46 protein-coding genes, 1 tRNA gene, 5 pseudogenes and 1 CRISPR repeat array (1 of these 53 running past the window's edge) are annotated in these 57671 nt (G+C 32.7%); of the genes and pseudogenes, 31 read left to right on the top strand and 21 right to left on the bottom strand.

From position 1 onward, the window contains the following. Positions 1 to 171 precede the first annotated feature (171 nt). Positions 172 to 276: pseudogene (locus tag KW502_RS04565) on the bottom strand (putative porin); the annotation flags it as partial. 64 nt (positions 277 to 340) lie between these two features. On the opposite strand from KW502_RS04565, the gene KW502_RS04570 reads away from it, so the two are divergent. Genes KW502_RS04570 through KW502_RS04580 form a run of 3 tightly spaced genes read left to right on the top strand, consistent with a single transcriptional unit; the run spans position 341 to position 5954 of the window. Next, on the top strand, positions 341 to 2938 hold the full coding sequence (locus tag KW502_RS04570; protein ID WP_219039360.1) for a T9SS type B sorting domain-containing protein: 2598 nt from the start codon (positions 341 to 343) through the stop codon (positions 2936 to 2938). A gap of 16 nt (positions 2939 to 2954) precedes the next feature. Continuing rightward, positions 2955 to 3887 carry a PorP/SprF family type IX secretion system membrane protein gene (locus tag KW502_RS04575; RefSeq protein ID WP_219039361.1) on the top strand — a complete coding sequence of 311 codons (933 nt, stop codon included), beginning with the start codon at positions 2955 to 2957 and terminating at the stop codon, positions 3885 to 3887. 9 nt (positions 3888 to 3896) lie between these two features. After that, the gene (locus KW502_RS04580) at positions 3897 to 5954 is read left to right on the top strand and encodes an OmpA family protein (RefSeq protein ID WP_219039362.1); all 2058 of its coding nucleotides are present in this window, start codon (positions 3897 to 3899) and stop codon (positions 5952 to 5954) included. Positions 5955 to 5958: 4 nt separating this feature from the next. Here the strand turns inward: KW502_RS04580 and KW502_RS04585 are convergent, their stop codons facing one another. After that, the gene (locus tag KW502_RS04585) at positions 5959 to 6678 is read right to left on the bottom strand and encodes a DUF4294 domain-containing protein (RefSeq protein ID WP_255554083.1); all 720 of its coding nucleotides are present in this window, start codon (positions 6676 to 6678) and stop codon (positions 5959 to 5961) included. 110 nt (positions 6679 to 6788) lie between these two features. Here KW502_RS04585 and KW502_RS04590 point away from each other — a divergent pair, with 110 nt between their 5' ends. The 3 genes from KW502_RS04590 to KW502_RS04600 all read left to right on the top strand — a co-directional run bounded on the left by KW502_RS04590 (position 6789) and on the right by KW502_RS04600 (position 9608). Next, positions 6789 to 7880, top strand: coding sequence for a M42 family metallopeptidase (locus KW502_RS04590; RefSeq protein WP_219039363.1), 1092 nt, complete (start codon positions 6789 to 6791; stop codon positions 7878 to 7880). Between the two features lie 232 nt (positions 7881 to 8112). After that, a complete protein-coding gene (locus KW502_RS04595; protein ID WP_219039364.1) occupies positions 8113 to 9210 on the top strand; it encodes a DNA topoisomerase IB in 1098 nt (365 codons plus the stop codon). After that, positions 9207 to 9608, top strand: coding sequence for a DUF4174 domain-containing protein (locus KW502_RS04600; protein ID WP_219039365.1), 402 nt, complete (start codon positions 9207 to 9209; stop codon positions 9606 to 9608). The genes KW502_RS04595 and KW502_RS04600 overlap by 4 nt, the downstream gene beginning before the upstream one ends. An 81-nt stretch (positions 9609 to 9689) precedes the next feature. Here the strand turns inward: KW502_RS04600 and KW502_RS04605 are convergent, their stop codons facing one another. Further along, positions 9690 to 10637 carry a phosphoribosylaminoimidazolesuccinocarboxamide synthase gene (locus KW502_RS04605; RefSeq protein WP_219039366.1) on the bottom strand — a complete coding sequence of 316 codons (948 nt, stop codon included), beginning with the start codon at positions 10635 to 10637 and terminating at the stop codon, positions 9690 to 9692. A gap of 17 nt (positions 10638 to 10654) precedes the next feature. Then, positions 10655 to 11608, bottom strand: a complete 954-nt coding sequence (locus KW502_RS04610; protein ID WP_219039367.1) for a PhoH family protein — start codon at positions 11606 to 11608, stop codon at positions 10655 to 10657. Positions 11609 to 11708: 100 nt separating this feature from the next. Here KW502_RS04610 and KW502_RS04615 point away from each other — a divergent pair, with 100 nt between their 5' ends. The 5 genes from KW502_RS04615 (at position 11709) to dnaN (ending at position 16559) form a co-directional block, all read left to right on the top strand. Then, complete coding sequence (locus KW502_RS04615) at positions 11709 to 12554, top strand: SAM hydrolase/SAM-dependent halogenase family protein (protein ID WP_219039368.1); 846 nt, start codon at positions 11709 to 11711, stop codon at positions 12552 to 12554. Beyond that, a complete protein-coding gene (locus KW502_RS04620) occupies positions 12544 to 12840 on the top strand; it encodes a putative quinol monooxygenase (protein ID WP_219039369.1) in 297 nt (98 codons plus the stop codon). The genes KW502_RS04615 and KW502_RS04620 overlap by 11 nt, the downstream gene beginning before the upstream one ends. Positions 12841 to 12849: 9 nt before the next feature. Next, complete coding sequence (gene gldF, locus KW502_RS04625) at positions 12850 to 13581, top strand: gliding motility-associated ABC transporter permease subunit GldF (protein ID WP_219039370.1); 732 nt, start codon at positions 12850 to 12852, stop codon at positions 13579 to 13581. Further along, a complete protein-coding gene (gene gldG, locus KW502_RS04630) occupies positions 13578 to 15257 on the top strand; it encodes a gliding motility-associated ABC transporter substrate-binding protein GldG (RefSeq protein WP_219039371.1) in 1680 nt (559 codons plus the stop codon). The genes gldF and gldG overlap by 4 nt, the downstream gene beginning before the upstream one ends. A 183-nt stretch (positions 15258 to 15440) precedes the next feature. Then, entirely contained in the window at positions 15441 to 16559 is a 1119-nt protein-coding gene (dnaN, locus tag KW502_RS04635; protein ID WP_219039372.1) for a DNA polymerase III subunit beta, read from the top strand. 63 nt (positions 16560 to 16622) lie between these two features. Here dnaN and KW502_RS04640 read toward each other — a convergent pair whose 3' ends face one another. Continuing rightward, positions 16623 to 18551, bottom strand: a complete 1929-nt coding sequence (locus tag KW502_RS04640; RefSeq protein WP_219039373.1) for a M1 family metallopeptidase — start codon at positions 18549 to 18551, stop codon at positions 16623 to 16625. A gap of 330 nt (positions 18552 to 18881) precedes the next feature. Here KW502_RS04640 and KW502_RS04645 point away from each other — a divergent pair, with 330 nt between their 5' ends. From KW502_RS04645 to KW502_RS04660, 4 genes are all read left to right on the top strand, one after another. Then, positions 18882 to 19193 carry a phosphoribosylpyrophosphate synthetase gene (locus tag KW502_RS04645; protein WP_219039374.1) on the top strand — a complete coding sequence of 104 codons (312 nt, stop codon included), beginning with the start codon at positions 18882 to 18884 and terminating at the stop codon, positions 19191 to 19193. A gap of 102 nt (positions 19194 to 19295) precedes the next feature. Further along, positions 19296 to 19790 (top strand): Dps family protein, encoded by a 495-nt coding sequence (locus KW502_RS04650; protein ID WP_219039375.1) that lies wholly within the window; start codon positions 19296 to 19298, stop codon positions 19788 to 19790. A gap of 5 nt (positions 19791 to 19795) precedes the next feature. After that, on the top strand, positions 19796 to 20704 hold the full coding sequence (locus KW502_RS04655) for a mechanosensitive ion channel family protein (protein WP_219039376.1): 909 nt from the start codon (positions 19796 to 19798) through the stop codon (positions 20702 to 20704). Positions 20705 to 20746: 42 nt separating this feature from the next. Further along, positions 20747 to 21790: an endonuclease/exonuclease/phosphatase family protein gene (locus tag KW502_RS04660; RefSeq protein ID WP_255554086.1), complete on the top strand. Its 1044-nt coding sequence runs from the start codon at positions 20747 to 20749 to the stop codon at positions 21788 to 21790. Between the two features lie 403 nt (positions 21791 to 22193). On the opposite strand, the gene KW502_RS04665 is transcribed toward KW502_RS04660, so the two are convergent. Further along, entirely contained in the window at positions 22194 to 23000 is an 807-nt protein-coding gene (locus KW502_RS04665; RefSeq protein ID WP_219039377.1) for a sugar phosphate isomerase/epimerase family protein, read from the bottom strand. A gap of 102 nt (positions 23001 to 23102) precedes the next feature. On the opposite strand from KW502_RS04665, the gene KW502_RS04670 reads away from it, so the two are divergent. The 4 genes and pseudogenes from KW502_RS04670 (at position 23103) to KW502_RS04685 (ending at position 24385) form a co-directional block, all read left to right on the top strand. Further along, positions 23103 to 23744, top strand: a complete 642-nt coding sequence (locus tag KW502_RS04670) for a SanA/YdcF family protein (RefSeq protein WP_219039378.1) — start codon at positions 23103 to 23105, stop codon at positions 23742 to 23744. Positions 23745 to 23880: 136 nt separating this feature from the next. Further along, on the top strand, positions 23881 to 23970 hold the full coding sequence (locus KW502_RS15585; RefSeq protein ID WP_369412514.1) for a hypothetical protein: 90 nt from the start codon (positions 23881 to 23883) through the stop codon (positions 23968 to 23970). 26 nt (positions 23971 to 23996) lie between these two features. Further along, positions 23997 to 24197: pseudogene (locus KW502_RS15590) on the top strand (N-acetylmuramoyl-L-alanine amidase); the annotation flags it as partial. Next, positions 24182 to 24385, top strand: coding sequence for an N-acetylmuramoyl-L-alanine amidase (locus tag KW502_RS04685; RefSeq protein ID WP_219039379.1), 204 nt, complete (start codon positions 24182 to 24184; stop codon positions 24383 to 24385). The pseudogene KW502_RS15590 and the gene KW502_RS04685, both read left to right, overlap by 16 nt. 71 nt (positions 24386 to 24456) lie before the next feature. Here KW502_RS04685 and KW502_RS04690 read toward each other — a convergent pair whose 3' ends face one another. Continuing rightward, positions 24457 to 25683, bottom strand: coding sequence for a multidrug effflux MFS transporter (locus KW502_RS04690; protein ID WP_219039380.1), 1227 nt, complete (start codon positions 25681 to 25683; stop codon positions 24457 to 24459). Positions 25684 to 25826: 143 nt separating this feature from the next. On the opposite strand from KW502_RS04690, the gene KW502_RS04695 reads away from it, so the two are divergent. Continuing rightward, positions 25827 to 25901: transfer RNA gene (locus KW502_RS04695), tRNA-Pro, on the top strand. A gap of 177 nt (positions 25902 to 26078) precedes the next feature. Here the strand turns inward: KW502_RS04695 and KW502_RS15595 are convergent. Continuing rightward, the gene (locus tag KW502_RS15595; protein ID WP_219039381.1) at positions 26079 to 26189 is read right to left on the bottom strand and encodes a YgjP-like metallopeptidase domain-containing protein; all 111 of its coding nucleotides are present in this window, start codon (positions 26187 to 26189) and stop codon (positions 26079 to 26081) included. A 70-nt stretch (positions 26190 to 26259) separates the two neighbouring features. Here KW502_RS15595 and KW502_RS04705 point away from each other — a divergent pair. Beyond that, positions 26260 to 27427, top strand: a pseudogene (locus KW502_RS04705) (IS3 family transposase). On the opposite strand, the gene KW502_RS04710 reads toward KW502_RS04705, so the two are convergent. The 9 genes and pseudogenes from KW502_RS04710 to KW502_RS04750 form a co-directional block, all read right to left on the bottom strand. Continuing rightward, complete coding sequence (locus tag KW502_RS04710) at positions 27428 to 28162, bottom strand: alpha/beta fold hydrolase (protein WP_219039382.1); 735 nt, start codon at positions 28160 to 28162, stop codon at positions 27428 to 27430. 658 nt (positions 28163 to 28820) lie between these two features. Further along, positions 28821 to 29933, bottom strand: a complete 1113-nt coding sequence (locus KW502_RS04715; protein ID WP_219039383.1) for a porin — start codon at positions 29931 to 29933, stop codon at positions 28821 to 28823. An 11-nt stretch (positions 29934 to 29944) separates the two neighbouring features. Further along, positions 29945 to 30613 carry a potassium channel family protein gene (locus tag KW502_RS04720; protein ID WP_219039384.1) on the bottom strand — a complete coding sequence of 223 codons (669 nt, stop codon included), beginning with the start codon at positions 30611 to 30613 and terminating at the stop codon, positions 29945 to 29947. Positions 30614 to 30637: 24 nt separating this feature from the next. Continuing rightward, positions 30638 to 32197, bottom strand: a complete 1560-nt coding sequence (locus tag KW502_RS04725) for a TrkH family potassium uptake protein (protein ID WP_219039385.1) — start codon at positions 32195 to 32197, stop codon at positions 30638 to 30640. 15 nt (positions 32198 to 32212) lie between these two features. Then, a complete protein-coding gene (locus KW502_RS04730; protein WP_219039386.1) occupies positions 32213 to 32572 on the bottom strand; it encodes a hypothetical protein in 360 nt (119 codons plus the stop codon). Between the two features lie 260 nt (positions 32573 to 32832). Beyond that, positions 32833 to 33510, bottom strand: coding sequence for a response regulator (locus KW502_RS04735; RefSeq protein WP_219039387.1), 678 nt, complete (start codon positions 33508 to 33510; stop codon positions 32833 to 32835). Then, positions 33503 to 34585, bottom strand: coding sequence for a sensor histidine kinase (locus KW502_RS04740; RefSeq protein ID WP_369412513.1), 1083 nt, complete (start codon positions 34583 to 34585; stop codon positions 33503 to 33505). Before KW502_RS04740 ends, KW502_RS04735 begins: the two co-directional genes overlap by 8 nt. An 87-nt stretch (positions 34586 to 34672) precedes the next feature. Beyond that, a pseudogene (locus tag KW502_RS04745) lies at positions 34673 to 35778 on the bottom strand (IS3 family transposase). 244 nt (positions 35779 to 36022) lie between these two features. Continuing rightward, the gene (locus KW502_RS04750) at positions 36023 to 36547 is read right to left on the bottom strand and encodes a GNAT family N-acetyltransferase (protein ID WP_219039388.1); all 525 of its coding nucleotides are present in this window, start codon (positions 36545 to 36547) and stop codon (positions 36023 to 36025) included. Positions 36548 to 36797: 250 nt separating this feature from the next. On the opposite strand from KW502_RS04750, the pseudogene KW502_RS04755 reads away from it, so the two are divergent. From KW502_RS04755 to cas4, 9 genes and pseudogenes are all read left to right on the top strand, one after another. Then, positions 36798 to 38053 (top strand): annotated as a pseudogene (locus KW502_RS04755) (IS3 family transposase). Positions 38054 to 38897: 844 nt separating this feature from the next. Continuing rightward, positions 38898 to 40682 carry a hypothetical protein gene (locus KW502_RS04760; RefSeq protein ID WP_219039389.1) on the top strand — a complete coding sequence of 595 codons (1785 nt, stop codon included), beginning with the start codon at positions 38898 to 38900 and terminating at the stop codon, positions 40680 to 40682. Between the two features lie 2 nt (positions 40683 to 40684). Then, positions 40685 to 41605 (top strand): type I-B CRISPR-associated protein Cas7/Cst2/DevR, encoded by a 921-nt coding sequence (gene cas7i, locus KW502_RS04765; RefSeq protein ID WP_219039390.1) that lies wholly within the window; start codon positions 40685 to 40687, stop codon positions 41603 to 41605. Between the two features lie 5 nt (positions 41606 to 41610). Next, positions 41611 to 42342, top strand: coding sequence for a CRISPR-associated protein Cas5 (cas5, locus tag KW502_RS04770; protein ID WP_219039391.1), 732 nt, complete (start codon positions 41611 to 41613; stop codon positions 42340 to 42342). Further along, positions 42339 to 44573: a CRISPR-associated helicase Cas3' gene (gene cas3, locus KW502_RS04775; protein ID WP_219039392.1), complete on the top strand. Its 2235-nt coding sequence runs from the start codon at positions 42339 to 42341 to the stop codon at positions 44571 to 44573. The genes cas5 and cas3 overlap by 4 nt, the downstream gene beginning before the upstream one ends. A 28-nt stretch (positions 44574 to 44601) precedes the next feature. After that, positions 44602 to 45285 carry a CRISPR-associated endonuclease Cas6 gene (locus KW502_RS04780; protein ID WP_219039393.1) on the top strand — a complete coding sequence of 228 codons (684 nt, stop codon included), beginning with the start codon at positions 44602 to 44604 and terminating at the stop codon, positions 45283 to 45285. Beyond that, the gene (cas1, locus tag KW502_RS04785) at positions 45286 to 46278 is read left to right on the top strand and encodes a CRISPR-associated endonuclease Cas1 (RefSeq protein WP_219039394.1); all 993 of its coding nucleotides are present in this window, start codon (positions 45286 to 45288) and stop codon (positions 46276 to 46278) included. A gap of 119 nt (positions 46279 to 46397) precedes the next feature. Next, entirely contained in the window at positions 46398 to 46688 is a 291-nt protein-coding gene (cas2, locus tag KW502_RS04790; RefSeq protein ID WP_219039395.1) for a CRISPR-associated endonuclease Cas2, read from the top strand. Further along, entirely contained in the window at positions 46688 to 47263 is a 576-nt protein-coding gene (gene cas4 / locus KW502_RS04795) for a CRISPR-associated protein Cas4 (protein ID WP_219039396.1), read from the top strand. Before cas2 ends, cas4 begins: the two co-directional genes overlap by 1 nt. A gap of 193 nt (positions 47264 to 47456) precedes the next feature. Further along, positions 47457 to 52685: a CRISPR direct-repeat array (repeat unit 37 nt; unit sequence CTTCCAGACCATTCCATTTAGAAACTAGGATTGAAAC). An 854-nt stretch (positions 52686 to 53539) separates the two neighbouring features. Here cas4 and KW502_RS04800 read toward each other — a convergent pair. From KW502_RS04800 to KW502_RS04815, 4 genes are all read right to left on the bottom strand, one after another. Further along, entirely contained in the window at positions 53540 to 53869 is a 330-nt protein-coding gene (locus KW502_RS04800; protein ID WP_219039397.1) for an RHS repeat-associated core domain-containing protein, read from the bottom strand. A gap of 11 nt (positions 53870 to 53880) precedes the next feature. Continuing rightward, positions 53881 to 55557, bottom strand: coding sequence for an RHS repeat domain-containing protein (locus tag KW502_RS04805; protein ID WP_219039398.1), 1677 nt, complete (start codon positions 55555 to 55557; stop codon positions 53881 to 53883). A gap of 230 nt (positions 55558 to 55787) precedes the next feature. Continuing rightward, positions 55788 to 57050 (bottom strand): Y-family DNA polymerase, encoded by a 1263-nt coding sequence (locus KW502_RS04810; RefSeq protein WP_219039399.1) that lies wholly within the window; start codon positions 57048 to 57050, stop codon positions 55788 to 55790. Further along, the gene (locus tag KW502_RS04815; RefSeq protein ID WP_219039400.1) at positions 57047 to 57427 is read right to left on the bottom strand and encodes a S24 family peptidase; all 381 of its coding nucleotides are present in this window, start codon (positions 57425 to 57427) and stop codon (positions 57047 to 57049) included. Before KW502_RS04815 ends, KW502_RS04810 begins: the two co-directional genes overlap by 4 nt. A gap of 81 nt (positions 57428 to 57508) precedes the next feature. Between KW502_RS04815 and KW502_RS04820 the strand changes: the two genes are divergently transcribed. Next, on the top strand, positions 57509 to 57671 hold the 5' portion of the coding sequence (locus KW502_RS04820; protein ID WP_439651378.1) for an HYC_CC_PP family protein. 251 nt of this gene lie beyond the right edge of the window; only the first 163 of its 414 coding nucleotides appear in the window; its start codon is at positions 57509 to 57511; its stop codon lies off the right edge, out of view.

The raw sequence follows: 57671 nt of genomic DNA on the forward strand, positions 1-57671 counted from the left end.
AACTTAATCTAAACCCAAACTACACTCTCAATGAACATACTTCTATCTCTAAAAGCGGATGCAAATATACACCTCTTTTTCTTCCCTAAACAAACTTTTTTTAATGTTTTCTTAATTTTTATTTAATTTAGCACGTAAATAGCAAATTTTCAGCAACATAAATGTTTTTATTTACAGAAATAAATCCCACACTATACCAAATCTAACCACAAAATCTCGGTAAGGTTGTGAAGGAGCTACATAATTATTATTATCATCAAGTAAGAAAATAACATTCTCTAGCTTTAATTGGCTAAGTTAAATAATATACTATATTTGTACATATACGTAAACCGTTACCATGATTAAAACTTACACTCTATTGATTATAGTGTTATTTATAAATATTGCTGCATATGCTCAATGTGCAGGACAAGACACGACTATTACTATTTGTGATTATGCAAATTCAAGCAATCAAAATTTCAACCTTTTTAATGTATTAAATGGCAATCCTGATAGTGGAGGAACTTGGGTTGATAATGATAATTTAGGGGTTTATACTAATAGTAATCAAAATGAGATTAATATTTGGCAAATAAATCAGAGTGGTGTATTTACATTTACATACAATTTAACTAATTCTAGTTGTTCTAATACTTCAGCAACATTAACACTTATTATAGGCGGTTATGCTGGTGAAGACAATTATATTGCTAATGCATGTGAAAATGATGTTGCTGTGAACTTATTTCAATTTACAGGTAATAATCCTAATCCGCATTTAAATGGTGAATGGATAGATGTGAGTAATACTGGAGCATTAACAGATAACATTTACGATGCTACCATACAAGGTATTGGCACCTATACATTTACTTATAATGTATCTGCAATAGGTACATGTGCAATGCATACAATTACGGTAGAATTAACAGTACACCCCCTTCCTACTCCATCTTCTAATGTTATTGAAAACGTAATTTGTGGTTTAGAAGAAATTACTAATCAACAAGATATAGATTTAAATAATTATTTACCTGCATCACCATCGAATGGATACTGGTCTGACAACTCTGGCACTAATGAAATTGATGAGGAAGATACAATTGTAGATGTACAAAATATTTTTAATAATTTTGGATATGGTGAGTATACATTCAGTTATACGGCCATTCCTAGTCATCCTATATGTGATTATCAAGTATTAAGTATAGTTATTAAAATTAAAAGAAAATTAGATTTTTCTGGAGCGAACTTAGTGGTAAATTCTTTTTGCGAAAACGATATAGCTATACCGCTTCAAGCTCAAATTCTTAACCTCCCAAACTTAAATGATTTACCCAGCAATACTTTTAATATTATCTATAATATAAATGGCCCTGTTAGTCTAAATGAAGAAACCGCTCAAATTTCCTTTAATAATCCTGAAACTTTTAACCTACCAAATGCTTTTGATCCTACGCCAGGAATATACACTATAGAAGTAATAGATATTGCAAGTATTAATGACCCAGATGAACTTATTTGTGAAATTGAATATAATCTCGAAAGTACTTTTGAAATATTTTCAGTTTTTGAAGAAGATATAGACCTCGCTATTCCAAATATATGTTTTGGTAATGATCTTCTCATTAATTTTGAAATTACAAATAATAATTTTAGTGGAGATTTAATCATTGATTATTCTATTACTGGTGCTAATAGTGTAAATAATACTGCTACTCTCAATTTTGTAAATGGATCTTCAAATTTTCAAATTGCAGAAAATTTATTCTCAAATGCCGGTTTACACCAATTTGAAATTATACAAATTACAACGTCAGACGGCTGCATAACTACTCCTACAGATTTAAAAATGGATTTTAGAATCTTTGATACTCCTGAACCTACCATATTTGTTAATGATATTTGCTTGGGTGACGATGCTCTAATTGAATTAAGTAATCTAACAGGAATTAATCAATTAGAAATTGAATGTTATTTAAGTGGAGCCAATTCAACTTCATCACAAACCGAAACGATAACTATAAATAATGATTTTGGAGATTTAGTAATTCCAGCAAACTTAATTACCAATTCAGGTACAACTACTCTTATTATTAATGAATTAATAAATACAGCTACTTCATGTACAATAACCACAACTATTAATTTAACTTTTGAGGTATTACCGCTACCCGATGCTCCAAATGCTACACCCTTACAAGAATTTTGTGAGGTTAACGATGCCAAAGCATCAGACCTTATACCTAATCAAGCTACAAATTTATGGTATACTTCCCAAAATAGTCAAACTAGTTTACAGCCTGAAACACCACTAATTAACGGAACTTACTGGGTGGCAGTAATTAACTCCAATGGCTGCTACTCTAATAAAACTGCAGTTAACGTTGTAATTAATGAAATTCCTCCTGCTACTTTAATTCCTCAAGGTGAAGATTTTTGTGGAGTTGATGAACCCACTATTTTAGATTTAAGTAAAAATACTTCTCAATTTAATCAATACCCTATAGAATGGTATGATCAAAATGGAAATTTACTTACAGAAAGTACTCTTCTCGATGAAAATCAAACTTATCTTGGTTATACCTATGATCCTGTTACCAGTTGTGAAGCTAAAGAGGTATTAGAAGTAAATGTCTCTTTAGTTGAATGTGATAACGAATACGATTTCTTTATTCCAGATGCTTTTTCTCCAAACGATGATGGTATTAATGACGTTTTTAGGATACCAGATATTAACTATATATATCCCGATTATAAGTTCGAGATTTATAATAGGTATGGTAAACTTTTATATCAAGGTGACATCGATCATCCATTTTGGAATGGAGAAGCAGAAAGTAACCTTGTACTATCTGATGGTGTCGTCCCTAATGGAATCTACTTTTACATAGTAAAATTCAATAAAAATAACATCTCACCTCAACAGGGAAGACTATACTTAAATAGATAATTTTAAAATATCGTAAATGAAAATAAAATTACTCATTCTCATAATTTTCTCTTGCTATTTAGATGCATTCTGTCAACAAGATCCTGAGTTTACTCATTATATGTATAATATGAAAATTATCAATCCAGGATATGTAAATAATAGTCCAGAAACAATATACTTTGGCGGTTTTTATCGTAAACAATGGGTAGATGTTATTGGCAATCCAACTACTTATTCATTTTTCACGCATTTACCATTAAGTAGTAAATTAGAAGCAGGTATTTCTTTTGTGAATGATGAAATAGGAGAAAACGCACTTAAAGAAAATAATGTCACCGCAGATTTAGCTTATATTTTAAAAGTTTCAAAAACTATCAAAATTTCTTTCGGACTTAAAGCTGGAGCTACTTTTTTAGATACAGATTTTTCAAGATTTAGATTAGAAAGCGGAAATACAAGTACCGATCCTGCTTTTAGTCAAAATATTCATCAGACCTACCCTACTTTAGGCACAGGAGCATTTCTATTCTCTAAAAATTATTACTTAGGTTTATCTACTCCTAATTTTTTAAAAAGTAAACATTTAAAAGATGCTAATCATATTCAGCGTATTGGAGGTGAAGAAATTCATATGTATTTAACAGGAGGATATGTTTTTAAAGTTTCTCAAAGTTTAAAAGTAAAACCATCATTTTTATTAAGAACTGTAAATGGCGCATCTTCTATGATTGATATTTCTGCCAATTTTTTATATCTAGACAGATTTGAAGCAGGGGTTTCTTACCGATATGACGATTCTATTAGCGCTTTAATGAGCATAGGGATTACTACTAATTTAAAATTTGGATATGCTTACGATTATACCACCACCAATCTAGGAAATTTCACTTCGGGTACACATGAATTTTTTCTACTGTATAATTTAGACCTATCTAAAGGTTATCATAAATCACCGCGATTTTTTTAAAAATTTTCTATGAAAAAAAATTTTCTATATATAATATTCACTGCTACTTTTTTTCTTTCATTTTTGGGAAATGCACAAGACTTTTCTACCAAAAAAGCAGATAAATATTTTGCGAGAACCTATTACGCTAAAGCCATTCCACTTTATGAAGAAGTAATAAGTTACAATTCTTCTGCTGAAACAATACAAAATTTAGCAGATGCCTATTTTTTTACTTTCGATTTAAAAAAAGCAGAAAAATGGTACCGCGTGCTTTTTAAAAAGAAAGGGGAAATCTTGGATAAAAAGCATATTTTCTATTACTATCAAACCTTAAAGGCACTTCAAAAAAATGATTTAGCCAATAATTTATATCAAGAACATTTACTTGAAGCTTCTAAAAAAACCGATTTCCTGCGGTCACTAGTGTATTTAGAAAACGTAAAAGCAATTGGAGATCGCTATTCGCTGAAAAATTTAGAATTAAATACGGATAAATCTGAATTTTTCAGCGGAATTTATCAAGATCAACTTCTCATTTCTTCAACAAAACAAGAAAAGGGTCTTTTTTCTAAACTATATTATTGGAATAACCTTCCTTACTTAAATCTTTACGCTATCCCATTAGACAGTTTAGAAAATAGTTCGCCTAAACTTTTTGCAGAAGAATTATCGACCAAATTTCATGAAAGCAATGCCGTGTTTACAAAAGATGGAAAAACAGTATTTTTTACTAGAAATAGTTACTTAAATCATAAAACAGAAAGAGATACCGCCAAGGTTACTCAGCTCCAGATTTACAAAGCAGAATTAAAAAATAAAAAATGGATAAACGTTACCTTATTACCTTTTAATAACAAAAATTATTCTTGTGAGCATCCAGCATTAAGTCAAGATGGTCAAACACTCTATTTTGCTTCTAATAAACCGGGAGGGTTTGGAGGTTTTGATCTCTATTCAGTAAATACTACTAATTATCTAAATCCAAAAAACTTAGGAAATTTAATTAATACTTCTAAAAAAGAGCAATTTCCATTTATTGATCATCAAGGGAATCTTTATTTCGCTTCTAATGGTCATCCTGGTTTTGGAATGTTAGATGTTTTTATTGCTAAAACTTCAGAAAACGGATTTGAAAAACCTGATAATGTAGGATTACCTATTAATTCTGGTTATGATGATTTTGCGTTTTACATTAATACGATTACAAAAGATGGATTCTTTTCTTCTAATAGACTTTCGGGTAAAGGGAATGATGATGTTTATCAAATTCATGAAATTAAACCTTTAATTATCGAAGATTGCTACCAATTATTAAAAGGAAATATTTTCAACAAAACAACCCAAGAACTACTAGCTAATGCAAAAGTTTTTTTAAAAGAAAATGAAATTATAATAGATAGTTTAATAACAGACAAAACAGGTAGTTTTTCATTCAAAATTAATTGCAATTCATCTTTTCAATTATCTGCAAATAAAACTGGATTTTCTAATGACAGTAAAAGTTTTAATACTTTATCTGAACGTAAAAAAGAACACGCTAAAGACCTGTATTTATTAAGCGAAAAAGCAATAGCTCAAGAAAAAGAGAAGAAATTACAACAAGAAAAAGAAAAAATACACCAGCAGCAGCTCAAAAAACAACAAAAAAAGCATCAAGAAAAGCAAAAACTAATCAAACGAATTATTCAACAAGAACCTAGTATTGTTGAAAAAAAAGAAAAAACAGTTATAAAAACTGAACCTATTTATTTTGATTATGATTTATGGTATATTAGAAAAGAGTCTCGTAAAACACTTCAAAAAGTTATTTCCCTCTTAAAAAAATATCCAGAAATGAAAATTGAAATTGGAACTCATACCGATATGCGAGGAAACAATAAATACAATTTAGATTTATCTCAAAAAAGATCTGAATCAGTACTAGAATATTTTAATGAGAATGGAATAGATTTAAATAGACTTCAAGCTGTAGGTTATGGAGAAACACAACCCATTATAATTTGTAAAACAGAAGATTCTTGTACAGAAGAGCAACATGAGATTAACAGAAGGTGTGAATTTATCATTAAAGCTTTTACTAAATAAAACCTTACTGCCACTTCTCTACTGCTTTTAAGAAATTAATCTCTATAGCAGGTTCTTGTTTATCTAGATGATTTTTTTGAAAATTTCTTCTTAAAATATGTTCTATAAGAAAATCTTCTTCGACTTCTTCTGGATGAAACTCTTCTTTCAATGAGATATTGAATAAGCTTGCAGTTGTATTATACCAAAAGGCACGCCAACCACTTTTTAAATCTTTCACGATATCAAAAGTCGTAATTCCGGTTTGTCTATACATAAGTTTTACTAAAATTTGCCCTTCAGTTTTGGTAAGCTTTTTCAATTCGGCTGTAAATTCATCTTGTATATAATTTTGAACCATTTTAGTATACTTTCGCTTTTTCGATTTAGATTCAATGCTATTCAATCTCTCATTAAGCGCAGTTAATCGTTGTGATGCCAATACCGCGTACGGCCAAACGTGTCGCGTTTTCTTTTGTAGTATTAAATACCTTCTACGTTCATATCTATTTTTAAACTTAAACGGACCTACTAAAAAAACCTCATCCAAGTCAATAGCTTCCATCACTTGGTCATCGATCACCATCAATTTTTTTTCATTTAAAGAATCTACTACCAAAGTATCTTTAACTTTCTTTTCTTCAGAAGTTTTAATTACAGCTTTAGACCTCATCAACTGGTGACGTACCTGAGCTTGAGCATGTAGCCCTAGTAAAAAGAGTAATATGAGTAAAATTTTATTCAAGCTAACTAATTCTATATTTTACACTATAATGAAACTAAAACCATTCCAAAATTAATCATTATTAATTAAATCAATAAGAATTCTTATTTTCGTAGCAAATTAGAAATTAAATGAAGTCAGAAAATAGTATCCTAAACGAAAAATCTCTCGAATTTTTAGAAACCTACCTCAATAATGCGGCTCCTACCGGTTATGAAAGTGAAGGTCAAAAACTTTGGATGGATTATTTAAAGCCTTATGTAGATGAATTTATTACCGACACTTACGGTTCTGCCGTAGGGGTTATTAATCCTGATGCGAAATTTAAAGTAGTCATAGAAGGTCATGCTGATGAAATTTCTTGGTATGTAAATTATATTACCGATAACGGATTAATTCACGTGATTAGAAATGGAGGTAGCGACCATATGATTGCCGCTTCTAAACGTGTAAACATTCATACTAAAAAAGGAATTGTAAAAGGTGTTTTTGGATGGCCAGCCATTCATACCCGTGATAAAAGTAATGAAGAACACCCAAAAATAGAAAACATCACTATTGATGTAGGCTGTACTTCTAAAGAAGAAGTAGAAAAATTAGGCGTGCACGTGGGTTGTGTAATTACTTACCCAGATGAGTTTTTTGTTTTAAACGAAAATAAATTTGTTTGTCGCGCTTTAGATAACCGCATGGGTGGCTTTATGATTGCTGAAGTTGCTCGCCTTTTAAAAGAAAATGATAAAGAATTAGATTTTGGTCTTTACATCACCAATTCTGTTCAAGAAGAAATTGGTTTGCGTGGTGCAGAAATGATTACTCAAACCATTAAACCAAATGTAGCCATTGTTACAGATGTTTGTCATGATACCACTACTCCAATGATCGATAAAAAGAAAGAAGGAGAAACTAAAATTGGTGACGGGCCGGTAATTAGCTACGCACCAGCGGTACAAAACAATCTTAGAGAAATGATTATAGAAACGGCAGAAAAAAATAAAATTCCATTTCAGCGTTTAGCAGCAAGTAGAGCGACAGGTACAGATACCGATGCTTTTGCTTACAGCAATGGCGGAGTTGCTTCTTCTTTAATTTCACTTCCTTTACGTTATATGCATACAACGGTAGAAATGGTACACCGTGATGATGTCGAAAATGTAATTAAATTAATTTACGAAAGTTTACTTCAGATTAAAAATGGAGAAACCTTCAGCTATTTTAAATAAGATGAAGCTTATCAAAATAAAAAGCCTTCCAATTTTGGAAGGCTTTTTATTTATAGAATCATTTATGAATAAAACATAAGTTATGATAACTCTCTACCTTTTAAAACCGTAAATCAGTTCAACAAAACCTTAAATATTGCTAATTAGCAGGTTTTTATTAAAACATTCACTTTTTGTTATACCTATTAACTAGCATTCTTAACTAAATTTATTGGTGATTTCTAAATGACCTATGAATTTAACTGCCGAAAAAATAGAAAAAATTACACAGCATCCTGAAGAATTTGCTGCGCTTGCTAATCTTGTTTACATACAAGACCACCAACTCACTATCCAACGTCATAAACATGGAAAAGGTTTTTATTATACTGATAAGAATAAAAAAAAGATTACTCAAAAAAATACTCTAGAGCGATTTAAAAAATTAGTGATACCACCCGCTTGGAATGAAGTAAGAATTACACACCTAACCAACGGACATTTACAGGTTGTTGGGAGAGATGATAAAAATAGAAAAGTTTATCGTTACCATGACTTGTGGTCTAAATTTAAAAATCAAACCAAGTTTTTTAAAATGTCATCTTTTGGTAAAAAACTTCCTGAAATAAGAAAGCAGGTCGATAAAGATTTAGAACTAGAGGGAATGCCTAAGCAAAAAGTTTTAGCACTGGTGGTAAGGTTAATGGAAGAAACACATATTAGAATTGGCAATCATTACTACGCTAAAAAAAATCAAACCTACGGTCTCTCTACGCTAAGATCACGCCATGTAAATTTGAGTGAAGATATTTTAACCTTCAATTTTATTGGTAAGAAAGGAAAAGAACATCATATTAATGTTACCGATAAAGATTTAATTGAGCTGGTAAATGAATGTGAAGAAATACCTGGGTGGGAACTTTTTAAATATTATGATGAAGATGGTCAAAAAAATTCTATTGATAGCGGAATGATTAATGAATATATTCAAAATATTTGTGGTGAATATTATTCAGCTAAAGACTTTAGAACTTGGGCAGCTACAAAAATTTATTTTGAAGCCTTACGAGATTTAGGCTATACAGATAAAGAAAAACAACAAGACAAAAATTTAATTGCTGCCTTAGATGAAGCTGCAGAAGGCTTAGGCAATACCAGATCTGTTTGTAAAAATTATTATGTACATCCTGTAGTTACTGAATACTACCAAGATGGAAAAATTCAAGAATATTTTGATAAAGTAGATGAAGAAGCTACCAAAAATTCTACCTCCTTATTTTCTAATACCGAAAAAGTAGTTCTCGAACTCATGGAGAATTTTAAAATTAACCTAAAAGAAAAAAAGAAATGAAAAATTTATTACTAATTCTCTGCATTACCTTCAGTAGTTTTATTTATGCACAAGAACCTTTATATGGAAATCCAACCGAACATAAATCCAACCCAGGTTTTGTAATTGTAGTCACTTCTGATAAAAATTTACCAGATGTACAAAAGCAGTATGATATTTTTGAAAATGGAAGAAAGTTTTTTGCTGAACGTAATATTCAGCCTTACTTAATAACTCCAGAAAGTGTGGAATCTTTTTTTCATCAAGAAAATGATAGGTTAATGAAATTTGGAAATTATCAAAACTTACAACAAGACAATACAGATTTCTTGGTAATTGTTATAGATGAAGATTACAATACAAAATATCGATCTAAAACTCCCATTACCCCTTTAGAGATTAGCGAAGTCTTAGAATAATTTTCATCAAAGATTTTATACTAAAACACCCGACTTTTGAAGTCGGGTGTTTTAGTATCATTAATAATTTAAGCTTACTTGCTATTTATTTAAATAAGCTAATACATTATTTTGAATTCTATTTTCAATATTATCAATTTCAGCTTTTTCAAACTTTTCTCCAGTAATATTTTCATATAACTCAATATATCGTTCTGAAATCGAGTTGATGTATTCGTCTGTCATTTCAGGAAGTTCTTGTCCTTCTTTTCCTTGAAAGCCTTTAGAGATTAACCATTGACGCACAAATTCTTTTGAAAGTTGTTTTTGAGCTTCGCCTTTATCTTGACGTTCTTGGTAACCATCGGCATAAAAATAACGAGAAGAATCTGGCGTATGAATTTCATCGATTAATACAATTTTTCCTTCAGCATTTTTTCCAAATTCATATTTTGTATCTACTAAAATTAATCCTTGCTTAGCTGCAATTTCAGTTCCGCGTTCAAAAAGTTTACGTGTGTAGTCTTCTAATACTTTATAATCTTCTTCAGAAACAATACTGCGTTTTAAGATATCTTCTCTAGAGATATCTTCATCGTGATCACCCATTTCGGCTTTCGTTGCTGGTGTAATTATAGGAGAAGGAAATTTATCATTCTCTTTTAACCCTTCTGGAAGTGTTACCCCGCAGAGTTCTCTTTTACCAGTTTTATATTCTCTAGCCGCGTGACCTGCCATGTAACCTCTAATCACCATTTCTACTTTAAAAGGTTCACATAATTGCCCTACTGCAACGTTAGGGTCTGGTGTTGCCTCTAACCAATTAGGGACTAAATCTTCTGTCGCCTTCATCATTTTTGTAGCAATCTGATTTAAGATTTGACCTTTATAAGGTATTCCTTTAGGCATCACCACGTCAAATGCGCTTAGCCTATCGGTAGCAATCATAATCACTCGATTATTATCTAAGCGGTAAACCTCTCTTACTTTTCCTTTATAAACACTAGTTTGTTGAGGGAATTTATAATCTGTACTATTAATAGTATTCATGAGTTGGTTTTGAGTATTTAATCTATATTTTCAATTGAGTTGTACGCAGAAATAATTCGTTTTACTAACCTATGTCTAATTACATCTTTATCATCTAAATAGATAACTTCAACTCCTTTAACAGGTTTTAATACCAGTAAAGCTTCTTTTAAACCAGAAATCACACGCCTTGGTAAATCTATTTGACCAGGGTCACCGGTAATCATAAATTTTGCACTTTTTCCCATACGGGTTAAAAACATTTTCATCTGCGCGTGAGTGGTATTTTGTGCTTCATCTAAGATCACAAACGCATTATCTAAAGTACGACCACGCATAAATGCCATCGGTGCAATTTGTATGACACCTTTCTCTATAAAAGATTCTAATTTTTCATGCGGAATCATATCTCTTAATCCATCGTAAAGCGGTTGCATGTAAGGATCGAGCTTTTCTTTTAAATCTCCTGGCAAGAACCCAAGATTCTCTCCAGCTTCTACTGCTGGTCTGGTTAAAATTATTCGCTTAACTTGTTTTTCTTTTAATGCTTTTACCGCCAAAGCTACTGCGGTATAGGTTTTACCTGTTCCTGCGGGACCTACAGCAAAAACCATATCATTCTTTTTAACGGCTTCTACCATTCTACGCTGATTGGGAGTTTGCGCTTTAATAAGCTTTCCACTAACGCCATGAACTAATATTTCGTCACTTGCGGTAGAAGTTTCGTAATCTTCTTTTTTCTCGCTGGTAAGTACACGTTCTATTGAATTTTCATCAAGTTTATTATATTTACCAAAATGATCCATAAGCATGGTAAAACGCTTATCAAACTCTTCGAGTAGTTCTTCATCTCCATAAACCTTAACTTGATTACCTCTAGCAACCAATTTTAATTTCGGAAAATATTTCTTAAGTAACTCTATGTTAGCATTTTGTTGCCCAAAAAAATCGCGTGGGCTTATTTCAGAAAGTTCTATGATAAGTTCGTTCAAAAGCAGGTATGTTTATTGTTGTTTTATCTTTAAATTCGCACAACACAAATTTAAGTAAAAAAAAGAGTTTAACCGCTTAAACATATTAACAGTTTTATAAATGCCAATCATCACTTTAACAACAGATTTTGGACTTAAAGATCCCTCTACTGCTGCGGTAAAAGGAGCTATTTTGAGTGAACTTGATTCGGTGAATATTGTTGATATCTCACACCAAGTTGCGCCTTTTCATATCACTGAAGCGGCATATATTATAAAAAATTCTTATAGTAGCTTTCCTAAAGGAAGTATTCATATTGTAGGCGTAGATTCTGAGATTACTCCAGAAAATAAACATGTTGCCTTAAAATTAGACGATCATTATTTTATCTGCGCTAATAATGGAATTATGTCTTTAATTGCTTCAGAAATAAAACCTGAAAAAATTGTTGAAATTAATATTCATGATGCTATTGAAAGTAATTTCCCTGTACTTGATGTTTTTGTAAAAGTGGCCTGTCATATTGCGCGCGGCGGAACGCTAGAAGTTATTGGGAAAACCATTCCAGAAATTAAACAATTAAAAGACTTTTCCCCTTTTATCAATCAAGATGAAAAACAGATTATTGGTCACGTTATGTATATAGATAATTACGGGAATGTAGTCACCAATATATCTCGAAAAATATTTGAAAACATTGGTAAGGGAAGAAAATTTAAAATTTCTGCAAGATCTGTAAACTTTACTAAAATTCATGAAAGTTACAGTCACGCTATTAATTTTAATAAACCTAAAGAAACGCGAGAAGAAGATGGTAAAAAATTGGCACTTTTTAATGCTTCAAATTATATAGAGCTTGCCATTTATAAGAGTAACCCCAGTACAGTTGGGAGCGCCTCTACCCTTTTCGGTTTAAAATTAAAAGATACTATTAATATTAAATTTGAAGACATTAATGCTGGTTAGAATTGTAAAAATGACATTTAAACAGGAAGAGATTGAAAACTTCAAATTACTTTTCGACAAGAAAAAACACTTAATTAGAGGTGTAGAAGGTTGCCAGTTTTTAGAGTTATACCAAGATCAAGAAAACAAAACGATCTTTTTTACTTATAGTTATTGGGAAAATGATAAGGCTTTACAAAACTATCGACATTCCAATCTATTTAAAGAGATTTGGGCGGCCACCAAAATAAAATTTAATGCCAGACCTGAAGCTTGGAGTGTCAATAAATTAGTTAGTCTTACCTAAACTTATTTTATGAAAGCAATTTTATTAAAAGAAATAAACTCCTTCTTTTCATCTACGATGGGGTATTTAGTAATCGGTATTTTTTTATTGATCAATGGTTTATTCGTATGGGTATTTCAGGGAGATTTTAATATTCTAGATTTTGGTTTTGCGAGTTTAACTCCGTTTTTTCATTTAGCGCCTTGGATTTTTATTTTTTTAATTCCGGCAATTACTATGCGTAGTTTTTCTGAAGAAATTAAACAAGGTACATTAGAACTTCTGCTTACCAAACCCATTACCCAAAATCAATTAATTGCAGGTAAGTATTTGGGGGCTTTAACACTCGTGATATTAGCTTTATTACCAACATTATTATACGTTTACACCATAAGTGAATTAGGAGCTTCAACAGCTAACTTTGATAGCGGCGCCATTATTGGTTCTTACATTGGTTTGTTATTTTTAGCAGGAGTTTATACAGCTATAGGTATTTTTTGTTCTACGTTATCTAACAATCAAATTGTAGCTTTTATCTTAGGCGTTACGATTTGTTTTCTTTGTTTTTACGGCGTAGAAGGTTTATCTAATATTAATTTATTTGGTTCAGAAATTTATGCTTTAGAATACTTAGGCATTAGTTACCACTATAAAAGTATAAGCAGAGGTATTATTGATTCTCGAGATGTAATTTATTTTGCTAGTTTCATCTTCTTATTTCTTTATTTAGCAAAATTGAATTTAAAACGCTATTTCTCATGAAGAAAAACAACAAAAAATATATTTCTTTGGCAGTGATTCTTGGAGTTTTAATTCTCTTAAATCTGCTAGCATCCAGTTTTTATAAACGCTTAGATCTTACAGAAAATAAACGTTACACACTTTCTGATACTTCTAAAGAAATATTAATCAATGTAGAAGAACCACTGGTGGTCGATGTTTTTCTAAAAGGCGAATTTCCTTCAGAGTTTAAGCGACTTCAAAATGAAACACGTTATCTGTTAGAAGAATATGAAGCTTTTAATCCAAACGTTAAATTCAATTTCATTAATCCGTTAGAAGAAAATCGAGAAGCTCAAGCTATTGCTACAGATTTTTATAAAGCTGGAATGACTCCCGAAAATCTTAATGTTAATGAAAACGGAAAAGTGACCGAAAGTCTTTTATTCCCTTGGGCTGTTGCTAACCTTCAAGATCGTCGAGTTAAAATTCATTTACTGAAAAAGAAAATTGGTGATCGTAATGAAGACATTGTAAATAGCTCGGTACAACAATTAGAATATGCTTTTTCAGATGGTTTTAATAAACTTATTAACGAACGTTCTAAAAAAGTAGCGATTATGCGTGGCAATGGTGAGTTAGCCGATGCTCATATTGCAGATTTTGTAAAGTCTATTCGTGACTACTACTATATTGCCCCTTTTACATTAGATTCTGTAGCTAATAATCCACAGAAAACACTTCAGCAATTAAAAGAATACGATTTAATTATCGAAGCAAAACCTACAGAAGCCTATACAGAAAAAGAAAAATTGGTTCTTGATCAATATATTATGAGTGGCGGTAAATCGCTTTGGCTCTTAGAAAATGTATCGGCAGAAAAAGATAGTTTATTTACTAATAATGAAAATAAATTATTAGCTTTTTATAACGATTTAAATTTAACCGATTTATTCTTTAAATATGGAGCTCGAGTAAATCCTGAAATTGTGAACGATGTATATTCTGCACCAATTGTATTAGCAAAAGGTACTGGTAAAGAAACACAATTTAATCCTTACCCTTGGTTTTATGATCCTATGGCGGTCTCTAAAAACAATCATCCCATCACCCACAATATTGAAGCGGTAAAGTTTAATTTTGCTAATCCTATAGATACTTTAAAAAATAATATTCATAAAACAATTTTATTACAGAGTTCTAAATCTTCAAAATTAGAAGGGGTACCCATTCAAATTAATTTGCAAGAAGTAATTCAAAAAAAACCAGATCCTGCTTCATATAATGCTGGCCCTCAAAATTTAGCTGTATTATTAGAAGGTAAATTTACTTCGGTTTATAAAAACAGGGTTTTACCTTTTCCAGCAGAGAATTACAAAGAAAATTCTTCTGCCAATAAAATGCTTATCATTTCTGATGGTGATGTAATTAAAAATACTACTAAAAAAGGTAAACCACAAGCTTTAGGTTATGACCCAATGACAGCTACTACTTATGGTAATAAAGAGTTTCTAGTAAACGCAGTGAATTATTTATTAGATGATAAAGGACTTTTAAAAATAAGAAGTAAAGAAGTGAAACTTGCATTTTTAAATACCAATAGAATTGCTGCAGAACGCCTACAATGGCAATTGATAAATATTATAGTACCTCTTCTATTTTTAGGTATTTTTGGGCTTATATTTAGCTTCTACAGAAAAAGAAAATATGTTAACTAACTTTTTTCAACAAAAAAAACAAAACTACCCGATTCATAGAAATCTTAAAACAAAGATTTACAAGCATCTATGTTTTTAATAAAAAAACAGATGCTGTTAATAAAAATTTTTAAAGATTAGTGTGAAAATTCAGTTAATAAGATATATTTGTGATTCGAATGAATTTTATATCAAATAATTCTCATGAAATTTATAGTTTCTAGTTCATACTTACTTAAACAACTTCAAATATTAGGTGGTGTTATTAATAATAGTAACACACTACCCATTTTAGATAATTTTCTTTTTGAACTTAATCAAGATAAACTAAAAGTTTCTGCTTCAGATTTAGAGACGACCATGTCTGCTGAATTGGATGTAGAATCTGAGTCTGAAGGAAGTATTGCTGTACCTGCAAAATTATTGTTGGATACCTTAAAAACTTTCCCAGAGCAACCCCTAACTTTTGTTGTTGAAGATAACAATACCATTGAGCTTAGTTCTAGCTATGGTAAATATGCTTTGGCTTACGCTAATGGAGAAGAATTTCCTAATGCAGTTGAGTTAGACGAACCTAGTAAAACGGTAATCCCCGCAGATATTTTGGCTACTGCAATTAGCAAAACTATTTTCGCTAGCGGAAATGATGATTTAAGACCCGTAATGAGCGGAGTGTTCTTTCAGTTTTCTTCAGAGAGCTTAACATTTGTCGCTACAGATGCGCACAAATTAGTAAAATATTCTCGTGAAGATGTTGTTGCAGAAGAAACTGCAGAATTTATTATGCCTAAAAAACCTTTAAATCTTTTAAAAGGAATTTTAGCTAATAGCGATAGCGATGTATTGATTGAGTATAACGATTCTAACGCTAAATTCACATTTGACGATACACAATTGGTTTGTCGATTAATTGATGGTAAATATCCAAACTACGAAGCGGTGATTCCAAAAGAAAATCCAAACGTATTAACTATTGACAGAACACAATTTTTAAACTCTGTAAAAAGGGTTTCTATATTCTCTAATAAAACTACACACCAAGTAAAACTTAAAATTGCTGGGGCTGAATTAAATATTTCTGCAGAAGATGTAGACTACAGTAACAAAGCAGAAGAACGTTTAACCTGCGATTACCAAGGTGACGATATGCAAATTGGTTTTAATTCTCGTTTCTTAACAGAAATGCTGAATAACCTAAATGCTAACGACGTTCAGTTAGAAATGAGTTTACCCAACCGCGCCGGAATTTTAACTCCTAAAGATGGATTAGATGAAGGTGAAAAAGTAACAATGTTGGTGATGCCAGTAATGTTAAACAACTAATTTTAACTTAACCACTAAAACTTAAATTTTAACCCTCGTCTAATCGCGAGGGTTTATTTTTTATTAGTGTTTAATTACTCTTCTTACTTGTGTGCCTCTTCCTGTTTTTACCTCTAAAAAGTAAATTCCTCTAGCTACATCACGTATAGAAAAATGTTTTTGATGATTTGTTTCTTTTAACTTTTCTCCTAATACATTAAAAATTCTTACTTTTTCTATAGCAGATGAAGACTGAATTGTTATTTCTCCAAGGGTTGGGTTTGGGTAAATATAAAAAATTTCTTTTTCTAACTTTTTAACTTTTAGGTTAGACGTATTATTTTTTGATATAATATCACTTTCAGCATCTATTACAATACTTTCTACCGTCATCGTTGTAGAGAAAGAAAATTGTTGAGAATTTTGGGTATGATAAAATTTATGCTCTTCAACTTCTCCTTGAGTTCCTAAAAATTTTATAGGTAGTTCTACTTCAAAAAAATCTACAGATGCATGACTTTGTGATTGTGATACTGTTATAGTTATCTGATTACTTTGTAAATCTTGATCTACATACACCTCAGAACTAGGATAGCCTTCGCCATAAACCCAATCGTTAAAAAATTCATCTAAATTTTCTCCGCTTTGTAATTCAAATTCAGTTTTTAAATTTTCTGTATTTGCATAATCGTAAGCGTAATTAGGATGATTTAAATAATTCTGTAAAGCGTTAAAAAAATTGAACTCTCCAAGTTTTTTTCTCAACATATGCAGCGCCATCGCTCCTTTATTGTAAGACAATCGCTTACTAAATACTCTATTGACACTTAACGTATCTTGAGCCGGAACATAAACGGAACCTCCTGGTAGGGAAGTGATACTATTCACTAAATTTTCCTTATAATCATTAAATACTAGGTCACCATCTAAAGATTCAATAACCATTGCTGCCATATAAGTAGCAAAACCTTCGTTTAACCAAATGTCTTGCCAGCTTTCACAAGTTACTTTATCGCCAAACCATTGATGCCCTAATTCATGAGCTATTAATCCTCTACTGAAGTTTCCCATAAAAGAAACGGTAGTATGCTCCATACCACCACCCCAACCAAATTGAGCGTGTCCGTATTTTTCATCTTCAAAAGGATAATTACCAAATTTATCAATGAATAATTCCATAATAGGGACGGTAATTGCTGTAGAATTTTGTGCTTGAAACAAATTTTCAGGATATACATAATTGACTATAGGAAACGGGTTTCCGTTGTTCATCACAGTATCATTATAAACCGAATAATTAGTTACTGCAAAAGCAACTAAATATGCAGGAATAGGATAATGATGCTGAAAATGAGTGGTTTTTAAAGTTGAATTTATTACCTGAGATTGTTCTAAACCATTTGCTACCGCAACATTTTCTGCTCCGTTATTATTAAATGTTGGGTGGGTTATAAAAATATCTATTTCATCTATTTTATCAGTTAAATCTTGCTTGCAGGGCCACCAAGCTTTAGCTCCATAAGGCTCAGATAACGTCCAAATAATTTCATTACCATCATGTGTAGTTTGTTCAAAAGAACCAAAACCAGTGCTTATCGGGTTTCCTGAATAACTAATACTCAATGAATCTAAAACTCCTTGTAATTGAGTTTGAGGTAAATCTATTATTAATTCATCATTAGATTGCTGAAAGTTAAGAGCAATACCATTCTGTAAGACTGTCGACACATTCATTCCTGTAGAAAAATCAAATATGACCTGATTTAGATTTTCTTTGGCTTTAAAATAAGTGGTCACCTCACCTTCTAAAAAAGCAACAGAAAGATTTACCGTTAGTTCTAAACGATGATAAGTAACATCATAATTTCCAGTATTAGCGCTTGTTTGATTTTCAAATAAAGATGCCGCAGAAAATAGTTCCTGCTTTGCTATAGTATGGTGCTCTTCATAAAGATTTTGAGCAGAAACAGGAATAAAAACACTACATAAAATTAGAAATAAATATAAACGCATAGGATTAACTTAAAAATTCAGACGCTTAAAATAAGAAACTTTACAATCAAACAGACAACTCTATGATTTAAAAAATATAGTAACCTATTATTAATAAAACCTTTATTGGGTAGAATTGTTACTTTGTTTTATAAAATTTGAAACTATTAAGAGTTGATCTTAAAAATAAAGTTGAAATTCTCACATAATCTATAAACCGAAAAAGTTTATATTCTTTGCATATTTAAGAAATAAGAAATATAAAGAATAGCAGTTAAACTTATATTAAACCGACGATCGTTTTTTGTAAGCCCAATTAAACATAGTAATTTAAATGAAAAATTAACCATTATGAAAGATTACGGAACATTATCTGAAGCAATAAACAAACTAAAATTAGAAGAAGGTTACACCCATGATTTTAACCTAATTGATGATTACTTAGAACTAAAAGCTGAAAAAGAAAAATATACAGCCGATGAGTTTGAAGTAGATAAAGTTTTAAGGTTTGAAGGAATGAGCAATCCCGATGACAATTCTATATTATATGCTATTACCACTTCTAATGACAGAAAAGGAATTTTGACCGATGGCTACGGTGTGTCTGGCGGACAAGTTTCTAAAACAATTTTAGATAAATTACACCGAGAAACTGAGCAATAATGAAAGCAGTTAAACTTATATTAAAAAACAAAGACTAAATTGTTTTTAGCCTTTAACAATTGTATTTTTGAATAGAAATTAAAATAACAATAAGTTTTAACTATGGAATATTTAAATTTAAATAAAGAAAAATTAACACTGACAGTTGAAGAATTAAACATTCTGCTTGCAGATTATCATTTATACTACCAAAAGCTTAGAAATTTTCATTGGAATATTATTGGAAAAAGTTTCTTCGATTTACATGAAAAATTTGAAGAAATGTATGATGATGCAGTATTAAAAATTGATGATATAGCTGAGCGCGTGCTAACATTAAGGTTTCAGCCTGCTAGTAATTTCTCTGACTATTTAAAACTGTCTAATTTAGAAGAATCTGATTCTGAATTTACAGATATAGAGATGGTGAAAATCTTACTTGAAGATCATGGTAAAATTTTATCACAAATGCGTAAAGTCGTAAAAGTAGCAGATGAGGCTAATGATGAAGGTACAATAGATTTAATTGGCGCATATATTAGAGAGTTAGAAAAAACCAGTTGGATGTTAGATGCTTGGGTAATGAAAACTAAACAGACACATCAAGAAATTAAATAATCTTGATGGAAAAAAATTCAACATTTAATTTTTCAGAAGCCATCGGCGGGATCTATGATAAACTCGCCGATTGGTTAGATGCATTAATACTTAATCTGCCAAATTTTATTTTGGCAGTACTTGTTTTTATTGTGTTTATTGTTTTTGCCAAATATGTTGGCAAAATACTTACTAGAATTCTGTTAAAAAGAAATATACAACATTCCGTAAGAGATATTACCGTTAGAATTTTGAAATTGGTAATTATTTCTTTCGGTTTTTTTATAGCCTTAGGTCTTTTAAATTTAGATAAATTACTCACCTCTATTTTAGCGGGTGCAGGAGTTGTTGGTTTAGCTATTGGTCTTGCCTTACAGGGTACTTTAAGCAATACAGTTTCTGGAGTTATTTTAAGTTTTTTGCCAGAAATACAAATTGGAGATTGGGTAGAAACAAATGGTTTTGCTGGAGAAGTTCGTGAAGTAAATCTTAGAAATATAGTTATTATTCAATCTGATAATAACCATGTTGTCATTCCAAATACCAAAATTGTAGAAGATGCTTTTAAAAATTTTAGTAGAACTAAACGATCTCGAGTAATGTTAGCATGTGGCGTAGGATATGAAAGTGACTTAGAAAAAGTAGAAGAAATTACGATAAATGCGATTTCAGCTATATTTAAACAAATAGGTGAAGAACAAATAGAATTTGCCTATGAAGAATTTGGAGATAGTTCTATTAACTATGTAGTACGGTTTTGGACAGATGTGAATAGACAAAAAGATATTTTATTCGCGAAACACAAAGCAATTTTAGCGATCAAAAAAGCTTATAATGAAGAAGATATAAACATCCCATTCCCGATAAGAACTTTAGACTTTGGTAAGAATAAGTTTAGATCTGAAACTATTCAAATACATCAAAAAGAACAGTAACTATAAAAGACTTTTAACAAGTCTTTTTTTATACGTAAAATATTGATTTTAAAAATAATATTTCGCTCGTTAGCGGTTATTGCTATACTACTAACCATTTTCCCTTTTTTTAACGCAGATGCTTGGTACATTAGAGTATTTGATTATCCTCACGTACAACTTACTTTTTTAACCTTATTCATTTTACTATTTTACTTCTTTAAGTTTGAATATAAAAATTGGAAAGATTATATTTTTAGCTTCGCGCTATTAATTTGCTTAACCATTCAGGCTGTAAAAATATACCCCTATACACCTTTTGCAGCTTATGAAGTACAGTCCGCTTCAGAAGATAAAATTTCACTTAAAATTTTCGTAGCGAATGTGCTTCAAAAAAATAAATCACATCAAAAATTAATTCAGCAAATTAAAGAAACACAACCCGATCTATTTTTACTCACAGAAACGAATCAAGAATGGTTAACTACTATCGAAAAAAAAATTGATAATCAATATCCGTATACCGTAAAAGTTCCTTTGGCTAATACTTACGGTATGTTGTTATACTCTAAATATAAATTAGAAAAAACAGAAGTGAATTACCTAATAGAAGACAGTATACCCTCAATAACTACAAAAGTTATTTTCAATAAAAATACGCTTCAGCTTTATGCAATTCACCCTAAACCTCCTACTCCTCAACACGCCAAAACGTCTAAAAAAAGAGATACCGAAATGATGCTTGTTGCTCATCGAGTATTGGCTAATAAAAATACACCAACGTTAGTAATGGGAGATTTTAATGATGTAGCATGGTCTACAACCACTACTATATTTCAAGAAGTAAGCAAATTACTAGATGTTAGAAAAGGTAGAGGGTTTTATAATACTTACAATGCAAACAGCTATATTATGCGTTGGCCTTTAGATCACGTATTTGTTTCTGAAGAATTTAGAGTGAAAGATTTACAATTGCTTAAAAAAAATGGATCAGACCATTTACCTATTTTTTTAGAACTTACTTATGAGCCAAAATATAAAAAATTTCAAGAAAAAGAAGACCCTACGACCAATGAGCTAAAAAAAGCTAAAGAACAAATGAAATGAGTTTTTACCTGAGCTTTGCTTTAAATTTAATGATTTATCTATTTCTACAACCATCATAATAGATATAAATAACTTCTTAATAAAATCAACAGCTCATGCTGAAATTACGGTTATAAAAAAAGCGCGTAAAGTTTTAAAATTTTCGGCTTAATGATTGTATAAGATATATCTTTTTTGAGTAATGTATTATAGGGTTTTCTGCTATTTATTGGTTAGATTTTTTAAAAAAATTCTTATTTACTAGCACAAAATGATACTACCACTATTGGCTTCGATAATCCATTTATCCACGATAAAATAGGTGAAACTATAAAAGCTCGAAATATAAACTTTGGCAAATTGCCAGAAAAGAAGCTTTGCATGATTTTTAGGAATTAAATACAAAAGAAAACAAAACTGATGATTAGTGAATTTCTTTCCAGACACTTGCACTACGCTTAATTTCATTTTCTAATTGTTGTCGTTCTTTTAGATTTCTTGGTGTACTATTAGGTGCTAAATGTGGTAAAACAATTTCTATTATTACAGGACCTTCAAAGCCTATTTCTTTTAGAGTTTGATAATGCTGAATAAAATCTATGTGTCCACTCCCGATACCACCACGATTAGAATCAGAAATTTGATAACTAACTAAATCATTATTAACTTCTCGTATAGCGCGAACAGCATCAAATTCTTCAATATTCATATGAAAACTGTCTAAAATTATGCCTATGTTGTGATTTTTTAATTGCTGAAGAAAGTTCAAACATTCTAAAGCGGTATTCATCATAGAAGATTCATAGCGATTTACTGCTTTTACAGCCAATTTTACTTTTTTTAGTTTCGCATAGCTATCTAACTTTTTATAGGCTTCGGTAAGAAAATTATTTTTTTCTATTTCAGATTTACAATTTTGTGTCCAATTGGTTAATCCCTGAAGGGTTACCCAAGTTGCATTTACATTAACAGCAAAATCTATTACACCAGAATAGAAGTTAATTGCTCCTGCTAAAGTGGCTTCAGATGTTTGTTGAGGAAAACAATCATGTGGGTCTATAGCAAAAATTGTTAACCCATAACGCTTTGCTGCTTCTTTTACAACCTTAGACTCGTGTTTTCTAAAGTCTTCACAAAAGTGCAAACCATCTAACCCTAATTCTTTTACTGTAAACATTAATTGTTCAATAGGCTTTATACCTAAGGTCCAAGAACAAATACCTAATTCCATTTTTTATTTTAAAGTTATCGAATCTTCACAGCATAATTAAATTTACGTCAAAATTTAGTTTTATTTTAACCTCCTTTTACTAAAGAAATAAAATTTATAAATATGATAAATGTTAAAAAAATTATTTATTTGTTTTTTACTTTTTGTTTGGTTGTAATTTTAGCAGTATTTATTATTAACAGCCATATCACATCGAGTACCTCTAATGGTATTTATACTAAAATTAGCGAAATTCCATCAAGAAAAGTAGGGCTATTACTAGGCACCTCTAAATATATAAGTCAGCATCAACTTAATTTATATTATACCTATAGGATTGAAGCAGCTGTAAAACTTTTTAAATCAGGACAAATAAAGTATATCTTAATTAGTGGAGATAATGGTTCAAAAAACTACAATGAACCTGAAATGATGAAAAAAGATTTAATGAAAAACGGAATACCTGAAGATAAAATTTTTCTAGACTATGCTGGATTTAGAACATTAGATTCTGTTCTGCGAGCCCATAAAATATTCGGCTTAAAAACATTTACAGTTATTTCTCAAAAATTCCATAATGAGCGTGCGCTTTATCTCGCTAAAAATTTCGGGATTCATGCTATTGCCTTTAATGCTCAAGATGTAAATATAAACTATGGTTTTAAAACTCAGTTAAGAGAAAAATTAGCTCGAACTAAAATGATGCTAGATTTAGTATTTGGTGTACAACCCAAATATTTAGGTGATAAAATTAAAATTGAATAAAACAATAATTATATATATAAAGTAAACAACTTAACTTATGAAAAACTTACTTGTTTATTTTCTATGCATTATATCTTTTAGTTTAATAGCATTTTAGCCAGTAAATAAAGATAATAAAAAACCACTTAAAATTGTTATCGATACTGGTCATGGAGGTAAAGATCCTGGATCTATTGTTAAAGGAATTTCTGAAAGCGAACTTGTTTTCAATATCACAAAAAAATAAAATAATTTCACAAAAATAGTAATGTTGAAATCTTTTTCACAAGAACTAATAAAGAAACTATAAGTCTAGAAGAAAGAGTAGATTATATCAATAAAATTAAGCCAGATTTGGTTCTATCGTTACACGTAAATTCAGATTCTCGAACTGAAGATCATCAAGGGATAGAAGTATATTTTACTATCAATAATGAGTTTAAAGAGAAAATATTAAAATGGCAAATAAGTTAGCTGACCATCTTGATTTTCAAAAGAAATTTTTAGGTAAAGTAATGATAAAAAATGTAAGATTTACAGTCATTACCAAATGTAATTCCCCAGCATTAATGCTTCAACTAGGTTTTCTTACTAATCCTAAAGAAAGAACTTATCTAGGTTCTATAAAAGGCCAAACTGAAATTGCGAATATGATCTTATAATATATCTCAAAAATATAAATTTCAAAAACATTGAATAAAAAGCCTGATTCGTTTAGAATTAGGCTTCTTATTTATCTACCAATAATCACTAAAGCTCTTTTCTCTTTAAATCTAAACCTAATTAAAAATGCTAAACTCAAACTTAATGAAACTAAAATTGTTATTGCTAACGGAATCATACTAGATCCCGTAAATTTACTAATGATAAAAGAAGCTATAGCTCCGAAAATCATTTTAAAACTTCCCACTAAAGCAGAAGCCCTACCAGCTTTTTTGGTAAATGGAAATAAAGATAAAGCAGTTGTATTTGGGTTTTGAAAACCTAATAAAAATAAGATAAAAAACAATAAAATAACTGTGGTATAAAAGTTATTTAACCAGTAGGCGTTCATCAAGAATAATAAGCCTAAACCTACAAGCATAAAAGCAATCTTTAAGGTCACATTAAAGGTGGTATTCTTTTTAAGTGCCAATCGGTTTAATTGACTTCCCAAAATTAATCCTGCTGCATTCATTCCAAATAACCAACCAAATTGCGATTCGGTTAACTTAAAATTATCCATAAATAGTGTAGGCGCATTACTAATGTAAGCAAACATAGCACCAATACTTAAACTACCCGCTAAAGAAAAAGTCAAGAAAATTTTATCTTCTAAAATTCCTTTATATTTTTTAAAAACTTCTTTTAATTTTAAGTTTATAGTACTATCGGGTGTAATACTTTCAGGTAAAAATTTAAACACACTTATAAACATCAATACCGCAAATAATGCTAAAATTAAAAAGATAATATGCCAGGTAAAATAAGTAATAACAATTCCGCCAACAGTTGGGGCTATAATTGGAGCACCTCCCATGATTAACATTAAAAAGGACATAGCTCTTGCTACTTCATTTGGAGGAAAAATATCTCTTACAACTGCTTTCGAAGCGACCATTCCTGCTGAAGCGCCAGCTGCTAAAAAAAAGCGTGAAATAATTAGCCAGTATAAATTAGGAGAATAAAAACAACTCAATGCCGCTATAATATAAATAATCAATCCAATTAGCAAGGGCTTCTTTCTGCCAAACTTATCCATGATAGGACCATAAGCTAACTGACCTAGCGCAATGCCTACAAAATAACTAGTAAGTGAGAAGCCTATTTGTGCCTTTGTTGTAGAAAAATCATTAGCAATACTTTCAAAACTAGGCAAATACATATCTACAGAGAAAGGCCCTAAGGCTATTAAAGTACCTAAAACTAATAATATTATTTGTTCTCTTTTTTTATTCCTGATGGTAAAATCTTCTTGCATTTTGCAAATTTCGGGCAATGAAAGTTATTGAAATAGATTAATAATTCTTTTAACATTTTATTAATATACAATATCGATTTCGTGAAATTTCAAAAAAATATTTATGAAAATTATGTCTTATTATTATATTCGCAAGCTCTACTCGGGATGTAGCTTAGTCCGGTTAAAGTGCGCGTCTGGGGGGCGCGAGATCGGAGGTTCGAATCCTCTCATCCCGACAAAATCAAAATACACTAAATAACAGCGTATTAAATTATTTTCGTAAATATTGCGGACATATTGCTGGATTTAATTAAATCTTTTGATAATAAAGAAAGTTAGGTTAAATTGAATTAAGAACCTCCTGAACTTAATCATATTCATCTTTTCTTGGATTTATTTGTGTTTTTTTAGGGCTAAGCAAGTTTCACTTCTAAAAGATTTTTCCATCTTCTCCAGTTTGGCATAATTAAAGAAAGTATATGATAAAAATCTTTATTATGGTTTGGAACTACAAAATGACACATCTTGAAATTACTACATTAGACTAGACACTAAGTTGAGAGAATTTGTTTTCTAGTTATTAATTTAGCGATTATGAGAAGTAAACCGAAACATTACACATTAGAGTTTAAGCAAAAAGCAGTAGAATTAAGTTATGCCAAAGACAATGTAAAGCAAGTCTGTGAAGACTTAGACGTATTTCCACCTGTGCTTTATCGTTGGCGTAAAGAGTTAAAAGATTACGGTAAAAACAGTTTTCCTTGTTGGGGTAAGCCTAAAATGACTGATGAAGAGATAGAGATAGATCGTTTAAAAAAAGTAGAATTAGAGCGTGATATCTTAAAAAAGGCTATTGGCATCTTCTCCGTGAGCGATAAGAAAAATACAGGTTTATAAAACAACACCTATTAAAATTTCCTGTTGAGGCGATGTGCAAAGTATTAAAGGTAAGCAAAAGCCGGTTATTATCACTGGTTACGATCAGAACCAAGTAAGTTGTGTATAGAAAACCAAAAGATAAGCTCGCTTGTTTGCAGCATATTTGAGAAGAGTTTTCAAAGTTATGGTTCTCCAAGGATAAAATCAGAATTGCAAGCATTAGGTTATAAGGTATCTAAACCCAGAATAGCCCGTATCATGAGAGCTAATTATTTGTTTGCTAAACGAAAACGTAAATTTAAAATAACCACAGATAGTAACCATAATTACCCAATAGCTCCTAATTTACTTAACTAATGCTTTGATGTTAATCGAGAAAAACAAGTTTGGGTAAGTGACATCACTTATATTCAAACCAAACAAGGTTGGCTGTATCTTACGGTTATTATCGATTTATTTAATAGAAAAGTAGTTGGGTGGTCTTTAAGCAAAGATCTAACTACAGATAACACTATTGTAAGAGCTTGGAGCATGGCTATTAAAAACATAACCTTGCAAGAACCTCTAATTTTTCATTCTGATAGAGGTGTACAATATGCAAGCCAAAAGTTTACCTCTATTATTAAAAGCTATGAAGGGGTAGTCATGCAATCTATGAGTCGCAAAGGAAACTGTTGGGATAACGCTGTGGCAGAATCCTTTTTTAAATCATTAAAAGTAGAATGGGTATATCACCACAACTATAAACTAAAGTCTGAAGCCGAGTTATCTATCTTCAAATGGATAGAAACATGGTATAATAATAGAGGAAGACATTCCTTTTTAGGTAACAGAAGTATTAGAGAATTTGAATTAGATATATAATCATGAACTAGCAGCATAGTCATTCAACTAATTGTCCAGTTTTTTGTTGCAAGTACACTTTCCCGTAGGGATGTGTAGCGGTAAAAATATGAACGGGAATTTCGATCTCTTTTATAGCCTTCCTTAAATCCAACTTGAGCAAATCAGTATAGCCATACACATAAGTTTTCCGGTCTGCTTGTACTATCCAGTCTACTATTTGTTGATGCTTGTCCTTATTAAGGCTCATTCCTTGCGTCATTTGTTTTGCCATCTTAGTAAAAGTCAAACTATCCATTGCTAGTAGCTTTTGATTGTAAGGAGAATCATAAGTGATTGTTTTGCTGTTATAATCTGGCAGCATTAAAGCCCCTATAGCAGGAAGCGCATCGATAAGTATAAGCTTGGAATAATTATTATTTTCTGAAGCAAGCCACAACCCAAGACTGCCTCCCATACTATGCCCCAGAATAATTACATCTTTTAGTTTATTTTCGATGACATAGCTTTGAATCTCCTTTTTAATTTTGGGTAACCACGGAAAAGATATGGGAGATACTTCTCCAAAACCGGCAAAGGTAAAGGCATGAATTTCGTAGTTTTCTGATAAATGTGTTGTTATTTCACTGAATACTTCAGGAGTACAGGTGAAACCGGGAAATAGTAGAATTGGCTGTCCCTTTCCGGTTTTTGTAACTTGAAAACTTTCTTGTGATTGCATTGGGAAGGCAATTAAAAGAATAATAACAATAAAGCAAATATTTAATTTTTTCATCTCTAAAAGGTTTTGTTTTCCCTTTAGATACATTTTGTATAAAATGTTACATGAAAATCTTATTATATAAGCCCTCCTATGCTAAGTATTTTCATTTATTCACTTTTATGCACTCACTTTACTATTCTTTAACTATCCATGAACCAGAGATTTCCAATGATGAAAAAACGAATAAAAATATAGGGTTAAGAAAATTTATTTTAAAATATTTAGTAAGCTATCATTACCGTAGCAAAAAAAATAGATTTTATATCAAATTTACAATGCCAAGTTAAGGCTTCTTAAAAGGATCCATGGTGCTCCTATTTAGATGCTTGAATCTTATTTCTTAAATTTGTGAAGATGTATATACGATTCAGCATCTTGTATTTGCGGGGAAACCCGAATATTAGTCCTTTGTTAGTGTCAATAAAGATGATCATTTCATAAAAGCAGGTTTGACTTTTATCTTTTTCTTTTGCAAATTTAAAAGTAATAGTAAGTTCTTTTTAAATTAAAAGATTCAGGTCTCGTTTTAAGCAAATGTATGCCTTGATTATCTTTTCAATATTCATGATATTTTTTAAAATGCTTGGCATATCAATCAACTCCAACAGTCACAGTAGCTTCAGAAAATCATCGTAATTATATCTAAAATTTATATGACTTTTAGCGGGTCTTATTTACTTAAAGTTTCCGAAATTTTGATTGCTATAGAAGCTCCGACAATAAAATTGTCTTTTACCAAATTACTTTTGTTTTCAAAAATAGCGTCTTTGCTGTTGAGCCATCGGGCTTCCACTCTACACGCTATTCGTGGTGTGGGTGAATAATCGAGGTTAACTGAAAGTCCGGTGGTTTGGAAACCATTCCTTGTTCCGGTTGGGATAATTATTCCTGTCTCATCTTGGTAATATTCTGCTCGGATAGCGGTTTTCCACTTATCATTTAAGCTGTATTTTCCAATAATAATTGGAGTTAACCATACATCATAATCTGAACTTTCTTTAAAGCGTTGTTGTACTCCTAGATCAAAACCAGCAATTAAATTCAGCTTTTCTGTGAGTTGAAATTGCCCGTACAAATTATTAAAATAGCGCATTCTTCTGGTATCATCAGGATCATCCGTACCGATAAATGTGCTCCAATTTAACGTAACTTTATCCGTAGGGCTATAATTTACTTGTGTGCCAAAAGAAAGTAAGGAATTGCCTTCCAATCGTTGTATTCTTTGCCAACCATTTGCTACCAATCCTGCGAGTTCCCATTTTTCATTGGGATTAAAAGTCAGTTTGGCACCTGTTAAAAAATAAGGGGAATTTTCGGCCAATAAAGAACGGGTTAGCGTAGGGTTATCCATAGAAATCGCACTTTCAAAACCAATATGAGAAGGCAGGATACCAGCGTCTAACCAAAGGTTATTTTCTTTGTTTAAAGAAATACCAATATTCGCTTCAAAAATGTTTTTTAAAACCCCTGGTTCGGCCGCATAATTATCGTTGGCATAGGTACCAGTTTGCAGTGCAAGATTGGCTCGGTATTTTGAATGTTCAACATTCAATTTTACAAGTCCTAAATTCAAATTAAACTCGTTGTGCCGGTTATGGTTATATAAAAAAGACTGCCTTTGTGTGCCTTGCGGCTGATTAAAATCATATACATAAAAAACGTCTGCAAAACCAACAAGATTCACTTGTGGTTTTTGTTGCCACGTGCTATCTTCTTGAGCAAATGTGCTAGCACTCGTTAAGAATAGAGTTATAAATAGTATAAACGACCAAATATGTTTCATTTTAAATGGTATTAGTTTGACTTTCCGAAAAGACTGGATATTTCTGTAACTTTACTGCGTTGCGACAAAACTACAACAATATCCTTTATTTCTATTTTGGTTTCTCCTTCAGGAATGATAATTTGATTGTTTCTTTTGATTAACGTTACCCGTGAATCGGATGGTAAAATTTTTTGTTTATTCAACTCCTTGATTAATCTGTTAGCTATTTTAGCATCTTTTTCTACCTGAATTTCTAATAACTCATATCCATCGCCTAAATCTAAAAATGTTTTTACATTCGGTCCTTGAACGGCTCTGTATAAGTATCTCCCATTCAATCGATATGGGCTTTCTACAGTATCGGTTCCTAATTGTTCAAAAACCGAAAGATGCTCTTCATTATTAACAGAGCTTACCAATCGATTAACCCCCAATTGTTTTGCCAATAAAATAACCAAAGAGTTTACCGCATCATCATTTGTAGTCACAATAATAGCGTCTGCTTTTTCTGCGTTGGCTTCTTTTAGGTTTTCCATACTTGTTGCATCTGCGTGGATCACCACACAGTCAAAATGTGAAGCGACCCAATCGGCTGCTTCCTTATTTTTTTCAATTACATAAACATCGTGGTTGTCTTTTACGGCAGCTTCGATGACGTGTTTTCCGGTTCTTCCTGAACCAATGATAATGATATGCATAATGTTATTTTTTAGATTTAATTTTTAAATAATTCTTGGTTTAGTGCCATAAAACAGTACTCTCAAAAGCACTAAAATTGGGATAATCTCAATTCTTCCCGCCCACATTTGTAGGATATAAACCCCTTCTAAAATTGGATTCATACTCGGGTCGGTGATGCCAGAACTTAACCCAACTGTACCCTGTGCTGATGCCGACTCAAAAATGGCATCTGCCAAGGTGAAATCGTCCGACATAAAATAGATCGTAATTAAGGTTGATACAAATACAAACAAGATGTAAATGAGGGTAAAAATTCCTGCTCTTGCTAACTCTAAACTCATTTCCTCCGGAAGTACTATTTTATTATCAAAGCGAACCGATTTTACGGTGTTTTTTGATAAAAAAATCTTATTGACATGCCATCTTAGTCCTTTTTGTAATAATAAAGCCCGAATAATTTTGATACCTCCTACCGTACCTCCGGCAGAACCACCAATAATCATTGCTGCCGCAACAATAAATAATACCGAAAGATCATCCCAAGCTCCAATGTTAGAGGTTTGCCAACCTGTGGTGGTCAAAGCACTCACAAATTGAAATACTCCTTCTCTGAATGGGTTCGAAACGATGTCAGCGTTCATTAAAAATAAAGACAAAACCACTCCGCCAATTATAGATGCAATAATCATTGCACGCGTTTGAATGTCTTTCCATAATTCATTGATTTTTCGCTGAAAAAGGAACCGATAGAAAAATGGAATGGATAAACCACCTAAAAGCATTGGAAGCAAGAATAACATATCCATTTTAGCCGATTGATAGCCTGCAATACTATCATCGAGCGTACTAAATCCGCCAGTAGATTGTCCTGTCATAGCGTGATTAATCGCATCAAAAATATTTTCTGATAAGGGATAGTTTGGTAATATAAAGTAGGTACCAATGGCGATGTAAATAAACATCGAAAAAGTTACTACAAAATATACTTTCCAAATGGCTCGTGCAGTTTCTATAACATTGGTTCTTAATTTTGTTCCGCTAGCTTCTGAACCGTAGAGCTGAATTGCTCCCTGGCCTGGCAAGTGTTTAAATACGGCTATTGCCATTACGATAAATCCTGCTCCGCCAACCCATTGTGAAAAACAGCGATAAAACAAAATAGATTTTCCTACCGAAGGTTCATTATACGCCATAGTTAAACCTGTAGTTGTAAAGGCACTGGTACTTTCAAAAAGGCAATGCAATGGATTTTTAAAATTCAACAAACTGGAAGTATAATTCATCCCGGCGGGCACAAATTGTTGCATCACTTCCAATGGTGTAATATGAGCAATAATAAAATAGGGTATTGCTCCAAAAACCATGATCATTAGCCAACCAATGGCGGCTATGGCAAGGGAATGTTTTTGTTGGGGCTCTTCTGTTTTTTCAAAAATCCGGTAAACCAAATACCCTAACAATGCGGTAAATGTTCCTGCAATCAGAAAGCCTGCTAGGGAATACCATTCTTGATAAATGATGGCAAATATGGCTGGCACAAGCATTACCAAGCCTAAAATGATTTGCAGACTCGCAACCTGTTTTATAAATGTTTTATACATAGAATTATATTACGATTATTGATTATTTTGATGGGTTGAAGCTCCTTCTTTTAGCTCATTTAAGTGCGTTTGAATCTTTGTAAGCTGAGCAATGATGTTATCCTTGCTTTCCACAGGAACTTGAATGTCTTGATAAAGTTTCTTCGCTAATGTTACTTCACTCAGGTAATCAGAAACCTTATTTTGAAATTCTGCTTTGTTTTGAGCATTTATAAACCATTTCAAGCCCTTTTTTACCGCTTCATTGCAATAAAAAAGGTTTTTTGCACTATTGGGATGGTCTTGTTCGTAAAGCCTTGAAAATTCTACTACATCAAAGCAAACTTGAACAATCGTATCAGCCATTTTCTTTGAAATTGATATTTCACTTTTCATCGCTTATTAACTTTAGAAATTAAAAAATCGAAAATAGAGGTAAAAGGCAATGCCTAAAACCACCATTATAATGCTTGAAATTATCAAATACCTGATTTCCTTATACCAATCGTTTGTAGATTCATAGGCATGGCCTTGCCCTTCATCATAGAAAAAATCCCATTTCATCTTTTTGCATTTTTTTTACAATACAAAGGTCAGATGAAAGCAATAAGTAGAAAATCAAGGATTGGTAGGGCTGTATAAAGATTTTATAAAGACTACTGAAAGCGGTAACCAACACCGCTTTCGGTGATGATGTGTTGCGGATTGTTGGGGTTTTCTTCAATCTTTTTACGCAACGTACCAACAAACACCCGCAAATATTGGGTTTCGGTTTGATAGCTATAACCCCAAATTTCCTTTAGAAGATATTGATGCGTAAGGACTTTACCTTCATTTTTGGTAAATAAAGCCAGTAAATTATACTCAGTTGAGGTAAGTTTGATAACTTCATTATTTCGCTTTACCATTCGAGAGGTCAAATCAATATGGATGTCTCCGCAAATGATAATAGCTTTGTTCTCGGTGTTTTGACTTCTTCTAATGGCTGAACGGATTCTTGCCAAAAGTTCGCCAGTGCGGAAAGGTTTGGTCAAATAGTCTGTTGCTCCGTTATCCAGGGCTGAAACAATATCTGATTCGTTGTCCTGAACCGAAAGGATGATGATGGGTTTATTATACCATTCACGTAGTTCTTGTAAAATTTCGTGACCGCTTTTATCAGGCAACCCAATATCAAGTAAAATCAAATCAGGAGGATGACTAGCCGATAAAATCAAGCCTTCTTTTCCAGTACTTGCTTGAACTACTTTATAATCATTGCTTTCCAAATTTATTTGAAGCAATTTTCTGATTTGCGGTTCATCATCTATGATTAATATTTCTGCCTTATTCATTTTCCGAATTTTTGTTTTTAGAAAATTCACACGGAATTTTAAGAGTAAAATTGGCTCCACCTTCCTTTCTATTTTCTAAAAATATTATACCATTCATTGCTTCGGTAAACCCTTTTACTATAGAAAGTCCTAAACCTGTGCCACCTGTGGCAGATTTATTTAAACGATAGAATTTGTCAAAAACATATTCAATTTCATTTTTTGGAAATCCTTTACCATTGTCTATTACTTCTATAAAACAATGCGTTAGATTGTCGTCGAGTTGAATAATAATAGTCGTATTTTTAGGGGTATGTTGAATTGCATTGTGTATAAGGTTAAACAGAATTTGTTCCGTAAGGCCACTATCAATTTTCACCAACGGCATATTTTCCTTTGGAGTAAATACAATTTTATGATCTTTTGCATCATTTTCATTGTCCTTTATCGCAGAAAAAACGAGCTCGTTCAAATCGCACCAATCTATTTTAGGTTGAATAAAACCCGCTTCAAGTCTGCTCATACTCAAAAGGTTTTCGACTTGTCTGTTTAATCTAAAACTGGCAATTTCAATTTCAGAATATAATTCATTGCGATTATGGTCAGAAAGTTTGGTTGGGTTGTCTTTAATAGTGTCAATGGCACCGATTATTGTTGAAATGGGGGTTCTCAATTCGTGAGAAAGTGAGTTTAGTAAGCTGTTGTATAATTTGATAGATTTTTCTCTTTCTTTTTGTTCTCTTTCTTTTCGTTCAAATTTTCGAATTTGATAAGTTAGAACAGCATTAATAAATGCTATAACAAAATACATGAAGAACATTAATACATCTTCGGCAGTTGCAATTTGCCAATTGAGGATAGGAGGAATAAAAAAGAAATTCCAAATAAGTGCACTCAATAATGCTGATAACATTACAGGAAAAATCTCAAAGAGAATGGCGTTTACCGAAACAACTAAAAGTAAAATAAGCGCTACGGCTCTGTAACCAACAAGGTCAACCGAAAAAAAACACAAAACAGCAGTGAACACGACAAGAAGGACGCTTATCAAATATTGATTTTTCTTACTATATTTCCTTGTTTTTAGTAACTCCACATTTTTTTATTCAAATTTAGTGATTGAATTATAAAGATTTCATAAAGATATCTGTTCTCCGAGTGTTAACAAAATTGTAAGCTTCCCCTAATTAGAACTTTTTAGTTTTCCAAAATTACATTTTTTATTTTGTTTTTTAATTCCTCTGGGTCTAGACCCAGAGGAATTAAGCTTTGCGTATGTTACTGGAGGGATTTTCTCTAAGCTGTCGTGTGGGTTATAATCATCCACCCATATCCGGGTTTGTTCTCTTACCTGATGTAGGTCTTCAAATATATATTTGTTCAAAACTCCTCGGCTATATAAACCATTGAAGCGCTCAATAAAAACATTTTGAGTTGATTTTCCTGGCTAGATGTACTTAAAGTCGATCTCGTGCATCTGACTCCAATCATTTGTGATGTGAGCGATAAACTCAGGACCATTATCCATTCTTATATTTTTTGGCTTTCCTCTTTTATTAATTAAATGATTGAGTACCCAAACAATAAGATTGCTTGTCAATGAAAAGTCTATTTCAATATAAAGCGCCTCTCTATTAACATCATCAATGATATTAAATGCTCTAAAGCGTCTTTTGTTTTCTAAGACATCAGTTACAAAATCCATACTCCACGTATGATCCAGCTCAGTTGGGACCTCTAAGGGCTCTTTAATTCTTGCGGGCAAACGTTTCTTTACTTTTCTCCTTAATGGAAGACCTAATGCTAGGTAAACACGATGCACCCGTTTGTGGTTCCAAAGCTTACCTTCTTCGCGTAAACGCTCATAAGCCTTCCAAAACCCTTCCTCAGAATGATTCTTTGCTTTTTGTTGGAGCGCCTTCTCTATAGTAGTATCGTCTTTAAGTAATTACTTATAATAGTAAACACTTTTGCTCATATTTAAAACACAACACGCCCTACTGATGCCGTAATGTATAAGTTCTTTTGCAATACTTCTCTTTCTGTAAGGCTTTAAAGCTTTTTTTCGATAATCTCCTTTGCCATCTGATGATCTAGCGCCAGAGTGGCATACATCTGTTTGAGTTTAAGGTTTTCTTCCTCCAGCTCCTTGAGCCTCTTTAGTTCCTTGGAATTCATTCCAGCATACTTGGAGCGCCACTTGTAAAAAGCAGCAGCACTAACTCCATGTTCACGGCTTATCTGATCGACACTCTTGCCGTTGTCGAACTCCTTTAAAATCTTTGCCATCTGCGCAGGTGAAAATTTACTTTTCTCATAATACTGTCTAAAGTTTAGATTAATATTCTAATTTTAAACAGTTCGGTTTTAGGGGAAGCTTACACCCAACCTGCTACAGATGAAGAAGAACAAACGGTTCTTCATAAATTAAATCTCTAAAAGGGAGTAATCCCCATAAACGAACAATCCGCAAAGAATCGGTTTAGTCAATAGGATCTTCAGGTTAGGTCGTACCGACCACACGAAGACTTAGTTATTGTGAGCAGGTTTTTTTTAATTCTTTTATAAATAAATAGCTTTCAGGAAATTCATTCTGATTAATTCTAGTAAATCCTTTTTTTTCAAATATCTTAACTGAAGCAATATTTTTTTTAATACACCACGCTTTAACATCTTTAATGCTATTAATAGTTTTTAATTTTTCCAATATCATATTTAGTGTTTCTTTTCCATAGCCATTATTCCATTCATTTTTTTCGAATGAAAATCCAATTTCACATCGGTTAGGAAATGATTTATCGCATTCCAAAAGTAAAGTTCCGATTAATTCTTTATTTTCTTTTTTTATTATAGCCTTGCGAATTTTAATGATATTATTCTTCTCAATTGTTTGGTCGAAAACCATTTTTAATGCATCTTCAATTTCATTCATAGGTTTTGAGCCACGGAATTTCATTGATTCTTTATCTGAATAAATTTTAAATAATTTTTCTATATCACCTTCATTAAGATTTCTGGTTTTAAGTCTTTTGGAATTTAACTCTACATTTTTTAGCATTTTATTTTCTGTTAAAACAGGTAATTTTGGTGTATTATACTGATATAGGTTGACTCTTTTTTGATAGGTATATTTTAATATTTAGATATGGAGTTGGTGTAAATTTACATTATTTTTTCGATAAGATCTGTATTCGATGTTCGGATTAAGATGCACTTTCGCCGGTTTTCTTAAATCCAGACTAAAATGTGTTCTTAGATTATTATTGGAATTACTACATTAGACTGGACATAGAGTTGAATGAATATTATTGCAAGTTGTTAACTTAGCATTTATGAGACGTAAAGCCAAACATTACACTTTAGAGTTTAAACAGAAAGCAGTAGAATTAAGTTATGCAAAAGGCAGTGTAGCGCAGATTTGTGAGGATCTGTATATTTTACCTGCTGTTCTTTACCGCTGGCGTAAAGAGCAAAAGAATTATGGTAAGAATAGTTTTCCTGGCCGTGGTAATCCTAAAATGACCGATGAACAAAAAGAGATAGCTCGTTTAAAGAAACAGCTTAAAGAAGCCGAATTAGAACGTGATATCTTAAAAAAGGCGATTGGCATCTTTTAGCTCACTATTTATTATTTTAGATTAAGGTATTCGTGAATGCTTCGCATTTCCGCGAGCGACAAGAAAAATACAGGTTCATAAAACAGCACCGTATGAAATTTCCTGTTGAGAAGATGTGCACTATGTTAGCTGTGAGTAAAAGCAGTTATTACCACTGGTTAAAATCTGGTCCCAGCAGCCTCTGGAAAGAAAATCATAAGCTTTCTTCATTAATCAAAGATATATTTGAGGATTGCCACCAGAGCTATGGAGCTCCGAGAATAGAAGCTGAATTGAAAGCTTTAGGTTTTAAGGCGTCAAAGCCACGGGTAGCCCGTATAATGAAGGCAAACTATTTATATGCTAAGAGGAAGCGTAAGTTTAAAGCCACCACCGATAGTAACCATAAATATCCCACAGCACCAAACTTGTTGAACCAATGCTTTAATGTAGCTAGGGCTAATCAAGTATGGGTAAGCGACATTACCTATGTTCAGACTAAAGAAGGCTGGAGCTACCTAACAGTGATCATTGATCTATTCAATAGAAAAGTTATAGGATGGGCTTTAAGTGATACCCTAAATACCGAGGATACTATTATAAAAGCTTGGCAGATGACTATTAAAAATACCACACTCACACAACCTTTGATATTCCATTCAGACCAAGGTATCCAGTATGCCAGCCAAAGATTTACTAATCTACTTAAAAGTTATAATGGCTTGGTTAAACAATCGATGAGTAGAAAAGGTAATTGCTGGGACAATGCCGTAGCGGAATCCTTTTTTAAACCTCTAAAAGTAGAGTGGGTATATTGGCATAAGTACAAGCTTAGATTACAGGCAGAGTTATCTATCTTTCAGTGGATAGAAACCTGGTACAATACCAGAAGAAGACATTCCTATTTAGGAAACAGAACCATTAAAGAATTTGAAATAGATATGTATAATCAAAAACTAGCAGCATAGTCACTCAACTTAAAGTCCTGTTTTTTATTGCAAGTCCAGTACTCGTTTAGATTAGCACTTCGGACAATGATTTGCATTGTTTAGAAGTTATCCAAGAAAATCAAGCAAACTCCAGCAAAAAAATCGCAATGGATCAGCAGGCCTTTTATGGGGTCTGTAAATTAAACTCTTTCTGATGTATCAATTCCTCTACGGCTACCCCCAGTGGAATTGGCGTTTTTATAACTTGATATCCTAATTTAATATAAAATTGTAGAATCGTAAGACTCTAAATTATGCAAATAAAATGTTCATTTTTTCTCAATGTTTCTTGTAGTCAAGTAGACTAATTTAAGTAGCGACATTTCATTGGTAAATACCCCCTGGTCTTGGTAAATTTCTGATCTGGCGATGGAAGCCCTCTACGCCATTGGTAGTATAAATAATCTTTCTAATGGCTTTGTGTATTCAATATACGGAGAGAACTGTTCCCTGTCACACTGCCAGCTTTTAATAACTACAGGATATTTACGGCCTCATTTATCTTTCAGGTTCAATAGTTCATTTTTCAGCTACATCTTTAGTAACGGCTCTGTTGATCTTTTTCAGATCTTTCGTAAATTATTGTTGATCCTTTGAAGCCACATATTTAAGTGAGTTACAAACCTGGCGTACAATACAACACTGAACCTGACCAAATTTACAGCATAAGTATTTAACATCTTTGAAAAAAGAATTTTTTATACCCAATACCGGGTATTTATAGAGAGTTGCGGGATACCGTAATACTTTTAAAGTAAAATTAATTATCTTTAGCCAAGCATAATGATTGAATAGACTATATCCATAATTATATCCCTTAAGAATGAATAAAATAGAATTTAATAAGACCTCTAACATTTTCATTAATTCAGGTATAGTTGCATTATATCGATATTTAGGGCAATACGAAAGAAAAAATTCTAACGAGAAATTTAATTTTAGATTGTTAGATGATAAACTAATAGTCGAATCTGAGAATCTCTTATCCCTTTTAGAAGAAGTCTATTATTTTATGGGGAAAGATATATATGATACTTCTTCTAAAAAGCAATTGGATAAGCTCGAAAATGTTTACTATGACGTCAAAAAAGATGAATTTCATAGGTTTCCTAAAATCTATACTTACGGTTTAGCTGAACTTTTGACAAACAATGCGCAAGGAACTACAAAAATGAAGGAGAATTCTCCTAAGATAAAAAATCTCGAAAAAGAACAACCTGATGTTGCAAATAAGATAAAGGATTACTTTGATAAAAACAACTTGAAATTACTTTCAAAAGTATATCTAAACGAGCCTTACACCAAAATAACAACTATTGATTTACAAGATAAATATTGGATAGATGGTAAAGAATATTGTTATTTAACTGGAGAACATTTCAAAAGTTTAGTAAATGCTATTAACATTTCACCTTTCATAAAAGGATTAACTACGTTTAATTCATTTTTAAATTCATCTGATGGAAAGGTAAGTCAAAAAGGACTGTATCTTTTAAGATTCTCACCTGCCTTGGCAATGTACAGTTACTACAAAGGTTATGATTCTTTTATTTCTTCATTCTTTAATTCAAATTCATTACTAGAGATTAATGATTTATATAAAAGCGAATTCTTTTATGAAAATGAAATTATGCAGTCATGGAAAATGCCTTTTAAAAGAAATATAAAACTTCACAATTTTAGTTTTGCTCGAAAAGGAAAAGAAGATTATTCGTTAGATGCCGCTGAAGATTCTTTCTCTCCTCAAGAAATCACATTTCTAATACTACTTACTTTTTATAAAAAGAAATTTGCTGATGAACTAACCATTCAAAACATAAGTAAAACTGAGACCACCGATATTCTAAGCCTATTAAAAATTGATAAATCACCCATTAGTTTAGTCACATTTAAAGCAGATAAGTTCGCTTCAACACTGCGGCCTAATTTTTATGAGGAATATACAAACGTAAAATTTGTAATTCAGCTTATTCATAAACTCGAGACGAATAAAGATAAACGTGTAGCAATAGGTGAAATTTGGAGAGGTTTAATATTTAAAACCTCAAAAACCGAAAGTATTAAAGATTACAATAAACGATTGAATCTTGAACGCCAAATAAGGATAAAAGTCATCGAATGTCTATTAAAGGGGAAATCAATTTTGCCTATTCTAGAGTCGCTTTTCCATAAAAGCTATTTACTTCTAGCAAATGGCGACAACTCAGGTTATAGAAGATATGACCTTATTCTAGAATTTCTAATCATATATGAACAAACAATAAATTTTAAACTCAATGAAATGAACGAATCATTACAACAAAAGGCCATTAGCTTAGGTAAAAGTATTGGCTATGCTATCATAAATTATGGCGAACCTAAAAATGATACTGAAAAAAAAGCCAATGCTAAAAACGGAAGAAAATATCTTATTAGTCTACATAAGGCCAGAACTATAGATCAATTTAGAGAAACCTTAATTAGAATTCAGCGCAAGTATTTAGTTTCAATCTCTAATGAAATATTAGAAAATCTTAACGAAAAAAACTATGTAGCCGTTAAACAATATGCTCAAATAGGAGCATTAAACAGTCTAAATGTCGTTTTATCTAACCAAAAAGAATCTTAACAATGAAAGTTAACAGTATTACCATTACGTATTTATCAAAAGTATCATTTGCAAGCCTTAACGGGAGCGATAAAGAAGTAGATAATATCAATCCTATAAAGAAAGTTACCCTTCAAAATGGAGAAGAGTTACCTTATGTTTCATCACAAGCAATACGTAGAGCATTACGTGATAAATTGGAAGAGTTGGGAAGTGATATATCACCGGTAGGAATGTCCAGTACAGATAAAGGAGCTCCTAAAACTGAAATGAATCCTATCAAATATATAGATGATGATCTTTTTGGGTATATGGATGCTTCTAAAGGCAAAGATGGAGCGGCAGGTACTTCAACAGTTAGAACTTCACCAATACGAGTAGAATCTTTATTGGCTTTAGCAACTTATAAGGGTGATTTAGATTATGCAACTAATTTTATGGGAAAGAAGATTGAACTAAATGCAAACATCTTTGAAACTGAAATTCATTCTGGGGTTTATCGAGGCACTATACTTATTGAATTAGATCGCATAGGTAAAGAAACGAAATTAAAAGATGAAAAAACAAGGGAGCTGGAGACTGTAGATTTAGTTGATAATAAAGAAAAAGCAACTCGAGTAAATAATTTCTTAAATGCACTACAAATGCTTTGGAGCCAAGGCAGACAAACACGTTTTTTAGCTGATATTTCTCCAAAATTTGTTGCTGCCGGATTAATGAAATCTAAAAATCCTATTTTTCTTGAAGCTGTTGATCTTACCGAAGAAGGAACTATCAATATTTCCAAATTGAATACCGTAGTTTCTGATTACGATAAATTTATGGAAGACTATGTTTTTGCAGTACAGGAAGCCGTTTTTAAGAAGGAAGAGGGAATGAACAGTTTAAAAGAAGGATTTGATAAGCTTGAAAATTGGGTAAACACCTATTACGGAATAAATTAAAAAAGATGAAAAATTTTATTGTAGAAATGAAATGTCAAACCGCATCTTTTAGAAACCCTGATTTTCAAAACTTTCACAAGTCCTTAGAATTGCCACCACCTACCACGATTATTGGTATGGCGGGTGCAGCGCTAGGCTATAGTCCATTACAAGCACAAGATTTTTTTGATTCCTATGAGTTTGAAATCGGTGTTTATGGTACATATCAAGGTAAATGTAGTGATACTTGGAAATACAATAAAGGAATAAGAGATATGCGGCTTTATAATCCTGAAAAGGACGGGAGTATCATTCAAAAAGAATATTTAGTTTTTACTTCCTTTTTAATCGCTTTTTCATCAAAACATTCAGAAGCTTTAGAAAAACTTAATAGTGCTTTTCAAAATCCGGTGTATGCATTAACAATGGGAAATAGCGATTCTTTAGCATACATAAAAAGTATTGAAAAAGATTTTGAAGAAATGGATGTAACTGAAATAGAAAATTGTTTTATAAAGGGAGATGTTGTTAATGATGTAATGAGTTTAGCTGATACAGGTAATTTAAACTTTTCTATTTATTCCAACGATACCCTAACCTATGATTTACCGGTACGTTTTGATTATGAAAATGATTATGGCAGAAGAACAATTTCAAAAATCGGTACTTTTTCCTTGATAGGGAATCAAATGAAAATTAATTTCAAAGTCAAGGGCTTATATTATAAAAATAGATTCATACCATTATTTTCAATATGAATAAACTAGATGATATTTGGGCAAAATCTTTACCTGTAGAAACATTAACTCAACATACTTCATTAGTACTTGAGGTTTGGTATGAATTAAAAGAACGTTATTTTAAAGAAATTGAAAATAAAGATTTTTGGTTTGCTTCTTTTAGTGCTGTAGCATATCACGATTTTGGAAAATTATGTAACATTTTTCAGGAAACTATAAGAGGAGAAAGAGCTTTTAATAATGATGAACGAGTGCGTCACGAGTTTTTTTCAGGTACATTTTTATTATTAAACAATCTTTTGTTTTATGAAAAAAAGCCGGAGAGTTTAGTTGCTGTTTACTCACATCATAAAGCCTTTAATGATGAAGGTTTTAATGAGCATATTTCTAGAAATTCAACTATTGATTTTGTACTAGAAAACAATCTAATAGATCAATTTGTAGATTTTGTAAATCAAAAATCAATCGAATTTGGAGAAAAACAATTAACTATAAATGATAAATTTAAATACGCAATTAACAATCCGTATGCTACTTTACTCCAAGTTTACAAACAAAAGGTTTACAACAAAGTAAGTGAGGATAATTTTTTAAATATCGAAAGTCGAAGAAATTATATCTATCATAAAGCTTTATTAAATATTTCAGACTGGACCGCTTCTGGACATTTAAAATTAGAGAAGGGCATTATTTATAACATAGATAATTTAGCAAAAAAAATAATAGAAAAATTAGTAGAAGACGGCAAAGAAGATATAGCTAACAACTTTAAATTCCGAAAATTTCAAGAGGAAAGTTTAGTAGATGAAAATGTAATCGCTATCGCTCCAACGGGAAGTGGAAAAACAGAAGCGGCACTCACTTGGTCATCTTCAAAAAAGGATTGGGAACGCATTATCTATTTATTACCAACTCGAGTGACTTCAAATGCAATACATAATCGACTAACTGATTATTTTGGAAATGAATATACTCAGCTAATACATTCATCCGCAAGACAATACATTAAAGAACAATTTGATAACTCCTACGATCAAAAAAAATACTTTAGAGATAAATCTTTTTTTAAAAACATCAATATATGTACCGTAGATCAGCTATTAACACTTGGGTTTAATCTAGGCTTTTGGGAAGTTAAAACCTTCCATATGCTTAATGCTCGAGTAATTATAGATGAAATACATCTTTATTCACCATATACTTTAGGATTAATTATTTCAACGATAAAATATCTAAAGGATAATTTCAATACTAAGTTTTATATAATGACAGCTACAATGCCTCAAAAGCTATTGTCTTTATTAGAGAAAACTTTAGAAAATGTTTCTATAATAAAAGATCAAGAACTTTTAGAAAAGTCAAGAAATATTTTTCAAACACGAAATATTTTAATTGAAGAATCGCTGGACGAAATTGAAGCAAAGATTGAAGAAGGTAAAAAAGTTTTAGTTGTCGTAAATACTGTCGATAAGGCTATAGAATTGTATGAGTCTTTGGCAGAAACAGCTAAATCCTTTAGTAAAAAAGCAATTTGTTACCATTCACGATACATAAAAAAAGATCGTGCAAAAAAAGAGCAGGAAATTTTTGATTTAGATAAACTAAATAACGGTGGGTTGCTTATTGCAACGCAGGTCGTAGAAGTTTCATTAGATATTGATTTTGACATTCTTTATACAGAAAACGCTCCGATTGATGCTATTATTCAACGTGCAGGTAGAGTCAATCGTAAAAGACAAAAAAGAGATACTAAAGTTATTATTTTTAATCATTACGAAATCAGTGAGAAAATTTATGATGTCCCAAATATTCTAGAAAATACATATTCTGAATTTGTAAAGGTTAATAACCAGCGCCTCTCAGAAAAGAAATTAAATGAGCTTGTAGATATTGTTTATAAAGATTTAGAGATTGAAACTAATGATAAATATATTGAAGGTTTACATAAGCATTCTGAAATTCAATATAAATACAATTACATTAAAGACCTAACTACTGATGAGAAAGTGTTTACCAGAGAAGGGCTAGATACTATATCTATAATTCCAAATACTTTTGAAGAAGAATTGTATACGTGTGAAGATAGAGATAAACTTAGTAATCACGAATTAACTATAAGTAGAAGAAGAGCAAACGCCATAAAAATTACTCCAGCTCCGTTGAACTTTAAATTTGCAGATGTAAATTACGATGTTGAAAAAGGGTTAACCTTTAAAGAAAAGAATGAGAATAAAAGTATAGTTTGCTAAATAAACCCTCCACTAAAACAAGGAAAAAATGACTACCACAACCACTCAAAATTTACAAATTTGCCGCATCAAGTTTCCGGAGATTAAATTACAAACCCGTGATGCACATAAGCTTCGTGGCTATTTCGGAAATTTATTTAAGCAACACTCCCCTATCTTACACAACCATTATGAAGATGGGAAGTTTCGCTATAAATATCCAAGCATCCAATATAAAGTGCTGCACAATACCCCTACCCTAATTGGGATCAACGAAGGAGCCACTTTGCTACCAAAATTATTTCTAAAAATTAATGAATTAGATATCAATGGTAAAAAATATGATATTACCAGTAAAAATATTGCCGTTCAAAATGAAGAGGCAGGACATAGCGAACAATTACACGAATATACCTTTACAACACTTTGGATGGCACTAAACCAGCAAAACTATCCTCGTTACTTGGCTTTAGAAACAACTAAAGAAAAAGAAGCCATGCTCAATGCTATTTTAGTGGGACATATCCTTAGCTTTTTTAGAAATATGGGTGTAGAGTTATCAGCCTCTGAACGTTTGATGGTAAAAACCAATCTACAAGAAAAAAGCACCAAATTTAAGGAAAATAAAATGATGGCATTTACCGGCAGTTTTATTGTGAATGCTGAACTTCCGGAAGAGATTGGTTTAGGGAAAGCTGTTTCCAGAGGTTTTGGGACCATTAAACGAAACTAAATGCAAATTTTTATTAACACCTACGGCACTTATTTACACGTTAAAGATGATATGTTTGAGATTAAAGTGCGGGAAGACAAAAAGCAACCTTTTAAGGTAAATCACATTGCTGCCCACAAAGTAACCTCGTTTATTGTTTCTAAAGGTGCTGCGCTTACTTCCGATGCTATTGCTTTAGCCTTAAAACACAATATCGATATTGTACTTGTAGAAAATAACGGTCATCCCATGGGTCGCTTTTGGCATAGTAAATTAGGAAGTACGACCAAAATTCGTAAAGAGCAACTAAAAGCTTCTTTAAACGAAGTTGGTGTAAAATGGATTAAAGAATGGTTGAGCGTAAAGCTTGAAAATCAATCAGATTTTCTTCAAGATTTAAAAAAACATCGAAAAAATTTACAATTATCTCTAGATGAAAAATCGGAAGCTATATTGAGTTTCAGACAAAAAATTATGGAAACTTCTGCGGTAGATATTAAAGAAATTGATGAGTCTTTTCGAGGTTGGGAAGGTTCTGCCGGTCGTCAGTATTTTGATGCTTTGTCTTTATGTATGCCGAAAAGTTTCTCGTTTAGCGGTAGAAGTTTTCGACCGGCTAAAGATGAGTTTAATGCGATGCTTAATTATGCTTACGGAATTTTATACAGTCGTATAGAACGCGCCTTAATGTTGGCTGGGCTTGATCCTTTTGTTGGGTTTATGCATAGAGATGATTATAATTCAAAAAGTCTGGTTTTCGATTTTATAGAACCCTACCGAATTTATGCCGATCGATTTGTATTCAGGTTATTTACTGGAAAGAAAATCAATAAAAACTATTTTACAGCATTTACTGGAGGGGTTTCTTTAAACGAAGAGGGAAAAGCTTTTTTTGTAGCTCCCTATCTTGAATATTTAGATAGCGAAAAAATACGCTATAAAGGTCGGTTGCAAACGCGGTTAAATGCGGTACAGTTAGAAGCGCATCGTTTTGCTAACGATTTAATTAAGTGATTGGATATTGCGTTAGGGATAGTAGTGAAAATCCCACAACTTGTTGAAGCGACAGCGCAAATAAGTGAGGAATTGTAACGGATAGCCCGACCGCAGGGAACGCCATTAAAATGATAAAAATGATTATCTGGGTTTTATACGATATTAAAAATAACAGTGCGAGAAATTATGTGGCTAAAGCTTGTAAACACGCTGGTTTATACCGGGTGCAATACTCTTGTTTTTTAGGCAGTTTAAATGATAATGAAAAAGATAGCCTGGAATTACAAATTGAAAAAGTAATTAATGAAGAGACCGATAAAATTTATATATTCAGAATGAATAAAGAGCAATTAAAAGACTGCACGATGCTAGGCCAGGCTTTTGATGATAAATTGGTGACAGATGAAGTAAAAGCCTTGTTTTTCTGATGCAAAGTTTTTATCCTTCGCAAATTATCGAATATCTGTACTGCCCCAGATACACTTTTTTTGAGTATGTACTCCGGATTCCGCAATACGAAGATAAATTTTACAAGGTAACAAGAGGAAGGGAAATACATAACGAAAAGTTAGAACAGAATAAGGCTTATTTACGGAAAAAGATTGGAGTTAAAAACAAGTGGACAGACCAATATTTGGGAGTGGAAGGTTTACGAGGGAAAATAGATGAGGTGCTAGAATTACAAGATGCGACTTTTGCTCCTTTAGATTATAAATTTGCCCATTGGAAAGATAGAATTTACGATACTTACAAACAGCAACTTTATTGTTATGCCGTTTTAATTGAAGTAAATTTTCAGGTGGAAGTAAGAAAAGGTTTTTTGGTCTATACACGAAGTAAACATAAATTAATCGAAGTCCCTATTCCACCTGCTGCAAAAGCAGAAATAAAAGAAAGTATGGAAAAAATGTTGGTGATTATTGAGCAAAATAAATTTCCGAAAGCAACAACATTTAAGAAAAGATGTGTAAATTGTACCTACCGGAATATCTGCATTAAATAAGTATTCCGCCTGTAAATTTATTTTTAATCGCTTTAATTTATACGCTTATGTCAGTAATCATGCGGATTTTCGAATACGGAAAAATTACTTATTTTTCGGTTTTTACGTTCTTTGACATATTGAAAAAAGGAGTTTTAGAAATTGAAAACACTGGCTCAAACACTTTTATTTCTGGATTAAGGCAAAAAATCGACTTCCAGACCATTCCATTTAGAAACTAGGATTGAAACATTATGGAACACGAACAAAAATTAAAAATAGCAAAACTTCCAGACCATTCCATTTAGAAACTAGGATTGAAACCAAAAAGAATTCGATGAATATTTCGAACAAAATAAACTTCCAGACCATTCCATTTAGAAACTAGGATTGAAACTTATTTAGGGAATAGGGAGTACAGAGAAGTAACGCTCTTCCAGACCATTCCATTTAGAAACTAGGATTGAAACTTTACTGCTCAAAATGTTGTTACCGGAGATACAAACTTCCAGACCATTCCATTTAGAAACTAGGATTGAAACGAGAGCGCTCATAATTACCAACGTATCGCTGGCTTTCTTCCAGACCATTCCATTTAGAAACTAGGATTGAAACAAGAAGAGTTTGAGAATACCCACGTATTTAAGGCAACTTCCAGACCATTCCATTTAGAAACTAGGATTGAAACCCTTCTTCATCTTGGAATGTAATCATGTCCAAAAATCTTCCAGACCATTCCATTTAGAAACTAGGATTGAAACTTGCCCGCCAACCCTCGATTGTATCTGTAGCTAATCTTCCAGACCATTCCATTTAGAAACTAGGATTGAAACTAGTAAGTGATTTTTTTTGCTCTTCTTTTAATTCACTACTTCCAGACCATTCCATTTAGAAACTAGGATTGAAACCGAATGATCCTAATGCTTTGGTAAGGTACGCAGAAGCTTCCAGACCATTCCATTTAGAAACTAGGATTGAAACGAATAGAATAAGTATCTTCATCATACTTAAAAAACACTTCCAGACCATTCCATTTAGAAACTAGGATTGAAACTCGAATTCTCTTATTCTTCGTGTGGCATTTCTAAGTCTTCCAGACCATTCCATTTAGAAACTAGGATTGAAACGAGTTTATTTCTAAACTCTTAGATTACAAGAAAGCAACTTCCAGACCATTCCATTTAGAAACTAGGATTGAAACCGAAGAAGAAAAATCTAAAAATAAAAAGAGCTCTACCTTCCAGACCATTCCATTTAGAAACTAGGATTGAAACTAGAAAGACCCACTTCTTTGAAAGAAAGCGGATTCTCTTCCAGACCATTCCATTTAGAAACTAGGATTGAAACTTATCGGTAGTAGCTTTTTTAAATTCTTTAGAAATCTTCCAGACCATTCCATTTAGAAACTAGGATTGAAACTTTGCCTTATGCTTGTTAACGAAGCTTGTAATAGTCTTCCAGACCATTCCATTTAGAAACTAGGATTGAAACTCGATGTTGCAGAAGCAGAAATGACCTCTAAACTCACTTCCAGACCATTCCATTTAGAAACTAGGATTGAAACTTCCTAAACCTCTGGTAATTACTATCCAAAAGTTCTCTTCCAGACCATTCCATTTAGAAACTAGGATTGAAACCCAAAATGAATTCGATGGGTATTTATTCTGGTGAAGCTTCCAGACCATTCCATTTAGAAACTAGGATTGAAACTTGCCGACATTAAAGAAACTCGCCCAAACATTAAAGCTTCCAGACCATTCCATTTAGAAACTAGGATTGAAACATCCTGTTACAGACTATTCAACACCAGGGCATCAGCCTTCCAGACCATTCCATTTAGAAACTAGGATTGAAACGATATGATGAAGCATTACGAAATAGCTAATTCTGATCTTCCAGACCATTCCATTTAGAAACTAGGATTGAAACATTAAAAACACAATAAAATGAAACACGAAATAATTAACTTCCAGACCATTCCATTTAGAAACTAGGATTGAAACTATCAGGTATAAGTTACTTCGAGTATACCTTGGATACTTCCAGACCATTCCATTTAGAAACTAGGATTGAAACCGAGGTTATAGATGGGCTAGCAACTGAAGTTTATGTCTTCCAGACCATTCCATTTAGAAACTAGGATTGAAACGACCTAAAAGACCGTGTGGAAGTATTCGTAAGAAATACTTCCAGACCATTCCATTTAGAAACTAGGATTGAAACGCCAATGTTAGCAAACGTTTTTCATCTGCTGAAAAAACTTCCAGACCATTCCATTTAGAAACTAGGATTGAAACATTGGTAACTGGCGTTCAGATATTGAAGCGGCTATTACTTCCAGACCATTCCATTTAGAAACTAGGATTGAAACATGACCTCTATTAAATTTTTAGACTCTACATATTTACTTCCAGACCATTCCATTTAGAAACTAGGATTGAAACTCTACTAAAAAGACTCATTCTGGAGCGATTGAGTTAACTTCCAGACCATTCCATTTAGAAACTAGGATTGAAACCCTGCACAAACAACTGTAAAGGAATTTAAAAGGGAACTTCCAGACCATTCCATTTAGAAACTAGGATTGAAACTATCAAGGGCCGCAAGGTTTAAGTGTTGGTGGTAATCTTCCAGACCATTCCATTTAGAAACTAGGATTGAAACCAGGAGATTCTAACCCATTATTAACGGTTACTTTCAAACTTCCAGACCATTCCATTTAGAAACTAGGATTGAAACGAAAAGGTAGAGTTTGAAGGTTTTGTGCGTTGGATCTTCCAGACCATTCCATTTAGAAACTAGGATTGAAACAGATAAACGACCAAATTCATAAAATTAAATAATTATCTTCCAGACCATTCCATTTAGAAACTAGGATTGAAACGCATTCTGAATTCATTATACAAACCTAAACGTGAAACTTCCAGACCATTCCATTTAGAAACTAGGATTGAAACTTGGATGGTGCTAAAGAAAAAACACTAACCATACCAACTTCCAGACCATTCCATTTAGAAACTAGGATTGAAACCTTATAATAAAAATTTTTTCAATTTAACCATTTAACTTCCAGACCATTCCATTTAGAAACTAGGATTGAAACAATACACCTGTCGCTAAGTCGTTTAATTCTATCCCTCTTCCAGACCATTCCATTTAGAAACTAGGATTGAAACACTCCAAGGCTTTCCCAATAACCAGATAGATCCGTCCTTCCAGACCATTCCATTTAGAAACTAGGATTGAAACTTCAAGTGGGCATTTTTAGGGTATTCTACAAAGTTACTTCCAGACCATTCCATTTAGAAACTAGGATTGAAACATAACTATAAAATCAAAGAAATGAAGGGACTGCAAAACTTCCAGACCATTCCATTTAGAAACTAGGATTGAAACTATATAATTCTGTTGGTTTTATTACTAGTGTCTTGTCTTCCAGACCATTCCATTTAGAAACTAGGATTGAAACTGAAACACCTGTTGCTGCTAAAATTACCGTATCGTACTTCCAGACCCTTCCATTTAGAAACTAGGATTGAAACGAAAACACCACACCACATAACACCAATGGATATCACCTTCCAGACCATTCCATTTAGAAACTAGGATTGAAACTTATCACAATTAACGCAAACAGTAGCTTCTTTAACTTCCAGACCATTCCATTTAGAAACTAGGATTGAAACGACTTGAGTGGAATGGCCGAAGAGCTTCGCTTGGTTCTTCCAGACCATTCCATTTAGAAACTAGGATTGAAACTGAACGATCAAGATTTCCCTAACTTAGAAGATGATTCTTCCAGACCATTCCATTTAGAAACTAGGATTGAAACTTCAGCTTTTCAAAAAAAAGATTTTAGGAACAAAAAACAACTTCCAGACCATTCCATTTAGAAACTAGGATTGAAACAATGATGAATTGAAAAGACTTCAATTTCAACTACAACTTCCAGACCATTCCATTTAGAAACTAGGATTGAAACATTGGAAATTATCTACAGCACTTTTACAATGCTCGACTTCCAGACCATTCCATTTAGAAACTAGGATTGAAACTGAATAATCGAGGAGGATTTCGATTAAGTAAGACTACTTCCAGACCATTCCATTTAGAAACTAGGATTGAAACTACGATAGCCTTGCGGAAGAAATGGAAGTTACTACACTTCCAGACCATTCCATTTAGAAACTAGGATTGAAACCTGCAGTATCAAACAATTCTAAAGCTATGGGATAATCTTCCAGACCATTCCATTTAGAAACTAGGATTGAAACAGAGAAGTTATAAAAGTAACAAATCCTTATAGCAGGCTTCCAGACCATTCCATTTAGAAACTAGGATTGAAACAATTCAACATCAGAACAATGGCATGAAGCCTTTCAACTTCCAGACCATTCCATTTAGAAACTAGGATTGAAACGAATTTATTTCGAAACTCTTAGATTACAAAAAAGCACTTCCAGACCATTCCATTTAGAAACTAGGATTGAAACAACATTGGTACTGATGAGCAAAAACAAAGAAAGCTACTTCCAGACCATTCCATTTAGAAACTAGGATTGAAACATTCGTCATTATATGATAGGCACGATTTCATTCTAACTTCCAGACCATTCCATTTAGAAACTAGGATTGAAACGCTTTTGATAAAAAAGAGTATCTTGTTAATGTTAACTTCCAGACCATTCCATTTAGAAACTAGGATTGAAACTTAATAATACTTAATATTCTTTCTTCTGTAATTACTCTTCCAGACCATTCCATTTAGAAACTAGGATTGAAACTCGACTTCGGGCGATGGCCAGCTGTACGTGAACGGAACTTCCAGACCATTCCATTTAGAAACTAGGATTGAAACGAAAGAAAATTGTCCAACGGTGTATTTTCAAACTGGACTTCCAGACCATTCCATTTAGAAACTAGGATTGAAACGAACCTTGAATATCTTCATCGCCTGTTTTGTGGATTCTTCCAGACCATTCCATTTAGAAACTAGGATTGAAACAGCCGTTGTAACCTCCATTAATAGCACTTGTAACTTCTTCCAGACCATTCCATTTAGAAACTAGGATTGAAACATTCTTCCTCAATTTTTGAAACTTCGAGTAAAAACCCTTCCAGACCATTCCATTTAGAAACTAGGATTGAAACGTACCTGAATGCACTTCATCCAACGCTCGTAAATATCTTCCAGACCATTCCATTTAGAAACTAGGATTGAAACGAAATTGTGCAGCAAGGTATGCGAGTTGAGTTATTTCTTCCAGACCATTCCATTTAGAAACTAGGATTGAAACAACATTGCGAACAACGAGGAAAACACATTATGGGCCTTCCAGACCATTCCATTTAGAAACTAGGATTGAAACTCACTTCTGTTAAAATTATACTTTGAAAAGCTTTCTCTTCCAGACCATTCCATTTAGAAACTAGGATTGAAACTCGCAACGTGCCATACGTGTGCCGAGAGTAACGATCGGCTGAAAGTCGTTACGCAACTGTTTATAAGATGGTGGAGCCGACCCACCAATGTTGTCCTACAGGGGAGAGCGTTAAACCACCATAAGGTGCTTTGATAAAGAGTCAAGGTATTGAGCGTTATGGAAAAGGCTATGCCACGAGCTAGTCAGGTATGAATACTGGAGATGAATGCAAATGAACCTCTGATGAAGTGTCGAGAACGTGCAACCTTCTGTCAAAAGTGTTTGAAGTATGACAAACATTATAAGTCCAGCGGTCACCTGTTTATTGGCTGGGCGGCAGGCGTCATTTAGGAGGCATGACCAGTATTTGGGCTTATTTACGGAACTCGGGAACCTGTGCCAAGATGCAAAGTGAAATGTACAATAGCGCAAACTAGAGGCAAAATAACGATGCTTGGTATAGGGGCGGACTAACTCGTAGTAGTGAAGAAGCTCCTGTAATGGGAGTGGAGCAAAGGGGTTAGCTAATTTGATGTACATACTGCCAACTTGAAAAAAGGATGAGCTATTTTTGTATGTCAAGTTAGAAGAGCCGCATGATGGGAGACTATCACGTACGGTTCTGTGAGAGGCTCGGGGTGAAAATCCCCTTGCCTACTCGACACTAACCGTTGGTTGTAACTTCCAGACCATTCCATTTAGAAACTAGGATTGAAACATGGTTGGATGAAAAGAGTTTCGTTATGAAAAGAAAACTTCCAGACCATTCCATTTAGAAACTAGGATTGAAACTGACTTCATCTGCAGTCATAGAAGTATCTGAATCTCTTCCAGACCGTTCCATTTAGAAACTAGGATTGAAACTGAATTAGATTTAGCAGGTCAAATAAATACAACTAACTTCCTGCCTGTTTTTACCTCCATATTGTAAACCTTCAGCAGCGGCTTCTTTTTTAAAAGTTATATCTTCTCTCCAAACCCAAGTATCTCCAGTTTTTTTTCTCATCCAATCATCTTTGCTCATCCCGGTAGGATATGTATACCTCAGAGGATTGTTGCTTACATAGATATAGGCTTCCATCGTTTTCTCCACTAACGGGTCAACCGAAATAAACCTCCCAATCCAAGCCGCATAATATCGTGCTCCATAATAATAGAATCCTTTCCAACGCGCCAATCTCGCTCCTACACTAAAAACAGCCACTGGCTGTTTTTTTAACGTTCGGCCGCATCACGTTCCTTCCCATAATACCGGTAACGTTTCAGTGAAACTTCAGTTTGGCTTTTACCAGACCGATAACTCATTGCCCCAAATGGGTAATATTCTTCATAAGAAATAATATTGGCAGAATCATCCAACTCCAAACAAGCACTTCCCAAATGGTTATCGTATTGGTATCGCCAGTTAGTAAATGGGCTTAAAACTGTGTTTCCACTATCTATCGTTAAAGTTTCTAATTGTAAGAAACTCTTTTGGTCGTCAGCAATGCTTAAGGTTTCCCGTTCGGTTTCAATCGTATCATTAGTACCCTGTTGCCACAATTCCCATTCTCCTACGTACAATCTTTCTTTTTTAATACTACCGTTTACTATTACTTTCCGTACCCGGTTGTCGCTACTATCGTAACCGTAATAGACGGTTCCGCCTCCACCCAAGTCGGCTTCCACCTGCATATCATCTTCATCCCAACCCATTTCATCTAAATGTGGCATGGTTAGCATATTTCCAGAAGCATCGTAGGTATAATCAGCTTGTCCACTAGTTTGACCAACTAATTGGTTACTGTCACTCGGGTAAAAATAATTGCGTGTCCAGTTCCCATTCTGCGCGATATGTTGCATCTGTAAAATATTCCCCAACTCGTCATAATCGTAATTTAAGATATAATTTCTACAGGCATTGGTTTCGGTATTGGGTACCGGAGTTTGTATAGAGCAGTCACTGGCACTAGGTTGTACTAACCCATTTAATTCTCTGCCCGTGGCTTGTTTTAGCCGGTATAAAGCATCATAGGTATATTTACAAAAAGGCTGCACCACTTGGTTACTAAAATAAATGGTTTGTTGAGCATCATCACGCTGTTGGGTGATATTTCCCGCAGCATCGAACGTATAGTTGATATCTTGCAAGATCTCCTGCCCATTGTTTCTTGTGGTTAAGATACGAATAATTCGAAAGGTTTCTAAGTCGTATACGTATTTTGTTTTACTGCCATTGGCATAATAGATATCGGTGCGTTGGCCTTTGGCATTATAGGTGATATCATTAATGGCTTGTTCTTCGTTACCACTGCCGCGTACCTCAAGCGCTTGGTTTTCTAGCATCGCGTTTTTTGCGTAGCTGTAGATAGCCGTACTATTATCAGGAGTGGTTTTTTTTGTTGGTCTATCTAAAGCATCATAGCTATAGGAGGTATTGTAAATTTCTGTTTGTAAAGCTACGCTTCCGCTATAATCAAGTACCGAATCAAAAACTTGGGTAAACTGCCGTGCTTCAATTTTTAAATTCCCCTTAAAATCGTAAGCTGGAATGCTTTGCTTCCCTGCCTGATCGTATTGTTCAAAAACTTGCCCCAATAGATTTTCTGCTCGAGGACTATTTGCGGTTTCACCATAAACGGTTTTTTGTTTTAAAACTTCGTTACTACTAGTGGGAGCTTGCACCCATTTTTCTATGGGGCGTTGGGCAATATCATATTCCAAACGTTGGCGATATGCACGGCTATCCCATTTGAAACTCGGTTTATTGGCGACATCAGTCAACAGCCAATTTTTCCCGCTATCGGGATTATCAATAAGGCTCCAAAGCTGTTCTTCTTCGCCCTCTTCACCTACTTTGGGATCGTGCAAACCTGTTTTATACTCCGTGGTCATTCCACGGGCATCGGTCATTTGTTGTTTGTTTCCTTTGAATACGCAAACAAGCGTGTACCCATTATAAAACCACTATATAGTACAAATATGTAGCCTTGGTATGCAGTTATTATGGACTCAATGTAGGCTAGATAGGACTTATCTAAGAGATTCCTAGTTACTATATAGAATATTAACCCGTTGTGCATTTAAGCAATATTGATTTTTAGGATATTGATATTTCTGTTGAATTCAAATACCTTTATATATTAAACGATTGTCAACAACTCTTTCCATTGCGTAGTGTACCGCGGACTCCGTTCTTCTTTTATTAATTCCCATTCCTTTATTTTTCGAGTATCCATTAAAGCTGGCGCTAAAGTCGTTTTTCCAAATTTCTGATTAATAAAATCAAAAGCTTCCATGAGTCCAGCTTTTTCATCGGTTGTAGTAAACAAAGTAGTTTGCACGTATTCTTTAGGTACAATTCCGCTTAGGCAAACGCCCACTTTCTTATAGCGATAACCAGGTTTAAAAATTTTATGTAAAGCTTTCTTACCTTCAGCATTTAAAATAAAAGTATTATTAGTAGGTACCTCTAAAGTAACCGTAATGCTATTGTTATATTGTTTGTCGCGTTCGCTATGGTAATTGGTTTGCAAAAACACTTGTAAATAATTGGCACAACAATTTTGGTTACGCAAAACTTCACTCACTTCATTTATATAATAAGAACAAGCTTCTTCAATAAGGGCTAGCTTTTCGAGTTTTTTACCAAACGACTTGGCGGTACCTATGGCTTTTTTAGGTTTTGGTAAACGTTCTAAAGCCAGACAACTTTCTCCATTTAATTCTCGCCAAGTGCGTTCGCCCACCACCGTCATTTGCTTTCGCACCCAACTTAAAGGAAGCTGCGTAAAGTCGAAAGCGGAGTTTCTTCCTGTTTCTTGAATGCGTTGAGCGTGCTTTTTACCAATCCCCCAAACGTCTTTAATTTTTGCCCATTGTAGGGTTTCTATTCTTTTCGCTTCAGAATCAATCACATAAACATGTTCGTGTTCTTTCTGTTTTTTAGCACGTCTGTTGGCTAGTTTTGCTAATACTTTGGTAGGAGCAATTCCTACGCCTACAGGAAGACCGGTGTATTTAAAAATTCTTTCTTTCATCTCAATTCCGTACGCACGTAAATCTTGGTATTCCATTCCAGAAAGATCTATAAACGATTCATCAATGCTATAGATTTCTACCAAAGGAGAAAATTCTTTTAGAATACGCATCACGCGATCAGACATTTCACCGTATAACGTATAATTAGAAGAGAAAAAAGTAACGCCATTTTTAACAAGCTGGTCTTTAATTTTAAATACGGGCTCAAACATCGGGATTTGCGTTAAGGCTTTTGCCTCACTATTGGCAGCAATCACACAACCATCATTATTACTTAACACTACCACAGGTTTTCCTATTAAGTCGGGCCGAAAAACTTGCTCGCAAGAAGCATAAAAGCTATTGCAATCAATCAGTGCTATCATAACGAATGTATCACATAAGTAATTACTCCCCAAAGTTCAAAAGCATCAAGACTCATTTTCTGTTGTTCTTCTTTGGTAGGATATTTCATTACCTCAAAAGCACCATCTTTTACCACCAAGGCTAGTTTACCCCGCACAAAATCTAACGACCGATCTATAATTAGTACATCATTTTTAAAAATACCCAACTCTTCCCAAGCACTTCCTCCAATACGAACAAAAAATGTAGCTTCTTTATTTTTTACCAAAACCTCAGACAAATCTACCGTTCGTTCTAAATAATGTGTCGCCGGACTCGGAAAGCCCGTTTGCATCGATACTTCTGCTCGATGTTTAGGCTTTGCTCGTTTTATTTTTCCAAAATCACTTATTTCCATAATTCAAAATTAGGAAATAATCCCAACAAAAGGACAAATTCCATTACTGAATTTTAAATTTTTATTTGTTACATTTGTGTAGTGAAATCGTTTCAAAAAATAGCAACAATCTTAATGGCATTTTTAGTGCTATTTTCTACTTCAGCATTTGCTGTAAGTATGCATTACTGCGGAAAAACCTTGGTCGATTATTCATTTGTTCAAGAAGCGAAGTCTTGCGGAATGAATATTATGCAGACACCAA

It is taken from the genome of Mesonia aestuariivivens, from assembly GCF_019311235.1.
Classification (GTDB): domain Bacteria; phylum Bacteroidota; class Bacteroidia; order Flavobacteriales; family Flavobacteriaceae; genus Mesonia; species Mesonia aestuariivivens.

Coding starts and splice junctions, on each gene's coding strand:
- KW502_RS04590 (WP_219039363.1), top strand. CDS start 6,789: ATGAAGTCAGAAAATAGTATCCTAAACGAAAAATCTCTCGAATTTTTA.
- KW502_RS04815 (WP_219039400.1), bottom strand. CDS start 57,427: ATGGAAATAAGTGATTTTGGAAAAATAAAACGAGCAAAGCCTAAACAT.
- cas7i (WP_219039390.1), top strand. CDS start 40,685: ATGAAAGTTAACAGTATTACCATTACGTATTTATCAAAAGTATCATTT.
- KW502_RS04805 (WP_219039398.1), bottom strand. CDS start 55,557: ATGACCGATGCCCGTGGAATGACCACGGAGTATAAAACAGGTTTGCAC.
- KW502_RS04760 (WP_219039389.1), top strand. CDS start 38,898: ATGAATAAAATAGAATTTAATAAGACCTCTAACATTTTCATTAATTCA.
- KW502_RS04615 (WP_219039368.1), top strand. CDS start 11,709: ATGCCAATCATCACTTTAACAACAGATTTTGGACTTAAAGATCCCTCT.
- KW502_RS04650 (WP_219039375.1), top strand. CDS start 19,296: ATGGAATATTTAAATTTAAATAAAGAAAAATTAACACTGACAGTTGAA.
- KW502_RS04720 (WP_219039384.1), bottom strand. CDS start 30,613: ATGCATATCATTATCATTGGTTCAGGAAGAACCGGAAAACACGTCATC.
- cas2 (WP_219039395.1), top strand. CDS start 46,398: ATGATTATCTGGGTTTTATACGATATTAAAAATAACAGTGCGAGAAAT.
- KW502_RS04725 (WP_219039385.1), bottom strand. CDS start 32,197: ATGTATAAAACATTTATAAAACAGGTTGCGAGTCTGCAAATCATTTTA.
- KW502_RS04600 (WP_219039365.1), top strand. CDS start 9,207: ATGAAAAATTTATTACTAATTCTCTGCATTACCTTCAGTAGTTTTATT.
- KW502_RS04685 (WP_219039379.1), top strand. CDS start 24,182: ATGGCAAATAAGTTAGCTGACCATCTTGATTTTCAAAAGAAATTTTTA.
- KW502_RS04620 (WP_219039369.1), top strand. CDS start 12,544: ATGCTGGTTAGAATTGTAAAAATGACATTTAAACAGGAAGAGATTGAA.
- KW502_RS04750 (WP_219039388.1), bottom strand. CDS start 36,547: ATGCTAAAAAATGTAGAGTTAAATTCCAAAAGACTTAAAACCAGAAAT.
- KW502_RS04580 (WP_219039362.1), top strand. CDS start 3,897: ATGAAAAAAAATTTTCTATATATAATATTCACTGCTACTTTTTTTCTT.
- dnaN (WP_219039372.1), top strand. CDS start 15,441: ATGAAATTTATAGTTTCTAGTTCATACTTACTTAAACAACTTCAAATA.
- gldG (WP_219039371.1), top strand. CDS start 13,578: ATGAAGAAAAACAACAAAAAATATATTTCTTTGGCAGTGATTCTTGGA.
- KW502_RS04595 (WP_219039364.1), top strand. CDS start 8,113: ATGAATTTAACTGCCGAAAAAATAGAAAAAATTACACAGCATCCTGAA.
- KW502_RS04715 (WP_219039383.1), bottom strand. CDS start 29,933: ATGAAACATATTTGGTCGTTTATACTATTTATAACTCTATTCTTAACG.
- gldF (WP_219039370.1), top strand. CDS start 12,850: ATGAAAGCAATTTTATTAAAAGAAATAAACTCCTTCTTTTCATCTACG.
- KW502_RS15595 (WP_219039381.1), bottom strand. CDS start 26,189: ATGTGTCATTTTGTAGTTCCAAACCATAATAAAGATTTTTATCATATA.
- cas1 (WP_219039394.1), top strand. CDS start 45,286: ATGCAAATTTTTATTAACACCTACGGCACTTATTTACACGTTAAAGAT.
- cas4 (WP_219039396.1), top strand. CDS start 46,688: ATGCAAAGTTTTTATCCTTCGCAAATTATCGAATATCTGTACTGCCCC.
- KW502_RS04670 (WP_219039378.1), top strand. CDS start 23,103: ATGATAAATGTTAAAAAAATTATTTATTTGTTTTTTACTTTTTGTTTG.
- KW502_RS04655 (WP_219039376.1), top strand. CDS start 19,796: ATGGAAAAAAATTCAACATTTAATTTTTCAGAAGCCATCGGCGGGATC.
- KW502_RS04810 (WP_219039399.1), bottom strand. CDS start 57,050: ATGATAGCACTGATTGATTGCAATAGCTTTTATGCTTCTTGCGAGCAA.
- cas5 (WP_219039391.1), top strand. CDS start 41,611: ATGAAAAATTTTATTGTAGAAATGAAATGTCAAACCGCATCTTTTAGA.
- KW502_RS04710 (WP_219039382.1), bottom strand. CDS start 28,162: ATGAAAAAATTAAATATTTGCTTTATTGTTATTATTCTTTTAATTGCC.
- KW502_RS04665 (WP_219039377.1), bottom strand. CDS start 23,000: ATGGAATTAGGTATTTGTTCTTGGACCTTAGGTATAAAGCCTATTGAA.
- KW502_RS04575 (WP_219039361.1), top strand. CDS start 2,955: ATGAAAATAAAATTACTCATTCTCATAATTTTCTCTTGCTATTTAGAT.
- KW502_RS04780 (WP_219039393.1), top strand. CDS start 44,602: ATGACTACCACAACCACTCAAAATTTACAAATTTGCCGCATCAAGTTT.
- KW502_RS04605 (WP_219039366.1), bottom strand. CDS start 10,637: ATGAATACTATTAATAGTACAGATTATAAATTCCCTCAACAAACTAGT.
- cas3 (WP_219039392.1), top strand. CDS start 42,339: ATGAATAAACTAGATGATATTTGGGCAAAATCTTTACCTGTAGAAACA.
- KW502_RS04570 (WP_219039360.1), top strand. CDS start 341: ATGATTAAAACTTACACTCTATTGATTATAGTGTTATTTATAAATATT.
- KW502_RS04640 (WP_219039373.1), bottom strand. CDS start 18,551: ATGCGTTTATATTTATTTCTAATTTTATGTAGTGTTTTTATTCCTGTT.
- KW502_RS04730 (WP_219039386.1), bottom strand. CDS start 32,572: ATGAAAAGTGAAATATCAATTTCAAAGAAAATGGCTGATACGATTGTT.
- KW502_RS04690 (WP_219039380.1), bottom strand. CDS start 25,683: ATGCAAGAAGATTTTACCATCAGGAATAAAAAAAGAGAACAAATAATA.
- KW502_RS04735 (WP_219039387.1), bottom strand. CDS start 33,510: ATGAATAAGGCAGAAATATTAATCATAGATGATGAACCGCAAATCAGA.
- KW502_RS04645 (WP_219039374.1), top strand. CDS start 18,882: ATGAAAGATTACGGAACATTATCTGAAGCAATAAACAAACTAAAATTA.